Source organism: Stenotrophomonas sp. GQ19, from assembly GCF_059758695.1.
Genome location: NZ_JCAXES010000001.1, coordinates 56692 through 114362, shown reverse-complemented (window position 1 = coordinate 114362; position 57671 = coordinate 56692). Strand labels below are relative to the sequence as shown.

Annotated in this window: 45 protein-coding genes and 2 pseudogenes (2 of these 47 only partly in view); 8 read left to right on the top strand and 39 right to left on the bottom strand. The window is 65.4% G+C overall.

The genetic code is table 11. The features are described 5' to 3' along the window. The 3 genes from AC6CHL_RS00480 to AC6CHL_RS00470 form a co-directional block, all read right to left on the bottom strand. Window positions 1-286 carry the beginning of a nucleotide sugar dehydrogenase gene (locus AC6CHL_RS00480; RefSeq protein ID WP_498292770.1) on the bottom strand. Its footprint begins 881 nt before the window's first position, so 286 of the gene's 1167 nt are visible here — the first part of the coding sequence; its start codon is at window positions 284-286; the stop codon falls past the left edge of the window. A 204-nt stretch (window positions 287-490) separates the two neighbouring features. Then, a complete protein-coding gene (locus AC6CHL_RS00475; protein ID WP_498292768.1) occupies window positions 491-1510 on the bottom strand; it encodes a phosphotransferase enzyme family protein in 1020 nt (339 codons plus the stop codon). A 137-nt stretch (window positions 1511-1647) separates the two neighbouring features. Beyond that, complete coding sequence (locus tag AC6CHL_RS00470; protein ID WP_498292766.1) at window positions 1648-8607, bottom strand: putative Ig domain-containing protein; 6960 nt, start codon at window positions 8605-8607, stop codon at window positions 1648-1650. Between the two features lie 183 nt (window positions 8608-8790). Between AC6CHL_RS00470 and AC6CHL_RS00465 the strand changes: the two genes are divergently transcribed. The 4 genes from AC6CHL_RS00465 to AC6CHL_RS00450 are packed head-to-tail and all read left to right on the top strand — an operon-like array spanning window position 8791 to window position 10950. After that, window positions 8791-9279, top strand: a complete 489-nt coding sequence (locus tag AC6CHL_RS00465; protein ID WP_463600826.1) for a phage tail protein — start codon at window positions 8791-8793, stop codon at window positions 9277-9279. A 13-nt stretch (window positions 9280-9292) separates the two neighbouring features. Next, window positions 9293-9823 (top strand): phage tail protein, encoded by a 531-nt coding sequence (locus AC6CHL_RS00460; protein ID WP_463600825.1) that lies wholly within the window; start codon window positions 9293-9295, stop codon window positions 9821-9823. Window positions 9824-9874: 51 nt separating this feature from the next. After that, window positions 9875-10408: a phage tail protein gene (locus tag AC6CHL_RS00455; protein ID WP_463600824.1), complete on the top strand. Its 534-nt coding sequence runs from the start codon at window positions 9875-9877 to the stop codon at window positions 10406-10408. Then, window positions 10405-10950 carry a GNAT family N-acetyltransferase gene (locus tag AC6CHL_RS00450; protein WP_498292765.1) on the top strand — a complete coding sequence of 182 codons (546 nt, stop codon included), beginning with the start codon at window positions 10405-10407 and terminating at the stop codon, window positions 10948-10950. Before AC6CHL_RS00455 ends, AC6CHL_RS00450 begins: the two co-directional genes overlap by 4 nt. Here the strand turns inward: AC6CHL_RS00450 and AC6CHL_RS00445 are convergent. From AC6CHL_RS00445 to AC6CHL_RS00435, 3 genes and pseudogenes are all read right to left on the bottom strand, one after another. Continuing rightward, window positions 10943-11242 (bottom strand): DUF6916 family protein, encoded by a 300-nt coding sequence (locus AC6CHL_RS00445; protein WP_038688735.1) that lies wholly within the window; start codon window positions 11240-11242, stop codon window positions 10943-10945. The genes AC6CHL_RS00450 and AC6CHL_RS00445 overlap by 8 nt on opposite strands. A 227-nt stretch (window positions 11243-11469) precedes the next feature. Next, window positions 11470-12259, bottom strand: a pseudogene (locus AC6CHL_RS00440) (APH(3') family aminoglycoside O-phosphotransferase). 111 nt (window positions 12260-12370) lie between these two features. Beyond that, window positions 12371-12892 carry a helix-turn-helix transcriptional regulator gene (locus AC6CHL_RS00435; protein ID WP_038688738.1) on the bottom strand — a complete coding sequence of 174 codons (522 nt, stop codon included), beginning with the start codon at window positions 12890-12892 and terminating at the stop codon, window positions 12371-12373. Between the two features lie 551 nt (window positions 12893-13443). Here AC6CHL_RS00435 and AC6CHL_RS00430 point away from each other — a divergent pair. Together AC6CHL_RS00430 and AC6CHL_RS00425 are read left to right on the top strand one after the other, a co-directional pair. Next, window positions 13444-16560, top strand: a complete 3117-nt coding sequence (locus tag AC6CHL_RS00430; RefSeq protein ID WP_498292763.1) for a galactose-binding domain-containing protein — start codon at window positions 13444-13446, stop codon at window positions 16558-16560. Window positions 16561-16592: 32 nt separating this feature from the next. Continuing rightward, window positions 16593-16964, top strand: coding sequence for an Imm1 family immunity protein (locus tag AC6CHL_RS00425; protein WP_483006607.1), 372 nt, complete (start codon window positions 16593-16595; stop codon window positions 16962-16964). Between the two features lie 3 nt (window positions 16965-16967). On the opposite strand, the gene AC6CHL_RS00420 is transcribed toward AC6CHL_RS00425, so the two are convergent. The 10 genes from AC6CHL_RS00420 to AC6CHL_RS00375 all read right to left on the bottom strand — a co-directional run bounded on the left by AC6CHL_RS00420 (window position 16968) and on the right by AC6CHL_RS00375 (window position 28607). Then, complete coding sequence (locus tag AC6CHL_RS00420; protein ID WP_498292761.1) at window positions 16968-17942, bottom strand: ABC transporter substrate-binding protein; 975 nt, start codon at window positions 17940-17942, stop codon at window positions 16968-16970. Between the two features lie 29 nt (window positions 17943-17971). Next, on the bottom strand, window positions 17972-19717 hold the full coding sequence (locus tag AC6CHL_RS00415; protein WP_498292759.1) for an amino acid ABC transporter permease/ATP-binding protein: 1746 nt from the start codon (window positions 19715-19717) through the stop codon (window positions 17972-17974). Further along, a complete protein-coding gene (locus AC6CHL_RS00410) occupies window positions 19714-20259 on the bottom strand; it encodes a GNAT family N-acetyltransferase (RefSeq protein WP_447593236.1) in 546 nt (181 codons plus the stop codon). The genes AC6CHL_RS00415 and AC6CHL_RS00410 overlap by 4 nt, the downstream gene beginning before the upstream one ends. Then, window positions 20256-21467 (bottom strand): M20 aminoacylase family protein, encoded by a 1212-nt coding sequence (locus AC6CHL_RS00405; RefSeq protein ID WP_498292757.1) that lies wholly within the window; start codon window positions 21465-21467, stop codon window positions 20256-20258. The genes AC6CHL_RS00410 and AC6CHL_RS00405 overlap by 4 nt, the downstream gene beginning before the upstream one ends. A 12-nt stretch (window positions 21468-21479) precedes the next feature. Continuing rightward, entirely contained in the window at window positions 21480-22823 is a 1344-nt protein-coding gene (locus tag AC6CHL_RS00400; protein ID WP_463600814.1) for an LLM class flavin-dependent oxidoreductase, read from the bottom strand. A 17-nt stretch (window positions 22824-22840) separates the two neighbouring features. Continuing rightward, window positions 22841-23836 (bottom strand): MsnO8 family LLM class oxidoreductase, encoded by a 996-nt coding sequence (locus tag AC6CHL_RS00395; RefSeq protein ID WP_498292755.1) that lies wholly within the window; start codon window positions 23834-23836, stop codon window positions 22841-22843. Between the two features lie 14 nt (window positions 23837-23850). Then, window positions 23851-24213, bottom strand: coding sequence for a DUF3088 family protein (locus AC6CHL_RS00390; RefSeq protein WP_498292753.1), 363 nt, complete (start codon window positions 24211-24213; stop codon window positions 23851-23853). Between the two features lie 149 nt (window positions 24214-24362). Further along, a complete protein-coding gene (locus AC6CHL_RS00385; RefSeq protein ID WP_498292751.1) occupies window positions 24363-25400 on the bottom strand; it encodes an LLM class flavin-dependent oxidoreductase in 1038 nt (345 codons plus the stop codon). A 10-nt stretch (window positions 25401-25410) separates the two neighbouring features. Next, window positions 25411-25986 (bottom strand): FMN reductase, encoded by a 576-nt coding sequence (msuE, locus tag AC6CHL_RS00380; protein ID WP_498292749.1) that lies wholly within the window; start codon window positions 25984-25986, stop codon window positions 25411-25413. Window positions 25987-26030: 44 nt separating this feature from the next. After that, the gene (locus AC6CHL_RS00375; RefSeq protein ID WP_498293480.1) at window positions 26031-28607 is read right to left on the bottom strand and encodes a TonB-dependent receptor plug domain-containing protein; all 2577 of its coding nucleotides are present in this window, start codon (window positions 28605-28607) and stop codon (window positions 26031-26033) included. A gap of 397 nt (window positions 28608-29004) precedes the next feature. Here AC6CHL_RS00375 and ftrA point away from each other — a divergent pair, with 397 nt between their 5' ends. Continuing rightward, complete coding sequence (ftrA, locus tag AC6CHL_RS00370; RefSeq protein WP_498292747.1) at window positions 29005-30003, top strand: transcriptional regulator FtrA; 999 nt, start codon at window positions 29005-29007, stop codon at window positions 30001-30003. 12 nt (window positions 30004-30015) lie between these two features. On the opposite strand, the gene AC6CHL_RS00365 is transcribed toward ftrA, so the two are convergent. The 6 genes from AC6CHL_RS00365 to AC6CHL_RS00340 form a co-directional block, all read right to left on the bottom strand. Next, the gene (locus AC6CHL_RS00365; RefSeq protein ID WP_498292745.1) at window positions 30016-30531 is read right to left on the bottom strand and encodes a hypothetical protein; all 516 of its coding nucleotides are present in this window, start codon (window positions 30529-30531) and stop codon (window positions 30016-30018) included. Window positions 30532-30669: 138 nt separating this feature from the next. Beyond that, a complete protein-coding gene (locus AC6CHL_RS00360) occupies window positions 30670-31257 on the bottom strand; it encodes a TetR/AcrR family transcriptional regulator (RefSeq protein ID WP_498292743.1) in 588 nt (195 codons plus the stop codon). A gap of 223 nt (window positions 31258-31480) precedes the next feature. Then, window positions 31481-32188, bottom strand: a complete 708-nt coding sequence (locus tag AC6CHL_RS00355; RefSeq protein ID WP_498292741.1) for a hypothetical protein — start codon at window positions 32186-32188, stop codon at window positions 31481-31483. A 119-nt stretch (window positions 32189-32307) separates the two neighbouring features. Next, on the bottom strand, window positions 32308-32946 hold the full coding sequence (locus AC6CHL_RS00350) for a hypothetical protein (RefSeq protein WP_498292739.1): 639 nt from the start codon (window positions 32944-32946) through the stop codon (window positions 32308-32310). 195 nt (window positions 32947-33141) lie between these two features. Then, window positions 33142-33924 carry a 3-hydroxybutyrate dehydrogenase gene (locus tag AC6CHL_RS00345; RefSeq protein ID WP_498292738.1) on the bottom strand — a complete coding sequence of 261 codons (783 nt, stop codon included), beginning with the start codon at window positions 33922-33924 and terminating at the stop codon, window positions 33142-33144. A 190-nt stretch (window positions 33925-34114) separates the two neighbouring features. Continuing rightward, on the bottom strand, window positions 34115-34954 hold the full coding sequence (locus AC6CHL_RS00340; protein WP_498292736.1) for a type 1 glutamine amidotransferase domain-containing protein: 840 nt from the start codon (window positions 34952-34954) through the stop codon (window positions 34115-34117). A gap of 96 nt (window positions 34955-35050) precedes the next feature. Between AC6CHL_RS00340 and AC6CHL_RS00335 the strand changes: the two genes are divergently transcribed. Further along, window positions 35051-35974 (top strand): LysR family transcriptional regulator, encoded by a 924-nt coding sequence (locus AC6CHL_RS00335; RefSeq protein ID WP_498292735.1) that lies wholly within the window; start codon window positions 35051-35053, stop codon window positions 35972-35974. A 910-nt stretch (window positions 35975-36884) separates the two neighbouring features. Here AC6CHL_RS00335 and AC6CHL_RS00330 read toward each other — a convergent pair. The 17 genes and pseudogenes from AC6CHL_RS00330 to AC6CHL_RS00250 form a co-directional block, all read right to left on the bottom strand. After that, window positions 36885-37496: pseudogene (locus AC6CHL_RS00330) on the bottom strand (IS3 family transposase); the annotation flags it as partial. A 313-nt stretch (window positions 37497-37809) separates the two neighbouring features. After that, window positions 37810-39417: a type I restriction-modification system subunit M gene (locus tag AC6CHL_RS00325; protein WP_498292734.1), complete on the bottom strand. Its 1608-nt coding sequence runs from the start codon at window positions 39415-39417 to the stop codon at window positions 37810-37812. Further along, on the bottom strand, window positions 39414-40430 hold the full coding sequence (locus AC6CHL_RS00320) for an AAA family ATPase (protein WP_498292733.1): 1017 nt from the start codon (window positions 40428-40430) through the stop codon (window positions 39414-39416). Before AC6CHL_RS00320 ends, AC6CHL_RS00325 begins: the two co-directional genes overlap by 4 nt. A gap of 119 nt (window positions 40431-40549) precedes the next feature. Next, window positions 40550-41803, bottom strand: a complete 1254-nt coding sequence (locus AC6CHL_RS00315) for a restriction endonuclease subunit S (RefSeq protein ID WP_498292731.1) — start codon at window positions 41801-41803, stop codon at window positions 40550-40552. A 12-nt stretch (window positions 41804-41815) separates the two neighbouring features. Beyond that, window positions 41816-44812, bottom strand: a complete 2997-nt coding sequence (locus AC6CHL_RS00310; protein ID WP_498292729.1) for a type I restriction endonuclease subunit R — start codon at window positions 44810-44812, stop codon at window positions 41816-41818. Window positions 44813-44900: 88 nt separating this feature from the next. Continuing rightward, window positions 44901-45089, bottom strand: coding sequence for a helix-turn-helix domain-containing protein (locus tag AC6CHL_RS00305; protein WP_498292727.1), 189 nt, complete (start codon window positions 45087-45089; stop codon window positions 44901-44903). 92 nt (window positions 45090-45181) lie between these two features. Continuing rightward, complete coding sequence (locus tag AC6CHL_RS00300; protein WP_498292725.1) at window positions 45182-45781, bottom strand: integrase domain-containing protein; 600 nt, start codon at window positions 45779-45781, stop codon at window positions 45182-45184. Window positions 45782-45790: 9 nt separating this feature from the next. After that, window positions 45791-47356, bottom strand: coding sequence for a glutamine-hydrolyzing GMP synthase (guaA, locus tag AC6CHL_RS00295; protein ID WP_448133488.1), 1566 nt, complete (start codon window positions 47354-47356; stop codon window positions 45791-45793). 111 nt (window positions 47357-47467) lie between these two features. Further along, entirely contained in the window at window positions 47468-48925 is a 1458-nt protein-coding gene (guaB, locus tag AC6CHL_RS00290; protein WP_038692289.1) for an IMP dehydrogenase, read from the bottom strand. A 263-nt stretch (window positions 48926-49188) separates the two neighbouring features. Continuing rightward, on the bottom strand, window positions 49189-50073 hold the full coding sequence (gene folD / locus AC6CHL_RS00285) for a bifunctional methylenetetrahydrofolate dehydrogenase/methenyltetrahydrofolate cyclohydrolase FolD (RefSeq protein WP_038688770.1): 885 nt from the start codon (window positions 50071-50073) through the stop codon (window positions 49189-49191). A gap of 69 nt (window positions 50074-50142) precedes the next feature. Next, window positions 50143-51969: a monovalent cation:proton antiporter-2 (CPA2) family protein gene (locus AC6CHL_RS00280; protein WP_038688772.1), complete on the bottom strand. Its 1827-nt coding sequence runs from the start codon at window positions 51967-51969 to the stop codon at window positions 50143-50145. 235 nt (window positions 51970-52204) lie between these two features. Then, window positions 52205-53344, bottom strand: coding sequence for a molybdopterin-synthase adenylyltransferase MoeB (gene moeB, locus AC6CHL_RS00275; RefSeq protein ID WP_498292723.1), 1140 nt, complete (start codon window positions 53342-53344; stop codon window positions 52205-52207). 138 nt (window positions 53345-53482) lie between these two features. Further along, complete coding sequence (der, locus tag AC6CHL_RS00270; RefSeq protein ID WP_498292721.1) at window positions 53483-54874, bottom strand: ribosome biogenesis GTPase Der; 1392 nt, start codon at window positions 54872-54874, stop codon at window positions 53483-53485. Window positions 54875-54886: 12 nt separating this feature from the next. Next, a complete protein-coding gene (gene bamB, locus AC6CHL_RS00265) occupies window positions 54887-56095 on the bottom strand; it encodes an outer membrane protein assembly factor BamB (protein WP_038688778.1) in 1209 nt (402 codons plus the stop codon). Beyond that, entirely contained in the window at window positions 56095-56733 is a 639-nt protein-coding gene (locus AC6CHL_RS00260; RefSeq protein ID WP_038688780.1) for a YfgM family protein, read from the bottom strand. Before AC6CHL_RS00260 ends, bamB begins: the two co-directional genes overlap by 1 nt. Before the next feature lie 58 nt (window positions 56734-56791). Then, on the bottom strand, window positions 56792-57661 hold the full coding sequence (locus AC6CHL_RS00255; protein WP_448133481.1) for a RodZ domain-containing protein: 870 nt from the start codon (window positions 57659-57661) through the stop codon (window positions 56792-56794). Window positions 57662-57667: 6 nt separating this feature from the next. Continuing rightward, on the bottom strand, window positions 57668-57671 hold the end of the coding sequence (locus tag AC6CHL_RS00250; RefSeq protein WP_038688785.1) for a tetratricopeptide repeat protein. It continues 794 nt past the right edge of the window; 4 of the gene's 798 nt are visible here — the last part of the coding sequence; its start codon lies beyond the right edge, outside the window; it ends in the stop codon at window positions 57668-57670.

The following is a 57671-nucleotide window of genomic DNA, read 5'->3' as shown; positions in this document are numbered from 1 at the left end:
AAGTGGTATCGAAGTAATTCGTCTTCGGATCATAATCAGTGGGCGTGGCCACAATCACAAACGTCGCGCCCGAATACGCAAGCTCGGAATCCAACGTAGCCACCAGATTCAGGCGTTTGCCTTGAAGAAACGCTTCGATCTCGCGATCTTCGATGGGCGCGCGCCCCGCATTGATCATTTCAACTCGGGCGCTGTCGATATCCAAAGCAACAACTTCATGGTGTTGCGCCAGCAACACCGCGTTGGACAGGCCAACATATCCAGTGCCGGCCACTGCGATCTTCATTCCAAGGTCCTTCTCAGGCAATTCAACGTACAAGAAGGAATGGTAGCAAATAGTCGAGTTGCGTCGTTTCTGCGCCCGCGCGCACGATCCACTCCATCTCCACGTGCAAACAGCCCGACCCTGTGCCGCCTGCCGGGGCCGGGACGGTGTCCGCCGGTAGAGCCACCCCATGCCGGTCGCACGACAGCCACCCAAGGGGTGCCGCTACCCCGCTTGCCCGGTGGCCGCGATCCAGCTGCGCGCCGCGCTGTCGACCACGTTGCCCGGCGCGAACTGCTCTTCCATGTAGCGCAGGGCCTGGCGACGCTGCGCCGGCGGGCGCGAGGCTGCACCCGGCTCAAGCAGCAGGTCATGGAACTCCTGCACGTCATGCAGGATGCGCCAATGCCGGTAATAGGCCAGGCGCTCGAAGTCGATGCTCACCTCGCCGTAGCCCTCACCGAAGCCCGGCGGATCATCGCGCCCCCAACGCCCGCCCACGCCGGCACCGACAAACATCAGGTCGCGTTCGCGCGGGGCCAGCAGCATGTCGTCCCAGTCGATCAGGCACAGCCCGTGGTCGGCACGCAGCAGCAGGTTGCCGGCGTGCAGGTCGCCGTGGCACAGCACCCGCGCCCATGCCCGGCCCTGCAATCGCTCACGCAGCTGCGTGCAGTGCTGCCAGACCTCGCCAATACGGGGCCGATGCTGCTGCCAGGCGCGCAGGAACTGCGCGGCAAGATCATCACGCACGGGCCAACGCACGTCGGTGCGATGCAGCCACGCACCTACCCGCTCCACCGCGCTGTCGTCATCGAAATGGGGTTGGGCCAGCCCGGCGCGGAGGGCATCCGGCAACGGCGTGTCGTGCACCTGCCGCAGCACTGCGCCCAGCCGCCGCCACTGCGCCTGCGACAGCGCCGACTCGAACCCGGATTGACCCTCGACATAGGCAAACAGCGTCCACTGCAGGCCGTCCAGCCGCAGTGCTAGGGCGCCCTCCAGGGTGGGCTGTGGCGCGGCGATCTCGGCCAGGCCGCGCTGGCTGCGCAGGTACTGCAGCACCTTCCACACCGTGTCATCGACGGCGTAGCGCCGGCATTTCAACCACCAGCGCGCGCCATCGCGTGCGATCACCTGGTAGACGGTGGCGCCCGCATCGGCACCGGTCGGCCGTTGCACCACCACGTTGGCGTGCACACCCCATGCCTGCGACAACGCCAGGCCAATCTGGGACGTGGACAATTCCTGAGGATGCAGCATCAATCCGCCGTGTTGCACGAACACGCCATCACTATGTCAGAAACATACGTGGCGCACAGCGCAACCGATCACGAACCACACCGCTGCGCGCTGCCGTCAGGACGGCAGCGCGCGTTGGGTTACGGCATGAACTTCTTCTCTGCGCCGATCAGGATCGACTGCACGTCGCCCGCCTGGCTGTCGAACAGGAACTGGTACTCGAACCGGAACAACCAGCCGGAGGTGGACTGGAACGGCGCCCCGATGCCGAGCAGCGTGCGGCTGCGCGACTGGTCGCGCAGCGACGCCGAGTAGGCCGGGCCGGACAACAGGTCGCTGTAGCGCAGGGTGGCGGCATTGCTGCCCTGGAAATCACGCTGGAACTCGATGCGTGCGCCAGGCAACCAGGTACCGCTGTCGGTGCGCACCAGGTACTCGCTGCGCAGGCCCAGGTTGCCGGTGCTGGTGCGCAGCTTCTGCTCGTCATAGGTCAGCGTGTCGCCCACCCGGCCCTGCTCGGTGTAGCCGTCCAGCGTGGCGTCGGCCACGTCCAGTCGTGCATACGGCGACAGCAGCAGGGTCTCGCTGCGGTGCTCGTAGCCCAGTGCCAGCGAGGCAAACAGCTGACGTCCATCGCGGCTGCCGTGCACGGTATTGCCATTGCCGGTGACGAAGCGCCGCGCGTCCAGCGACAACCACTGGTACCCCACCAGGCCATCGAGGTAGGTGTTGCGGCTCGGCCGCCAGCTGGCATACGTCGCCACGCTGTAGCTGTCCACGCTGCTGTGGCTGCCCTTGTTGCCGACATCAGAACTGTCGTGGCCGTAACCCACGCCCGCGCCGAGCGCCACGCCGTCACTGATCCGCGTGTCGGCGCCCATGCTCAGGCCGGACGTGGTGAAGTCCACCGAGCTGCGGCCGTTGCGGTTGTTGCCATTGCCGAAGCTGAGCGCGCCGCCGGTCCACACCGCAATGCCACCCGGCAGGCCGCCGGTGCCGCGGGTCGCATCGCCTGCCGTGGCATCGGCAGGATCTGCCGCAGGCTCGATCAGGTTCATGCGCAGGGAATCGGCCAGGCTCTGGTCTACGGCCGAGAGGCTGCCGCGCTGCCCTGCTCGTCCCGACGAAGCCGATGACAGGCTGATGCCGTTGCTGAAGCCGTCGCCGCCGCCACGATGCAGGCTTTCCAGACGACGCTGGAAGTTGTTGATCTGGCCGGTGGCCATGCGCCGGGTGGCGTCGGCCTGCGCGTCCAGGATGCCCATCACTTCGGCGTCCTTGGTCGGGTCGGGACGAGCAGTGATGGTCACCGCCAGCGTGGCCGGTGCGGAGGTCGCATAGGCATTGCTCAGCGTGTACACCAACTGCGCCACGCCGGCATACCCGCCGGCCGCGGCGAACTCCAGCCGGTAGCCAGCGTCGCTTGCCTTCACCGTGGCCGTACCCGCGTTGGCCGGCATCACCGACACCACGGTGGCCGCAGTGAACGGACCGCCGCGCGCGCCTTCGGTGAGCTCCACGCTGATGGTGGTGCCCGCCAGGCCACTGGCCGTGAGCGCAGCGGCGATCGGCTGCGGGTTGACGGTGACCGTCACCTGCGCCGGGGCCGACACGCCGCTGCTGTTGGCCAGCGTGTAGGTGAACCCAACCGTGCCACTGGCCTCCAACGGCGCCGTGTAGCTGATCTGCAGGCCGGCGACGCTGGCACTGCCGGTGGCCGGTGCAGCCGCAATGGCGGCGGTGTCGAACGGGCCGCCGCTGGCGCCGGTGGTGGCATCAAAGGTGACAGTCTGGCCGGCCAGCACCGTCACCGTCTGCGCCGCCGCCACGGCCTGCGCCTGGCTGACGGTCACGGTGATGCTGCGGGTGCCGGCGTAGTTCTGCCCGTCACTTGCGCTGACTACGAAGGTGCTGGTGCCGATGCTGGTGGGCGTACCGCTGAGCACACCGTCGGCTGCCAACGCCAACCCGGCCGGCAGGCTGCCACTGGTCACGCTCCAGGTGTAGCTGCCGTTGCCACGGGTGGCGCTGAACGCATGCCGGTAGGCCTGGCCTACCTGCGGCGCGGCCAGCACGGCCGGGTCGACCACGATCTGTGCCGGATCCACGGTCAACGTGTAGGCCTGGTCCACCGATTGCCCGTTGGCATCGGTGGCGCGCACGGTCAGCGTGCTGCTGCCGGCACTGACCGGCGTACCGGACACCACGCCACTGGCTGCATCCAGCTGTATCCCCGCAGGCAGGCTGCCGCCCTGCAGCGTGTAGGTGTACGGCGCCACCGCACCGCTGGCGGTCAGCGCCTGCGTGTAGGCCACGCCGACCACCGCGTTGGGCAGGCTGCCCGGGGTCACCACCAGGTTGGGCGCGGCCACCTCCAGCGTGTAGTTCTGCATCCGCTGGAACGGTGCGCCGGCACCGGTGGAGGAGTCGGTCACGGTCACTGCAATCGGGAAGTTGCCACTCTGCGTGGCCGTGCCGGACAACACACCGGTGGCTGCATTGAGGCTGATCCCGGCAGGCAACGCACCGGTGGCGGTGTAGGTGTACGGCGCGGTGCCGCCACTGCCGGCGAAGGTGGTCGAATAGGCCACCGCGTAGTCGGCCTGCAGGCTGCCTGCGGCCGGGGTCAGTGCCAGCGTCGGCGCGCCGGTCACAAGCACCAGGCCCTGCTGGTTGGTGACGCCATTGCTGTCGGTGACGCGCACAGTGACGGCGAAGCTGCCGGCATGGGTCGGCGTCCCGCTGAAGGCACCGCCGCCGCTGAACACGATGCCGGCAGGCAGCGCACCGGAGACCAGGGCGAAGCTGTACGGCGCGGTGCCGCCCGTAGCGGAGAGCGTGGTGCTGTACGCGCTCCCCACGGTGGCGGCCGGCACGCTGGTCTGGTCGATGGACGGACCGGCCGAGGTGCTCAGCGTGTAGCTCTGCGCGCCGGTATGCGGCCCTGCCCCACCCGAGCTGTCGGTGGCCAGCACGGTGAAGGTGCTGGTGCCCGACGCGGTCGGCGTCCCGGACAGCACGCCGCCGGTGGTCAGCGACAGACCCGGCGGCAACGCACCGGTGGCCGAGAAGCTGTACGGCGCCACGCCGCCACTCGCACTGAAGGTGGCGCTGTACGCCAGGCCCTGCGCCGGCGATGGCAGCGTTGCCGGGGTCACGACGATGGTGGGCGCAGCAACCTGCAGGGCATACGCCCGTGCGCCGGTCTGGCCGTTGGCATCGGTGGCCGTCACGGTGGTGTTGAACGTGCCACTGGCCGTCGGCGTGCCCGACAGCACGCCAGCGCCGGACAGACTCATGCCGGCCGGCAGTGCGCCAGCACTGACCACGAACGTATACGGAGCGATGCCGCCAGTGGCGGACAAGGCCTGCGAGTACGGAATGGCCACGGTGCCGCCGGGCACCGTCGTCGGCGCAACAGCGATGGTGGGCAACGCGACGACCACGTTGTAGTTCTGACTGATGCTGAAGGGTGCGCCTGCGCCACCGCTGGAATCGGTCGCGGTCACCGTGATCGCAAACGAACCAGGTTGGGTGGGCGTGCCCGACAACGTCCCGGTGGCCGCCGCCAGCGACATCCCGGTGGGCAACGTACCGGCCGTTACGGCATACGTGTAAGGCGCGACGCCACCGCCTGCGCTGAACGCCTGGCTGGAGGCCGCCGCGTAGGTGGCGTTGAGCGTACCGGCCGCCGGCGACAGGGTCAGGGTCGGCGCACCAATGGTGATGGTGTAACTGCGTTGCCCGTTCTGCGCAGCCGCATCGGTCACCTGCACCACGGCGGTGAACGAACCGGCCGTGTTGGGCGTACCGGAAATCACGCCGCCGCTGCTCAGAGTGAGGCCCGCGGGCAGCGCGCCCGACACCAGGGTGAAGGTGTACGGTGCACCCGCGCCCTGGGTTACCGACAAGGCCGCCGTGTACGCCGCGCCGATCGCCCCGTTGGGCAGGGTCGCCGGGTTGAGCACCGGAATGCCGGGCTGCACGGTGCCGTTGTAGGACCGGGTGCCATTGAAGGGGCCGACGCCGGTACTGCTGTCACTGGCCTGCACAGTGAACGCATACGGGCCTGCATTGATCGGCGTGCCGGACAACGTGCCGCCAGTGTTGAGGGTCATGCCGGCGGGCAAGGCACCTCCGACGATGCTGAAGGTGTACGGCGCCGTGCCGCCACTGGCACTCAGCGCCGCGCTGTAGGCTGCGCCCTGGGTGGGATCGGGGAGCGTTGTTGGCGTGAGGTCGATGGTGGGCGCACTGATCGTCATGGTGTAGGCATGCGCGCCCGTCATGCTGCCGGCATCGGTGGCCGTGACGGTCCAGTTGAACGAGCCCCCCGCCGTGGGCGTGCCGCTCAGAACACCCGCGGACGACAGCGTCACACCGGCCGGCAGTGAACCCGCGACGACCGCGAAGGTGTACGGCGCTATGCCGCCGCTGGCGGTCACCGTCTGCGAGTACGCACTGCCTACGCCCCCCACCGGCAGGCTCGCCGGCGCAATGACGATGGCAGGCGGCGCAACGTTGAGCGTGTAATTGGCCGAGACACTGAACGGCGCACCCGTGCCGGTGCTGCTGTCGGCGGCAGTAACAGTCAGCGGGAAACTGCCGGTCTGCACCGGCGTGCCGGACAACGTGCCGGTACTGCTGTTGAAGCTGAGTCCGGAAGGCACTGTGCCACTCAGGGAATACGTGTAGGGCGCATTGCCCCCCAGGGCGGTAAAGCTCTGGCTGTACGCCATTCCGTATGCAGCCAGCAGGGTGCCGCTTGCCGGCGACAGCGCAAGCGTGGGCGCAGCGATGTTGGAGGAGTAGGCACGCTGGCCTGTCTGCAGGTTGGCATCGCGAGCCTGGAAGGTCACGTTGAACGTGCCGGCCGCCGTTGGCGTGCCCGACAGCACCCCGGACGCCGACAGTGACACGCCGGCCGGAAGACTGCCCGCAACGACCTGGAAGGTGTACGGCGCCACGCCACCGCTGGCGGTCAGGGTCTGCGAATACGGCGCGCCCGCAGCACCGAACGGCAGCGTCAGCGGTGCAATGGCGATGGTGGGCGGGGACACCGTAAGGGTGTAGACGCGGCTGAACGTGTATGGCGCCCCGGCACCCGTGGTCGCCTCTGTCACGCTGACCGTGAAGGCAAACGCGCCCGCCTGGGTAGGCGTGCCGGAAAGCACACCCGTGGTGCCACTGAAGGTGAGCCCAGTGGGCAACGCGCCACTCAACGTGTAGGCGTAGGGACTGGTGCCACCGCTGGCACTGAAGCTCTGGCTGTAGGCGGACCCATAAGTACCATTCAGCGCAGCGCCAGACGGTGCAAGCGAAAGCACCGGCGTCGCGATGGTGATCGTGTACGCCCGCCCGCCGATGGACGCACCGGCATCGGCGACCTGGACAGTCACTGGGAACGATCCTACGGCAGTGGGCGTGCCGGAGATCTGCCCAGTGCTGGTATTCAAGGCCAGGCCGCCCGGCAAGGACCCAGCGACAATCGCAAACGTGTACGGCGCCCCTGCTCCGCCCGTGACCGTGAGCGATTGGGCGTAGACGGCCCCGGCGGTGCCAGCGGGCAACGTCGCCGGCCCGATCACCGGGGTGTCCTGCTGCACCGTGCCGCTGTAGGCACGCGCACCGGTGTAGGGGCCGCTGCCGGAACTGCTGTCCGTGGCCGTGACGGTGAACGCGTAGGCCCCGGCGGTGGTGGGCGTGCCGGATAGTACCCCGGTCGGGGAGAGTGTGACGCCAGCCGGCGCTACGCCACTGGTCACCGCATAGCTATACGGCGCAGTACCACCGGCAGCGGTAATGGTCTGACTGTAGGCCGCGTTGCGGGTGAGCGTGGGCAAGGTGGTGGGCGCAATCGAAATTGTCGGTGCGGACACGACCAGCGTGTAGCCGCTCGCCCCCGTGTTGCCGGCAGTGTCGGCGGCGCGCAGGGTGAAGTCGAAGGTACCGCCTGCGGTCGGCGTGCCGCTCAGGGTGCCGTTCGTGGCCAGCGTGAGACCTGCGGGCAGTGCGCCGGTGACCACCGTATAGCTGTAGGGCCCGCCGTTACCGCCGGTGGCGGTCAGCGTGGTGCTGTAGGCAGTGGCCACGCCAGCGTTTGGCAACGTCGTGGGCGCGATGATAATCGGCGGAGCCGTCGAGACCACCATCGTAAAGGCCGTCGCGTCGCGATACGGGCCAGTCCCGGTGCTGCTGTCAAAGGCGCTGATGGAGGAAGCGTAGCTACCCACTGCGGTGGGGGTGCCCGACAGCACGCCGGCTGGACTCAAGACGATGCCCGGCGGCAGGTTGCCGGTGTCCCGGGCGAAGCTGGTGTACGGCGCCGTACCGCCCTGCCCGACCAGTTGATGGCTGTAAGGCACGTTCACAGTCATCGTCGGCGGGGGCAGCAAGGTGATGGTCGGCGTGTCCACCACGAACGTATAGGCCTTGCTGGTGGTCAGGCTGGCGGCATCGGTGACATTCACCGTGACCGAATAGGTGCCGCCGCCACTGGCGGTGCCCGAGAACGTGCCATTGCTGAAGGTGATGCCCGGCGGCAGCGTTGCCGCACCCAGGGTGTAGGTGTAGGGAGCAGTACCGCCGCTGCTGCCCATGAGCAGCGTGTAGCTGCCACCAATGATCGGCTTGGGCGCGCTGGCCGGCGTCACGGTGATGGGGGAGGATGCGGCGCCGATGTTCACGGTGACATTGACGGTTTGGCCGTTGTCATCCTTGAAGGTGAACGTGTCGACCAGCGCGCCACTGCCGTTGTTGGTGTAGGTGACCCGGTTGGTCAGCGAGTTCACGCTCACCTGGCCGTGGGCAGTGGCGTAGTTGTTGGGATTGCCAACCGGACCGCTGCCCCCGATGCCGCCGAAGGAATCGCAGGCGCTTGCATCGATGACGATGGTGCCGCCGGAGACCATGGGCGAGGTGGACGGCACGGTGTTCGCATCGGGCACCGTCATGTCAGGGCAATTGGCAGCCTGCACACCGGCCGACCACAGCAACGCCATCCACAGTGGCGTCAATATAATGACGCGACGCAGTTTGAATGCCGACAGCTGATTCACCACGGCCAGCGCTGCGCGCTGGACCCACGTTCCCTGTGCCATGAGTTTATCCCCTGAAACCAGGGCCGCACTTCCCCACGAAAACGCCCCCCGGCGGGCGTAGTAGGAAACCAGCGGCAGCACTTGTCAAGCACGATGTGTTTGATGAACAGTACAGCCACGCTTGGGGTCAGGAGCGGGAGCTGTAGTCAAGGAAAGGGGATAGCCACCGTGTCGGATGCATTTATGGGGCAGATAATCATCAACTCATTCGGTTTTGCGCGAAAATACACCGCCTTCTGCAACGGAGGCGAGCTGCCGATCGCGCAGAACCAGGCGCTGTTTTCGCTGCTGGGAACCTTCTATGGCGGCAACGGTGTTACCACCTTCAAACTGCCGGACATGCGCGGGCGCGCAGCGGTGGGGCAATCGCAGAATCTGCCGATCGGCAGCGCAGGAGGCACGGAACAGGTCACGCTGCTCTCGACCCAGATTCCGCAGCACACCCACATCGCCATCGCCACCAGCGACGACGGCACGGCCCGTACTCCGGTGAACAACCTTTACGCAAAAGCGGGCCGCAACCTGTACGGACCGTCCAACGCGCAGACGGTGGCACTGCATCCGTCGACACTTTCCAGCAGCGGGCAGACCCTGCCCCACGACAATATGCAGCCCTACAGCGTGCTTAACTTCTGCATTCTGCTGCAGGGCATCTACCCTTCGCGCAACTGATCGGAGATCTGGAATGAGCGAAACATTTATTGGTGAGATCCGGTTGTTGCCTTACAACTTCGCCCCGGCTGGCTGGCTGGACTGCGATGGCGCACTGGTGCCGATCAGCGAATACGACACGCTGTTCACCCTGATCGGCACCACCTACGGCGGTGACGGCGTAAACACCTTCGCATTGCCCAACCTGAGCGGACGCGTTCCGGTCCACCAAGGCACGATGCCTGGCGGCAGCACGCGGGTTCTGGGCCAATTGGGCGGCAGCGACACCGTCACCTTGACCCTGCCGCAACTGCCCGCGCACAGCCATCCCATGCTGGCCACCACTGCAGCGGCCAACTCGCCGAATCCAACGGCGGCCTCCGTGCTGGGCGCGGTCAGTGGCGACACCATGTACACCGCCGACATCACCGGGATTGAAAGCCGATCCCTGGCGGCAAGCATGCTCAGCCCTGCAGGCGGTGCGCAGCCGCATGACAACACCATGCCGAGCCTGACAGTGCGCTACTGCATCAGCATGTACGGCATCTACCCGAGCCAGGGTTGAACACCCGCCCTATCCACCATGGACCACAGCACTGCCACAGGGATTTGACCCATGACTGACCCGTTTCTAGGCGAAATCCAGATGTTCGGCTTCCAGTTCGCGCCCTACCGCTGGGCAATGTGCACCGGACAGATTCTTCCCATCCAGCAGAACACCGCGCTGTTCGCCCTGTTGGGCACGAACTTTGGCGGCGATGGCCGCGCCACGTTCGGCCTGCCCAACCTGCAAGGCAACGCGGCCGCCAGCCAGGGACAGAATGCGGGCGGCGTTCTGCGCACGCTGGGCGAGCCTTTTGGCACTGCCCAGGTGACGCTGTTGCCCACGGAAATGCCACCGCACACTCACGCCATGAACGTGTACGCGCAACGCGATCCAGCCAAGCTGCACGGCACACCCGCGCAGGGCGATGCAGTGACCATTCCAACCACCACCTCGCCCTTTGCCGACACCACGCCGTCCAATGCCAGTTTTGCACCGACCATGGTGGTGCCCACTGGCGGCAGCCAACCGCATGAAAACCGGCAGCCCTACCTGACGGTGAACTTCTGTATTGCGTTGAGCGGCGTGTTCCCGCAACGCCCTTGAACCACGCACTGCCCGGGTTTCCCCTGTCGCCGCCACCGGTCGTGGCGGCGACCTCCCCGTTGCATGCCTGTGGGGTAACCCTGCGTTGCGCCGAAGCAGCTGATCTGACCTTCCTGCGCGCGCTTTATCATCAATCACGCCACGCCGAACTGGCTGCAGTGCCGTGGCCACCGCCGTCCCGGCAGGCCTTCCTTGACAGCCAGTTCGAACTGCAGCACCGCCACTATGTGAGTCACTACCGGCAGCCCGAATTCCTGATCGTGACCCGCAACGATGCCGCGCTGGGGCGCCTGTACCTACATACCGAAAATGATGCGCTGTGCATCGTGGATATCCTGCTGCTGGACACCGTGCGTGGCCAGGGAGTGGGAACCGCCCTGCTCGGCCACGTGCAGCAACTGGCGCACCTGCGTGGCTGCCACCGCGTCCAGCTCAGCGTGCTGCGAGACAACACCGCCGCGCAGCGCCTGTATCACCGTCTGGGATTCATCCAGAGCAGTGCGGATGACAGCCGCATCGGCATGTGCCTGCCCCTCAGTTGAACAGTGCCTGGTAAATGAACCCGGTACGATCGCGCGCGATCGGCACCAGGAAGATGCCGAACTCACCCAGCGCTTCATGCTGCATCGGGTAGGTCTTCTGCGGGAACACGATCGCCGCTTCGTGGCGGAACAGCAGCGAGAACGGTGCGCGTACCTGCCCCGGCAGTGACTCACCCGGCTGCAACGGGCGCGCCTCGACCAGCACGAATGCGGTGTTTCCCACATCGCCCAGGGCAACCTCGAACGTCTGGTTCACCAGTCCCGCAAAATTGTCCAGGGCAAAAAACTGCATGCGCTTCCCATCCTTGCAACGCCGGGGTCAGGGAGCGAGTCTTGCACAAAGCCGTCGCGGGCGGAACTCCATGCGCGCGTAGCGGGGCACACGTCTGCAACCGCCGCGCCCGGCGTCAATGGACAGTGCTTCAGCACCCCACGGCGGGGCCAGCGCACGCGGCGATTGAACGTGTGCCCGTCAAGTTGACAGGCAAGGCAGTGGACGATGCGTCACGTGGTGCGCCCTTAGAAGAACTCGTCCAGCAGGCAATAAAACGCCAACGCCGCAGGATCGGGCACGGTGCCGTAGCGCGCAAAGAACGGCGCCACCCACTGCTCGCCGAGGTTGCTGGCAATGCTGCGCGCAGCAAGCGCGAGGTCCTGGTGGCGATCGGCCACGCCCAACCGTCCGCAGTCGATGAACCCGGTGAAGCAGCCCTGTGCCGCCATCAGGTTGGGCAGGCACGCGTCGCCGTGGGTCACGACCAGGTCCGCCTGCGCCGGCACGCTCGCCAGCAGCGCCGCGAAGACCCCGCGCGCGCGTCATCGAAATCGTCGGCATCCACGGCGCCGGCGTCCATGCGTGCCCGTGCCGCCGCCAGGCGATGCGGCAGCCGGTGGTCAAACGGGCAGGTGTCGATCGGCAGCCTGTGCAGCACCTGCAGCGCATCGGCCACCAGATGCACGACCTGCAGCGGGGCGAGGTCCGGCGACGATGCCAGGTCACGGCCGGGCACCGCGCGCATCAGCAACCAGCGCCCACTGGCATCGTCGTGCGTATCCAGCACCTGCGCCGCCTCCACGCCCTGCCCCTGCAACCACCGCAGGCGCGCCACTTCATCCAGCAGTTCACCGAACGGATCCTCGGCCGGCTCGCGCTTGAGGAACACATCCGGGCCGTCGCCGCCGTACACCCGGAACACATCCGCGCGTGAGGCGCCGATCGCCTGGGCCTCGATGCGGCCGCCGGCCAGGCGCTGGCGCCACACGTGGGGAAGAAGCGGGGTGGTAGGGCAACTCCCGGGGGGTGTTGAATTCGACATGCTTTTATCGTGCGGCCGGCCGCATCAAATGCAAGGCGGCGAACCAGGCGTGGAGATCGAGACAATGATGCCAGCCATGGGCGATCCCCCGGGCGGGGCGCCCCTCAACGGAGGTGCGCAACACGCCTGGATGTCGGAGAGGGAAGACGGCAGATCTCCTTGGTCAGGTTGACCTGCAATGCCGTCATCGCCACCTCGAGGAGGTTGCCTTCCAGCACATAGCCACCCCGCCCCTGCAACCAAACCAGCACATCGGCAAGGTGCCAGATCGAGGTGCTGCCAGCGTGCACAGGCAGTGGAAAGCTGTCGGCGTGTGCAAGCATCAACTTGCGCATGTTCTGACGGCTCATACCGACAATGTCCGCGACGTCGGTCAAACCCACCAGATCAGGAGAAACTTCGATCAGGCGAGCGCTGGGAACGGCACTCCGAACGTCGTCCAGCGCGCTGTGTACGGCTGCATCGGCACTGTCAGCCTCACGAACGAACGCCAGCGCGAGCCGCCCTGGCAGGCCAACGCCCACCAGCGCATCATCGCAGCCAGCTTCCGCGAGCCGTTCAACCAGGGCATCAGGATCCTGATCGGTCTCGGACAGGTGGTACTTCAGGGTAAAAGTAAATTCCATGCCGCTACTCCTCGGCGGTGCGTGATGCAGCAAGCACAGTGCAGCCATCCACCATGCGCTGCAGCGCGCGTGCGTGATTGCCAGGGTTCTTCGGGGTGCTCCAGACACTTGTAATGCAGAACTCACCACAGCGGCAATCTCTGTCCTTATACGGACAGTAAAGTCGTCCCCAAGCATGACTGCCACCCGGAACAACCCGCCAACCACGCGCTTCGGCATACCGGAGGGCCACCTCAACCTCCTTCTTCGGGTGAGCCGGTCGGCCCATCACCGATATCCAGCTTGCAGCGCCGAGTACAGGTTGTCAAATGACAACCATAACGGCGCACGTAATCGTGTCATCTCCAGCTCCTTTTCATCGACGGATTCTCGTGTGTTCCCATCGTGGGCAGCGGACGTGCTCACGCACCACCACCGGCACCCGATTCTGTGAACCCAACGCAGTCCGGACCATCGAACCGTGATATTGCGACGCGTCATGTAAACGGTTACATCCCCTGCTAGCGTGTGCCCTGCCCCGCCGTTGGGGCCAGAGGATCGGGAGCGCGTCAATGCGGCTGCATGTTCAACGTTGGACTGTTGGGCCCACGCCCCGCCACCTGGCACGTGCCCTGCTCTTCCCCGCACTGGCGCTGGCCGCCACAGGCCTGGCGCAGAACCTGCCGCCCCGCACCCAATGGCAAGCCAGCAGCTCCTCGCAGCAGGTGCCCGCGATGGCGGTCAGTCACCTGATCGATGGCGACCCGAAGACCGTCACCGGCGGCGCCTTCAGCCCGGGCCACTGGTTCCAGGTGGATCTCGGCGCACCCGCCCAGTTGGGCGGCGCGCGGATCACCTGGGATGTCTCCAACCCGGAGGGCTACAGCCTGCAGACGTCGGTGGACGGCACGCACTGGCAGCCCGCCTACACCATGCGGAATTCGCTGGGCGGGATCGAAACCCTGTTCTTCGCCCCGCGCCAGGCCCGCTACCTGCGCCTGGCCAGCCCGGACAAGACCTCCGACTGGGGCGTGTCGATCTTCGAGCTTGAGCCGCTGGATACCACGGCAGCCGCACGCGTGGCCGGCCTGGATCCGGCCCAGGCGGCGGCGTTGTGGCAGGGCGACGCCAGCGTCCCGATGCCCGCACACGCCGGCGGCGAATCGCAGCTGGAAATCACCCTGCCGCGCGCGCAGTCCACCACCGGGCTGGCCGTCGACTGGGCCGGCGGTCACGGTGCCGCCCGCCTGCAGGCGCAGGACGCCAATGGCCGCTGGGTCGACCTCGCCCGCGACCCGCAGGCCGGCAGCCGCACCCAGAGCTGGTTGGCCGGCACCGCCGCTGTGACCGCTACGACGCTGCGCCTGCGCGTGGCCGGCACTGCCCCGCGGATCGCGCGGTTGCGTTTGCTGGGGCCGGCCGCGGTGATGACCCCGATGAAGCGTTATCAAGTGGCCGCCAGCGGCGCGCAGCGCGCCCTGTTCCCGGCCTCACTGCACCTGCAGCAGACCTACTGGACAGCGGTGGGCGTGCACGCCGGCCGGCAGAAATCGATCTTCGACGAGTATGGCAACCTCGAAGCGTTCAAGGGCGCACCGCTGGTGCAACCGATCTGGCGCAACGCCGATGGCACCACGGCCGGTGCCGCTGCAGCGCCGGTAGCGCACGCCCTGCGCGATGGCTGGAAACCGATGCCGTCGGCCACCTGGTCGCCGCAACCCGGGCTGGAACTGCAGAGCGAAACCTTCGCCATCGAGCGCGGCGGCCAACCGGTCACGTTCGTGCGCCACCGGCTGCGCAATACCGGCACCACGCCGGTGGCGGGCACACTGACGCTGGCAGTACGCCCGATGCAGATGAATCCGCCGTGGCAGAACGGCGGCCTGTCGCCCATCCGCGAGGTGGCCATCGAGGATGGGGCGGTGCGCATCAACGGGCGACCGCTGCTGCAGTCGCTGACGCCGGTGGATGCCGCCGGTGCGGCACCGTTCGGCAACGAAGGCAGCAGCGAGATCACCACGGCCATCGCCAGCGGCACGCTGCCCGCCGCCCAACACGCCGAAGACCCTGACGGCCTTGCGGCCGCCGCGCTGGCCTACCGCGTGCAGCTTGCGCCCGGCGCGAGCCGCTCGGTGGTGCTGGCCTTCCCGCTGGGCACCGCGCCCACCGCCGCCAACGGCAGCCTGCCCGATGCACCGACGCTGGACCTGGCCAACCTGCCGGCCGACCCCGACGCCGCCTACGACGCACTGGCCACCGAGGTGTCGGCCGACTGGCAGGCGCGGCTGGGCCAGGTCGGGCTGCGCCTGCCCGACCCGTCGCTGGTGGACATGCTGCGCGCGCAGGCCGCGTACATGCTGATCAACCAGACCGGCCCGGCCATGCAACCGGGACCGCGCAACTACAACCGCTCCTTCATCCGCGACGGCATGGCCACCTCGGCGGTGCTGCTGCGCATGGGCGAGGCCAAGGTCGCACGCGATTACCTGGCTTGGTACAGCGCACACGGCGTGCACGCCAACGGCCTGGTCTCGCCGATCCTCAACGACGACGGCAGCGTCAACACCGGCTTCGGCTCGGACATCGAATATGACAGCCAGGGCCAGTACGTTTCGCTGGTCGCCGATGTGGCGCGGCTGGACGGCGGTCCCGAATCGGTGCGCGCGTACCTGCCCAAGGTGAAGGCGGCGCTGCGCTTTCTGCAGGCGCTGCGCGAACGCACACTGGTGCCGGGCTACATGGCCAGCCAACCGTCACCGGAACGTTTCGCCGGCATCCTGGCCCCGTCGATCAGCCACGAAGGCTACCCCTCGCCCACGCACAGCTACTGGGATGATTATTGGGGCCTGAAGGGCTGGCACGACGGCGCCTGGCTGGCCGAATCGCTGGGCGATCATGACACCGCCCGCTGGGCGCGCGAACAATACACCGCACTGCACGATGCGCTGGCCGCCTCGATCCGCGCGACCATGGCGTGGAAGGGCATCGACTTCATTCCCTCCTCGGCCGACCTGGGCGACGGCGATCCGACCGGCGTGTCGATCGCACTGGACCCCACCGGTGCGCAGGACGTGTTGCCGGCGGAGGCGCTGCGCACCACGTTCGCGCGTTACCTGGCGGACGTGCGCAAGCGCAATGAGCCGGGGGCGTTGTATGCCTACACGCCGTATGAGATCCGCAACGTGCTGAGCTATGTGCATCTCAACCAGCCCGACGCCGCCGACGAGCTGCTGCAGGGCCTGCTGCACGACCGCCGCCCGCTGGAATGGCAGGTACTCGCCGAAGTGGTGCATTCGCGGCTGCGCTTCCCGCGCTACCTGGGCGACATGCCGCACACGTGGATCGGCGCGGAGTACGGGCGCACGCTGTTCGGCATGCTGATGCGCGAGGACGACGATGCGCTGTCGCTGTTGCCGGGCGCCCCACCGTCGTGGGTGGCCGGGGAAGGATTGGCGGTTGATCGCCTGCCCACCGCCTATGGCACCCTGCAGATGGAAGCGCGGCAGCAAGACGGCACGTTGCGGGTCACCCTTGGTCCGGGCCTGCGCAAGCAGAGTGCCGTGCGCGTGTGGTGGCCGGCACGCACGCGCCCGGCCAGCGTGCGCGTGGATGGGCGCGCGGTACGCGATTACGATGCCGACGGGGTGCGGCTGGCGCAGCCGTTCCGCACGCTTGAAGCGCGCTGGTGAACGCAACAGACGAACAAAGGAACGCGAGCGCGATGGAGTTGGACCTCAACGGCCAGAGCGTGGCCGCTACAACGCCAGCACAGGTGGACGCAGCCCTCGCACGGGCGAACACCCTGCCGGCCTTCGAGCTATGGGCGACTGCGCCGACCGGTGCCACCCTGTGCATGTTGCGCAACGGTGTCCATGCCTGGCTGATGTACATCCCGGTTGAAGGCGATGCCGGGGTGCGTTCCTGCGGTGATGCCACGCGCATCGGATCGGCCGACTACGTGCTCGGCAACGGGCAGGTGGACACCTACCCGCTTTCCTGGTGCGTGGCGGTCGAGCAGTGTTTCAGTGCCGTGGCCACCTTTCTCCACAGTGGTGGCGACAGGCCCGAGGGCATCGTCTGGCTGGCGTCCTGACGCTTACAGGTTCGGCAGCCCCGGCGGATTGGTCTGCGACTGCGCCACCGCTTCTTCGCTCACATTCCAGCGCTTGAGCGCCTGGGCATAGGTGCCCGAGGCAATCTGCGTGTTCAAGGCCTGGGTGATGGGTTCGGCCAACCCGCTGCCCTTGCGCGTGGTCACCGAAATCGCCGCCGCATCGGGCCAGCCGCCCGGGAACAGCCCCACCCGCCGCACCTTGCCGTCGCGCGCCGAATACGCCCCGGTGGCGTTGGGCTCGAAGGACACATCCGCGCGCCCGGTGATCACCGCCAGGCGGCCCACCACCGCGTCGTCGAAGTACTGGTACTCGACCGGTTTCAGGCCGGCGGCGATGTTCTGCTGGTCCCAGGCACGCAGGATCTGGTCCTGGTTGGTACTGGCCCCCACCACCACTTTCAGCCCGGCAACATCGGCGGGCGTGGTGATCTTCTGGATCGGGCCATCGGTGCGGGTGTAGATGCCCAGCAGGTCGTAGCGGTAGCTGGAGAAGTCGAACTTCTGCTTGCGCGCTTCGGTCACGGTGATATTGGAAATCACCGCGTCGTACTTGCCCGACTGCAGCCCCAGCGGCCAGTCGGGCCACGCCACCGGGACCAGCACCAGCTTCAGGCCCAGGCCGTCGGCGATCAGCCGGGCGATGTCCGGTTCGACGCCCACGATCTGCTTGTTGTCGGCGCCGTAATCGGCCAGCGGCAGCTGCGCCGGATGCGTGGCCACGGTCAACGTGCCTGGCGTGACGAAGGTGAAGCCCGCCGGGATCAGGGCCGCCGCCTTCGGATCCCGCGTGCCGTTCAACGCCGGCGCGGCATCACCGGCCAGGGTGGCGCGCGCAGCCGGTGCCGCGTCGCTGCCCTGCTCGACGCGCGAGTAGACGATGCCGGCAACACCGATCACCAGCACCGCGGCGACCAGTGCACTGCCGGTGGAGACGCGTCGTTTGTGGGGGGCGTTCATGCGGTTTCCCTGCTGAAAGTGAAAGGGGGTTACAGCGTCTTGGCAAGGAACTCGGCGGTGCGCGGCTGGCGCGGCCGGTCGAACACCACTTCGGGCGGGCCCTGCTCTACTACCCGGCCCTGGTCCATCATCACCACGTGGTCGGCCACGCGGCGGGCAAAGCCGAGCTCGTGGGTGACGATCACCAGGGTGGTGCCCGAGCGCGCCAGCTCTTCGATCACGCTCAGCACCTCGGCCACCAGCTCCGGATCCAGTGCCGAGGTCGGCTCATCGAACAGCAGCACCTTGGGCTGCAGCGCCAACGCGCGGGCAATGGCGATGCGCTGCTGCTGGCCGCCGGAGAGCTCGCGCGGATAGGCGTGCGCCTTGTCGGCCAGGCCGATCCGCTCCAGCAGGTCGTACGCCTGCTGCTCGGCGTGCGCGCGGGCGAGGCCGCGCACCGCGATCGGTGCCTCGACGATGTTCTCCAGCGCGGTCAGGTGCGGGAACAGATTGAAGCCCTGGAACACCATGCCCACGTCGGCGCGCCGACGGCGGATCTCGCCTTCCGGCAACTCATACAGCGTGTCGCCCTCGCGGCGGTAGCCCACCAGCTGCCCGTCCACGGTCACAAACCCTTGGTCGGCACGTTCCAGGTGGTTGATCAGGCGCAGCAGGGTGGATTTGCCGGCGCCGGACGGGCCGATCAGCACGGTGACGCTGCCGGCGCTCACCTCCAGGTGCACGTCCTCAAGCACGGTCTGGTCGCCGAACACCTTGCCCACGCCCTGCAGCGATACCGTGGCGCCGTTGCCCTGCAGCACCGGGGCGATCGACGGGCGCGAACCGGCACGGGCAGCGCTGCCGGCTGCAGGCGCACGCGGTGGCAGCTTGGACACCGTGCGTTCGCGCTGCAGCTGGCCGCGTGCGAAACGTCGCTCGATGCGATGCTGGGCCAGCGACAGCACGGTGAGGATGACCAGGTACCAGACCGTGGCCACCATCAGCAGCGGCACCACTTCCAGGTTGCGCCGGTAGATCACCTGCACCGTGTAGAAGAGCTCCGGCAACGCCAGCACGTAGACCACCGAGGTGCTCTTGGCCAGCCCGATCACGTCGTTGAACGCGGCCGGCAGGATCGAACGCATGGCCTGCGGCAGGATGATGCGGCGGATCTGCCGGCCACGCGGCAACCCGAGCGCCGCCGACGCTTCGTATTGGCCGTGGTCCACCGAGAGAATGCCGCCGCGGATCACCTCGGCCGAGAACGCGGCCTGGTTGAGGGTAAGCCCCAGCACCGCCGCGGTGAACACGCCGATCAGCTGCGTGGTCGGGTACGAGAACAGCGTGATGCTGGTGAACGGCACGCCCAGCGCGATGGTGCTGTACAGATAGCCCAGGTTGTTGAGCAGCAGCAACAGCACCAGCAGCGGGATCGAGCGGAACAGCCACACGTAGCCCCACGACACCGCCGCCAGCAGCGGCGAGCCGGACACCCGCGCCAGTGCCAGCACGGTGCCCAGACCGAAGCCCAGCGCCGTGCCCAGGGCGGTCAGCCACAGCGTGCGGGCCAACCCTTCCAGCACCGGGCGGGCGAAGAACCATTCGGCAAACGTGCCCCAGCCCCAGCGCGGGTTGCCCAGCACCGATTGCAGGCCGAACAGGATCAGGGCCAGCGCCACCACGGTACCGGCCAGCTGCAGCGGATGCCGCGCCGGCACGATGCGCAGCGCAGGCGATGGCGATGGCGTGGCGGGTGCGACGATACCCGGCAGCGTGCTGGATGGGGTGCTCATGCGTGGACTCCCTGCCGCTGCGGCGGCGCGGCGTTGGCAGCCGGGTGCGGTAGCGGCAGGTGCTTTTCAAACGGCAGGTGGGCCACGGTTTCCGGGTCGGCCTGCAGGTCAAACAACGCGCGGTAGCCATGACCCAGGTACAGGCCCACCGCTTCGGGCTGGCGGAACCCGGTGGTCAGGTAGACGCGCCGGTAGCCCTGCCGCGCGGCCTGGTCTTCCAGCTCCTGCAGCACGCGTCGCGCGATGCCCTGGCGGCGCAGACCCGGCAACGTCCAGATCCGCTTGAACTCGGCGGTGTCGGCATCGCGGTGCGGCATGAAGGCGCCGCCGGAGATGGCCGCGCCGTCGCGCAGCAGCAGCACGAACGCCCCTACGGGTGCGGCAAAGGCATCGGGCGGGTAACGCTGCAGTTCTTCGCGGGCGCTGCCACCGATGCGCCCGCGCACATCCGCGTAGCGGCTGTCGTACTCCTGCTCCAGCCCATCGAACAGCGGCTTGGCCAGCGGGTCGTGCACCGAGGTGTACAGGAACAGGTCGCTCATGCCGCATCCTCCACCAGGTAGCGCTCGGCCAGCCGCGCCCACAGGCTGGCGGCCGGCGCGATGGCTGCATCGTTGAACACGTAGCGCGGGCTGTGCAGCGGCGCACTGTCGCCGTTACCCACGAAAACGAAACTGCCCGGACGGGCCTGCAGCAGGAAGGCAAAATCCTCGCTGGCCGTGCGCGGCGCGAACCCGTCCACCAGTTGCTGCGCACCGAAGCCGTCCAACGCCACCTGGCGCACGAACGCGGTCTGCTCGGGATGGTTGATCACGCTGGGAAAACCACGCGGGAACTCGACCTCGGCACGCGCACCGAAGGCGGCGGCGGTGTGTTCGGCAATCTCGGTGACGCGGCGGCGCAGGGTGTCGCGCACCTCGGGAAGATAGGCACGCACGGTGAGGGTCAGCTCGACCGCATCGGGAATCACGTTGGCGGCCTTGCCGCCATGGATGGAGCCCACCGTGACCACGCCCATCTGGCGCGGATCGACATTGCGCGACACCACGCTCTGCAGCGCAGTCACGATATGCGCGGCGGCCAGGATCGGGTCGACACTGCCCTGCGGTTCGGCACCGTGGCCGCCCTTGCCCACCACCCGAACTTTCGCCCAGTCCACCGACGCCATCGCCGGGCCGTCGACGAACCCGAAATGGCCCACCGGCACGCCGGGCCAGTTGTGCAACCCGTAGATCGCGTCCACCGGGAAGCGCTCGAACAGGCCGTCGGCAATCATCTTCGTTGCGCCCGAGCCGGTTTCCTCGGCCGGCTGGAACACCAGCTGCAGGGTGCCGTCGAAGCGCCCGTGGTGGGCCAGGTAGTGCGCGGCCGCGAGCAGGATGGCGGTGTGGCCATCGTGCCCGCAGGCATGCATCAATCCCTCGCGCTGGCTGGCGTAGCCCAGCCCGGATTCCTCATGGATCGGCAGTGCGTCGACGTCGGCACGCAGGCCCAGGCGACGGCTGCCCTGCCCGCGCTGCAGCGTGCCCACCACGCCGGTACCGCCAACGCCGGTGGTCACCACATAGCCCCACTGCTGCAGCAGCTCGGCCACGCGGGCGCTGGTGCGGTGCTCTTCGAAGGCCAGCTCGGGGTGCTGGTGCAGGTCGTGGCGGATCGCGATGGCGTCGGCGTTGCGTGCTGCAATAGCGGGCAGCACGCCGCCGTGCAGGGGAACGATATCAACCGGGGGCCGGTGCAGGATGTTCATCGTGATGCTCCTTCAGCCCGCCTTGCGCACGGGTGCGGTGTCGCCGGCATGGCGGCTGGCCTTGCGCGGCAGCCCCAGGTGGTCACGCAAGGTGCCACCCTCCAACGTGCCGCGGTGGTAACCACGTGCCTGCAGGATCGGCAGTACCTGGCTGACGAAGTCGTCCAGGCCCTCGCGCTGCACCGAGAAGCCGAGGATGAAGCCATCGCTGGCACCGGCCTCGAACCAGCGGATCAGCTCGTCAGCCACGTGCTCGGCGGTGCCGATGAAGTTCGGGCGCGGGCTGACCGCCTGCAACGCCACCTGGCGCAGGGTCAGGCCATGCGCGCGGGCGTCCTGCTTGATCTTGTCGGTGGTTGAACGGAAGGAGTTGGCGCCGATGTCGCCCAGCTCCGGGAACGGGCCGTCCGGGTCGTACTGGGTGAAATCGTGGTGGTCGAAGAAGCGCCCCAGGTAGGCCAGTGCATCGTCCAGCCCGGCCAGCGCGGCAATGGCCTGGTACTTGGCTTCGGCGTCTTCCGCGGTGGCGCCGACGATCGGTCCGATGCCCGGAAAGATCTTCACGTCGGCAGCGCTGCGACCGTGTGCGATCGCCGCGTTCTTCACCTTCTGGGTGAACGCGCGGGTTTCTTCCAGCGACGGCGCGTGGGTGAACACCGCATCGGCGTACTTGCCGGCCAGCGCGATGCCATCGTCAGACGCGCCGGCCTGGAAGATCACCGGTTGCCCCTGCGGCGAGCGCTGGATGTTGAGCGGACCTTCCACTTGGAAGAACCGGCCCTTGTGGTCCAGCCGGCGGAATTTCCCGGGCGCGAAGAAGGTGCCGCTGTCGCGATCGCGCACGAAGGCATCGTCGTCCCAGGAATCCCACAGGCCCTGCACCACCTCCAGGTATTCGTCGGCGATCTGGTAGCGCAGCGCATGCTCGGGATGCGGGCGGCCGTAGTTGCGCCCGGAGCCCTCCAGCGGCGAGGTCACCACGTTCCAGCCCGCGCGCCCGCCGCTGATCAGGTCCAGCGAGGCGAACTGCCGCGCCACCGTATAGGGGTCGCTGTAGGAGGTGGACAAGGTGCCAGCCAGGCCGATCTTCGTGGTGGCCGTGGCCAGCGCCGACAGCAGCGTGATCGGCTCGAAGCGGTTGAGGAAATGCGGGATCGATTTCTCGTTGATGTACAGGCCGTCGGCAACGAAGCCGAACGCGATGCCGTGGTCTTCGGCGGTGCGGGCCACGTCGATGTAGTACTGCAGGTTGACGCTGGCATCGGCCACGTTGGAGGGATGCTTCCAGGCATGCATGTGGCTGCCGGGGCCCTGCAGCATGATGCCGAACGGAATGGGACGCGGGGTCTTGCTCATGGCGTTCTCCTGGGGGATCAGGCCACCGCCGCGCGGGGCGCGGGCGACAGCAGTTCGAGTGAGGTGAGGCGTGCGTCGAGATCGGCCACCGGCGCATCCAGGATGAATTCGCCCACACCGAAGCGCTGGTGCAGGTCGTCCAGCGCGCGGCGCACATGCTGTGCATCGCCCGACAGCACGCTGGGATGGGTCTCTTCAATGCGGTAGTCGGCCACGCCCACCTGCCGCGCGTACTCGGCCGCGGCTTCCGGATTGGGCAGGTTGACGGTCTGCCCCGGCCCCAGGTGCAGCTTGTAGATGCGCAACGCACCCAGATGGCGTGCGGCCGCCTCGGCAGTGGGCGCAGCGAAGGCCACCGTGGCCAGCAACGGCGCGTGCGAGGACACCGCGCGGTAGGCGTTGAACGCCGCTTCGATGCTGCGCGGGTCGCCATCGAAATGCGCCGCATAGACGAAGCGCCAGCCGAGCTCGGCCGCCAGGCGCGCGCTCTGCGGGCTTGCCCCAAGCAGGAAGCGCTCCGGCGGCGTCCGCGGCAGCGGCCGCGCCTGTGCGGCGGCATGCGGGTGGTCGGCGGACAGGCTGCTGGACAGGAAGCCTTCCAGATCGTGCAGCTGCTGCTCGAACGCGCCGGCCGGCGTACGCCCGGCCGCCAGCGCCGCGGTGGAGGCCGGCAGTCCGCCGGGCGCCTTGCCGATGCCCAGGTCCACCCGGCCCGGGGCCAGGCTGGCCAGCAGGTTGAAGGTTTCGGCCACCTTGTACGGCGCGTAGTGGCGCAGCATCACCCCGCCCGTGCCGACGCGGATGCGCGCGGTCTGTGCCAGCACCCAGGCCGCCAGCACTTCCGGCGCGGGGCTGGCCAGCTGCGGGGTGGCGTGGTGTTCGGCGAACCAGTACCGGTGGTAGCCCAGGTGCTCGGCATGCTGGGCCAGGCGCAGGCTGTCGCGCAGCGCCTGCTCGGGCGTGCCGCCGTCGCGGATCGGGCTTTTGTCCAGCACGCTGGTCAGGTAGCTCATCGTGTACTCCTTGCTCAGGGATGGGCCACGGGAATGCCCAGCAACCCGTTCAGTGCGGCCAGGATCGGTTCGGCACCGGAGATGTACTGGCGGTCGTCGTGCGCGCCACTGGCATGCGCCGACTGCACGCCCTGGGGCAGCACCAGCTTGGGCAGCGACTGGTCCTGTTCGCCGATCTCGGCGGTCACTTCGCGGCGCGGCCGGGCAAATCCGATCCGGCGCACGTCCAGCTGCGCGTCCAGGCCATCGATGCTGGACAGCGCGCCTTCCAACAACAGGCTGTGCCGGCAGAAGAAGCGCTGGCCCGGCAGCTGGCCGTCTTCGAATTCGCGGTCGAGCAGGAACAGGATGGGTTTGTTGGGGGGATAAGCAGACACGGATACGTTCCTCGTCGTGGCCGGCAACAGCGCGCCGTTGGAACCTTGATGCTAGAGACGTGGCCGCGCGGGCCTGCGTCGTAACTCGACAATCAGCGGTCGGATCCGGCCACGCAAATGCGCGTTGGCCATATGCAAAACGCCTGGGGTTATGGGGCCGCTCGCAACCGCGGTGCAGCGGCAGCGCCCGCCCACCCCAGCGCCGGCGCGATCTGTTCGGCCACGATCTGCAGAATCCGCCGGTAGTCGCTGGCGGACAGTTCATAGGGCAGTTCCACGCGCAACTCGTCCACCTGCTGCACCACCGGGTCGGCCTGCAGCAGGTCCACGATCTGCGCCGCGCTGCCCACCATGTCTGCGGCAAACAACGTGCGCCGCGGTCCTTGCGGCTCCAGCGTGCGCGCATGGCGCTGCGCGGCAAACGCGAGCAGCCGCTGGCGGGTGGCAGCGTCTGCGCCGTCCAGCGGCACCAGCACGCGCCCGGCGGCAACGCGTGAGGTCGCGCCATCAGCCAGGCCGCTGCGATACACCACCAAATGCTCGCGTTGGGTGTTCACGAAATCCGCATGGGTTTCAGCGCGCGCCACGTTGCCCAGCAGCAGGTGCAGCCCCTGCCCGGCCGCCCAGCGCGCCGAAGGCAGCGATCCGGCGCCATACCAGAGCCGGCGAGCGAGCCCGGGCGCATGCGGCTGCAGGCAGGGGCGGTACTGTGAGACCGCGTTGCCTACCTGCGTATCAGTGTCGCCCAATGGATGTCCGTGCAGCGCCTCGATCAAGCGCCCCACCCGCGCATGCGAAAAGTCGATCCGCGCCGGATCGCCATCGAACAGCAGGTGGCCGACCAGGTCCGCAAACGGCGGCGGTCCGGCGCTCACGCCCACCTGCAGGCGGCCACCGGACAGTACGTCCAGCAGTGACAGATCCTCGGCCAAGCGGAACGGCGTTTCGTAGCCCAGCTGAATCACCGCGGTGCCCAGTTCGATACGCCGGGTGTGCTGGCTGGCCGCCGCCAGGAACACCGCCGCCGAGCTGATGCCCGGCTCCAGGTGCCGGTGCCGGACCCACGCGCCGTCGTAGCCGAGCGCTTCGGCAAAGGCGATCAGCGCCAACGCATCGTCCAGCCCGCTGCGCGGATCGTCGGGCCGGAAGCTGCCCGGGGTGAGAAAGGCCAGATGCCGCAGCTGCATGCGCCGATACCTAGGCGATGCGGCGCAACGGCAGCGGCACGTCTGTCGGTGACAGGTGGGCCGCGGCACGTTCGGCGGCCAGCACGATCCGCGCCTGCAACGCGGCACTGCTGACCTGGTCGCCGCTGAAATCGGCCGGCGTGGCGTACACGCCGATCGGCAGCGTATGCGCCTGCAGGAAACTGAACAACGGGCGCAGCTGGTGGTCGATCACCAGGGCATGGCGCTCGCTGCCGCCGGTGGCGGCCAGCAGCACCGGCACATCCACCAGCGCCTCCAGCCCGATGAAGTCGACCAGGTGCTTGAACAGGCCGGGATACGAGCCGCGGTACACCGGCGCCGCGGCGATCAGCAGGTCGGCCGCTTCAATCCGCTGCAGCGCCTGTTCGATGCGCGGTTCCACCTCCTCGCGGGTAAGCGCCTGCCCCAACGAGCGCGCGATCGGCGCCAGTTCCACCCACTGCACATCGATGTGCAGCCGGTGCCGCAGCTGGTCCAGCACCTGCCGTACCAGCAACAGCGTGCGTGAGTTGGCCGAGCTGTTCGGCGAGCCGATCAGCGCAACCACGTTCAATGCAGATGACATCGCAATGCTCCCTGTAGAGCCGACCGTTGGTCGGCTGCGTTTGCTCAGAACCGGTAGTTGATGCGCCCATACCAGAACGCGCCGATGGTGCTCAGCACATCGCCGGTGTCCCAGGTGGTTTCGATGCTGGCCAAGTCGGTGGCGCTGCGGGCGTACTCGGGCACCTTGCGGGTGCGCTTGTCGAACACGTTGTTGATGCCCAGCGCCGCGCTCCAGCCACCGCCCAGCTCCGCGCTGCCGGACAGGTTGGTCACCAGCACCGGCGGCTGCTTGTACTCCACCCCGTTGTTGAGGCGCTTGATCGGCCCGTAATAGGTGAAATCCACATTCGAGCGCCAGCGCCCGTGTTGCCAGCCCAGCCCGGCCACCTGCGTGTAGGACGGCGTGCGGAAACGCAGCGCGTACTCGCTCGATTTGGTCAGCAGGTTGATGTTGGGCAGCCCCTGCAGCACCGCGGGGATGTCGCGCACCTTCTGGATGGTGGTGCGGCCCACGTTGGCGGCGTAGCTCCAGCGCAGCTTGCCCCAAGCGGTTTCCTGGTTGGCTTCCACGGTCAGCTCCAGGCCCCGCGTGCGGGTATCGCCTACGTTGGTGAAGTAGCTGGCGTAGAACGCATCGCCGGGCAGGATGCTGATACCCGCCGTGCCCAGCAGCGCGTCGATCGTGTTCTTCTGCGCGACGCTCAGCACCGTGCCGCTGTTGTCGGTGACGCGCGCCGGGTCCTGCGCGTTGTAACCGATCTGGCTGGACTGACCGAGCTGGCCGCGGATGTCGATCTGGTAGGCATCCAGGGCCAGGTGGAACGCCGCGCTCGGGTCCCAGGTCACGCCCAAGCTGTAGTTGTCGGCCTTCTCCGGCTGCAGCGGCGTGGCACCCAGTGCCAGCGCCGCCGGCGAGGACACCTGCGCCACCAGCGTGGTGCCGCACGGGCAGCTGCCGGTGGCCTGGTAATACTGCGCGCCCAGGCTCGGGGCGTGGAAGCCGTTGCTCACCGTCGCGCGTACGCCGAACGCATCGGTCACATCAAAGCGCGTGGTCAGCCGCCCGGTCGATACGCTGCCAAAATCAGAGTGATCTTCCCAGCGTGCCGCGGCATCCAGGTACCAGCGCGAGGTCACGTTGGTCGCCGCCCCCACGTACACCGCCTTGCTGTTGCGCGTGGCCTCCACCGCATCGGCGGTGGAATAGCCCACGAAGGCGGCCGCACCGAAGCCGGTATACGACTCCCACTGCCCGGCCCCGCGCTCGTAGCGCTCGTGCTGGTACTCGGCACCCGCGCTCACCTCCAACGGCGAGGCGAAGGCGCCCACGTCGAAGCCACGGCGCAGATCCAGGTTGGCGATGCCCTGCTGGTAGTCCAGCTTGCCGTCATAGAAATCGGTGGGCGCACCGGGATAGGCCAGCGAGAAATTGGCCGAGTGGCGGGTATAGGTGCGCACCGTGTTGCGGTTGCCGGTGAGGCTGCCGTCGATGTCCCAGCCACCCCAGTGACCCTTGACCCCGGCAGTGCCGGTGTACTGCTTTTCCTTGGTTTCCAGTACCGGCAGGAAGCCATCGGGCCACACGTTCAGCACGCTCGGCGCCTTGTAGGTGCCGAAGATTGTCGCCGGCAGGCGGAAGTTCTGGATGGCCTGTGCGGTGCGGTCGCTGGCCGTCGCCGTGGCGTAGAACTGCGCGTTCTCGCCCAGGCCATGACCAGCATTCACCGCCAGCGCGGTGAGCGCATAGGACGGCGAACTGAGGATCGTGTTGGCTTCCGGATCGCGCGATGCCTCGGCCGGGTTCGGCGTGGTGCCGGCAGGCAGGCGGTTGTTCGGGCGCAGCGCCACCGGGTTGCCGCTGGCGTCCACCGCCGGGTAGCTCAGGTAGGCATCGATGTAGCGCCGTGTGCGGATCGCATGGTGCTGGCGGGTGTTCTCGCCGGACAGGCTGACAAACCCGTCCTGCCCCCACGGCAGCCCGATGTTGGCGCGCACGCTGGTGCGGGTGCCATCGCCATCGATGCTCTGCCCGCTCTCCACCGACACATCGCCGCCGTGCGCGTTCGACTTCAGGATCACGTTGATCACCCCGGTGATCGCGTCGGAGCCATACAGCGCGGACGCACCATCGCGCAGCACTTCGATATGGTCGATGGCCGATACCGGGATCAACGCGAGGTCGGTCCAGGCATGGCCCGGGTAACCGCCCCCGTTGGCGCCACTGACATAGGCGCTGGCGTTGCGGCGTTTGCCGTTGACCAGCACCAGCGTGTACCCCGGCGACAGGTTGCGCAGCTGGTAGCCACGGATCAGGCTCTCCTGGTCGCTCTGGTAGCCACCGATCTGGCTCAGCGACGGCAGGCTGCGCTGCAGCGCCTCCAGCAGGTTGGCCTGCCCGGTAGACGCCAGGTCCTCGGCGGAAATCACATCGATGGGCGTGGAGCTGTTCTTGACCGTGCGGTTGCTGGTGCGCGAGCCGGTGACCACCACCGCATCCAGCGTGGACGCGGCGGGGGTACCGGACGCCACCACCGTCTCGGGCGGTGCCTCCGGTCCGGCGGCGTGGGCAGCGCCTGCACCCAGTGCAAGCGCGATCAGAACAGACAGGGAGGTCAGCGTCGGCACGCGTGCCGCAGGCAGGGAGCGGAAGGCAGGAGGCATGGGGACTCTTGAAGGAAGGAGGACGGTCAGGTCCGCGACGGTGCGTCGCAGGGCATCAACTCGCGTTGGACGCAGCGCACCGGCAACATCGCGACAGAGAGGGCAAGGACATCTCAGGGCCTGATCGGAAACAGGCCTCCATTCAAGGGCCTGCACGCAGCGCGCAACAGCCGTTCACGCGCCACCCACCCGCAACATCGCGCCACGCACATGCCCGTTCGGCATGACCTTAGACGCCGACCCCGCGCACACGCCCTGCGTGGATGAGTCCATCGCCGGGCGTCGATGCGCGACATCGGCAGCCATATATCCCGATGTCATGACGTCATTAGCGCCCCGCCCTGCGTGGCAGCGCCCACCCCGCTAGCATCAAACGATGCCCTCCCCTCATGACCCGCACACACCGCCCACCGTCGCCATTGCGGCCTGCCACGGCCAGGGCCTGTTCGAATTCGGCTGTGCCGTCGGCCTGTTCGCCCCCATCCGCCCCGAGCTGGACGTGGCCTGGTACACCACCCAGGTGTGCGCCGCCGAACCGGGACCGCTGCGTATGCTCGGCGGCACCCAGGTGCAGCTGCCTTACGGACTGGAGGCGCTGGAGCACGCCGACACCATCGTGGTGCCCGGCTGGCGTGATCCTGCCGAGCGGCCGCCGCAGGTATTGCTGGATGCGCTCATCCGCGCCCACCAGCGCGGCGCGCGCATCACCTCGATCTGTTCGGGCGCCTTCGTGTTGGCGTGGGCCGGCCTGCTCGACGGCCGCAGCGCCACCACCCACTGGCGGCTCACCGACACCCTCGCCCGCGAATTTCCCAACGTGCGCGTGCGCGAGAACGCGCTGTACGTCGACGAGGGCAGCATCATCACCTCGGCCGGTTCGGCCACCGGCATGGACATGATGCTGCACCTGGTGCGCAAGGATTACGGCGCGCGCGTGGCCAACCTGGTGGCCGAGCGGCTGGTGCTGGCACCGTGGCGCGACGCCGAGCGCAGCCAGCGCGTGGTGCGCTCAATACCGGTGGGTGAACCCACCCGGCTTGCCCGGCTGATGGAATGGCTGCGCCGCAACCTGCGCGAGGAACACTCGCTCAAGAGCCTGTCCGAACAGGCCGCCCTCAGCCAACGCACGCTGCAGCGCCAGTTCCTCGACGCGACCGGGTTGTCACCGATCGACTGGCTGATCCGCGAGCGCGTGGCCTACGCGCGCGAGCTGCTGGAAACCACCGACCGCCCGCTGCATTGGGTGGCCGAGCAGGCCGGGTTTGGTTCGCAGGAATCGTTCCGGCGTCATTTCCGCGGGCAGACCGCGCTCAGCCCGGCGACCTATCGCGACCGGCACCGGGAAGCGACCACGGCGCGCGGGCCTGGCTGCTGACCGGCGACTGCCTCATCCGGCGCGCTGCAACTGGCGTGCGCCGTGCGACTGCGCACGGATATGCCAGCACTGCAGCGCGAAGCCGATCACGAACAGCACCAGCCACACCAGCAACGTGCCCTGCACCACTGGCGCCAACGGTGCCTGCGCCAGTGGGTGTGCGGGAGGCAGGCGGGTCAGGGTTTCATTGGTGCCCGGCACCAGCGACAGCAGGAACGTGAAGGACAGCGCTAAGGTGGCCAGGTAGGGCCTGAGCCGGCCCAGGAAGCCCAGCCGAGGCACCAGCACGCCACCGAAGGCGATCAGCAGGATGACGACGCCGAAGGCGTGCCCGGGATTGAGGCCGCCCGTGCTGGAGACGGTGAACGAGGTGACCACCGACAGTACCAGTCCCAGCAGATACAGCTTGCCGGAGCGCGTGGCCGGGTCGATGGCCCGATGCCGGATGAAGCCGTAGATGCCGGCCACCAGGGGAACCAGGCTGAGCGCCGTATGGAGGGCGCCGAGGAGCGAAAGCGGATGACTCATGGAAAGCCTCAGGAGCTAGGTGGCGATGGTTGCTGCCGGGTGATCGGGAACATCGGAGGAAACACGGACCTACTAGTAGGTAGGCAAATGAAGCAAATAAAAGGAAACGACACGAAATGGGTCGTTCCCCGCTAAAAATCAGGCCGTCTTGACCAGCCGGGCTATCGAAAGCTGGCCCAGGGTATGGAAGGTATGCGGATCGCCAAAGCCACGCGCGGCCAGCATCGCCCCATGCACCGAGGCCATGAAGGCCCGCGCCTCGTCGGCGGCCGGTCCCTGCAGGCAAAGCTGCCCAGTGGCGGCCCCCTTCTGCAGCACGGCGGTCAGCCAGGAGGTGAGGTCATCGAAGTGCCCCCGCACCTCCTCCACGATCTGCGCCGGCAGCAGCGGCAGCTCGGCGGCAAGCATGGCGCAGATGCAGAACGACGAGGTTCCGCCGCGGATGCAGGTGGACCAATAGTCCACATACGCGTTGAGCTCCTTCAGCGGGTCGTCCAACTGGCGGTCCAGCACGGCCAGCCCCTCACGCGCCTCGGCGCGATACAGCGCCACCACCACCTGCACCAGCTCGGCCTTGCTGGGAAAATGGTGGTGGATGCTGGCCTTGCTGATGTTCACCCGCACGGCGATGTCGGCGTAGCTGAAACCGTTGTAGCCGCCCGCCTCCAGCAGGGTGCGGGCGTGGCTGACGATTTCGGCGGCTTTGGGGGAGAGTCCGTCTTTCATGAACTCACCCTACTAGTAGGTAGACTAACAGTCAAGTGGTGCCCCGGACATGCATCGAGGCGTCCGCTGACCACAGGGTGCCGCGCTGCGCGGGAGGTGCCCCATTGGCATGGCCGCCCACGCGGCAACGCGGTCGCATACGACAAGGGCGCCTCTCGACGCCCTTGTGCCTTCAACGCATTACCCTCGCTCGCCCGCCGACATCGAGAAGAAGCGTCTGCCGCTAACGACGCCGCTCATACTCGCGCTCGGGCATCGGCGTGACGATAAAGGAGCGCATCACGCTTGCGGCCAGTTCACGCAGCTGCGCATCTGCCACGCGATCCGAGCTGACCCAACGCATGCCGATGTATCCGTCGGCGCGCTGTTCCCCTCTCGGGTACGGATCGCCCCAGATGCAACTCTCGAAGCGATCGTCGTTGAACTCAAACTGCCTGCAGCCGATCAATACCGAATCACGGCTCTTTTCGGGGCCGCTCTGCAGCATCCGATCCATCCCCATGCGGGTTTCAGGGGCGGAGAGCTTTTGTGGCCAGCCAAGTTGGCCGGCACTTTCTTCCTGCATCTTCCTGGGCTGGAACGAATCGATGTTGCCATCGGTGCAACCCACCCACCCTTCGTAGCTGGATGCCTGCGGAGCCACCATCCGCCATTGGTTGGGACCGGTAGGCTCGAGTGTCCATCCCTTCGGGATGTCCAACTGCAGGTTGGAACACACCACACGCCCCTCGGGTACCAGCCGGGTAGCTGTCGCCGGTACGTCCATCTCGGCAGCACAGCCCACCGACGCCATTCCCAGCACGGCAACCAAGAGTGTGCGCAGGAACTTCGCGATCGAAAACCGGCGGCCATAGTGAGTGCCTGCGCCCTCCGCACGGGAATGTCCGACACCATGGGTGGCCTTGGGGTGCTGCCGTACAACGATACTCATGTCCGCCTCCGTGCATATCGATGCGGCCGTTTGATACAGCCCATCCTCGAGCTCAGTTTACGTGTAGGTCGCGCGCATGCCGACGAAGCGGGATTGTGCGGGTCGCACTCCCGCGCTCCCTAGGTCATTGCACCCTTTGTGGGGTGGAGGCCATCGCTATGGAGCTCCCCCAGCCGGAACAGGTCGCCCGAATCGAAGCCCACGACCACGCCCACCGGCTCCACCGCACCCAGCAACTGATGAATACGTCCATCCAGCGAAGCCCGGAGCAGCAACGTTGCGAACGCCAACGCAAACACTATGTGGCCGGGCGTACCCAGTCCGGCGACCTCGTCCGCGTTGCAGATCACGCCGGCCGCTTTCAAGGTCGCCGAGCCGAGGTACGCCTTGTCGGGATAGTGGCTGGGGTTGCGCCACAACCACTCGCAGGCCTTGTCCTCCGGTTCGTAGTGACTCAACAGACCGAAATACAGGTCCGCGAATTCCACGCGGTCGCGGGTGGCACGTTCGCCAAGCCCGAAGTAGATCGCGCGCACCGGGAAGGGGCACGGTGCCCGCCGCAGCACACGGGTGAGCCACTTGTCCATGCCGGCACTGTCTACCGAACAATCAAGTTCCTTCAGCGCCGCCCAGGACGGGTGCGGGATGCGCTGGTCGCCCCAGGCCAACACCGTCTGCATGGACTGATTGACGTCCGTTGAGGCGCGCACCTCAGCAGCCAACAGGCGGTAGAAGGCGCCGTAATCCAGCTCTGACATCGTGCTTCCTTGCAGGTACGGTTGGAACCGCGAACTGTAGCGCCTGACGGCGGAATTCGATAAGGCAGCATCGTCACCTCGGCAGGTTCTGCCACCGGCATGGGCAGAATGCTGCGCATGGTGCATGGATCACGGCACGCGGGTAGCAAGCCTGGCGGCGCTGCCGATGCTGCAGCGGCGGGCACAGCCGGCCAGTCAGCGGGCTGTCCAGCCACCATCCATCGGAAGTGCCGTGCCGGTAATCTGAGCAGCGGCGTCCGAGGCCAGGAAGACCACCATTTCCCCGAGCTGCTCGGGCGTCACAAACTGCAGCGAGGGCTGTTTTTCGGCCAGCAGTGCGCGCGCGGCGGACTCCTTATCCGTTCCCTCCCGTTCCGCCAACGCGGTGATCTGCTGCTCGACCAGCGGCGTTCGCACCCAACCGGGGCAGATGGCATTGGCCGTGATGCCCGTGCCCGCGTTCTCCAGTGCCGTCACTTTGGTGAATCCCACCACGCCATGCTTCGCCGCCACATAGGCAGACTTGTTCACCGACGCAACCAGTCCATGCACCGACGCGATGTTGATCACGCGGCCGGATCCCTGCTGCTTCATGTAGGGCAAGGCGGCCGCCGTTGCATGGAACACCGCCGATAGATTCAGCGCGAGGATTGCATCCCACTTTTCCACGGGAAACTCCTCGATCGAAGCGGTGTGCTGGATGCCCGCATTGTTCACCAGGATGTCGATGCACCCCATCTTCTCAACGGCTTGGGCAATCATTTCCCGCACCGCCTCACCACGGGAAAGGTCGGCGCCATCATGCGCCACCCTTACGCCAAACTCGGTCTCCAGGCGGGAACGGATTCTCTCGATCTCCACCGCATCGCCAAATCCATTCAGCACGATATTGGCGCCTTTCCGCGCGAGCGCAGTGGCAATGCCAAGACCGATACCGCTGGTGGAGCCAGTAACCACCGCGACTTTTCCAGTGAACATGGGCGAGATTCCATCGGGCGTGGGCGGTCAGTGTAGCCGCCGGGATGCCCATCAGCGCAGGCCGCCACCGTGACCTCTTGCCGCCGACGGCCATGAAGGCGTCCGGGATAACGCGCCTCACCAACTGGCGGAGATCCCGCACAGTTCGCGAGGAATTCTCCGCAAGCACACGCGCTCAGAACGAACCGGCTTACTTCAACCGCTCAACCAGCCGCTGCCCCACCTCCAACGCCGAAGCCGGGTTCTGCCCGGTAATCAGCTCGCGGTCTGCCACCACGTGGGCGGTCCACGGCGTGGAATTGCTGCTGAACCTCGCACCCGCCCGCTGCAGCGCGGTCTGCGGGTAGAACTTCATATCACCGCCGCCCAGCAGTGGCTTGGCCTGCTCTTCTTCCTGGTTGCTGATCACGGTCATCTGGTAGCCACTGTAGATCCATTTCGGCGTGCTCGGCATGGCAGCGGCTTCCAGCGCCGCCACAAAACCCTGGGCATCGGGCAGCGTGGACAGCAGCGCGATCGGCCCGTGGCAGACCAGCGCGGTGGTCTTGTTGCGCAGATGGAAATCGGCCAGCAACCGGCCCAGCGCCGGGCTCTTCAGCAGGTCCTGCATCGGCGCGTGTCCACCGGGAATGTAGACCGCATCGAACTGCGCGTAACCCTGCTGCTCGACGCGCGCCAGGCTCAGCACAGGTGACGCCGTCGGCGAGGTCAAGGCCAGTTTTTCCAGCAGATCCTTATGCGCCTTCAACTGCGCGGCATCGTCGCCGAAGTAGGCCGGCGTCACCGATGACGCATCCACCGTAGGCGCCCGCCCCTGCGGCGTGGCGAAGGTCACTTCGTGGCCCGCATCCAACAGCAGCTTGACCGGCTGCATCAGTTCGTTGAGATAGAAGCCGGTGGTCAGCACCTTGCCGTCCTTCAGGTCCAGGTGGTTCTCGTCGGACAACACCACCAGCACGTTGGCGGCATGGGCGCCGGTAGCGGCCAGGGTCAGGGCCAGTGCTGCGGCCAGCCGGGTCATCAGGTTCATGGGGAGCTCGTTTCGGGGAATGGCCGCCACTTTATTCATCGCCCCAGCGGCGATAAATTGGCCTTCCCGCAAAACATCTGTTCCCCGGAGCGCCAAATGAGCCGCAAGTTCGACTACCTGGGCGATGTGGAGGTGTTCCTGGCGGTGGTAGAGCACGGCTCTTTCACCGCCGCTGCGGTGGCCCTGTCCACCACGCCCTCGGTGCTGAGCCGGGCGGTCACCCGCCTGGAAGCGCGGCTGGGCCGGCAGCTGCTGCAGCGGACCACCCGCCGCGTGGGCCTGACCGGCGCCGGGCGGCTCTATCTGGAACAGGTGCGCACCGCCTTCGGCCTGCTGGACGATGCCGAACGCGACGTGCAGGGCCAGGACGGCGCGCTGGCCGGCCGCGTGCGCCTGAGCGTGCCGACCACCTATGGCCATTACCGCCTGCCGCCCGTGCTGGCGCGCTTTGCGCAGCAGTACCCACAGGTGCAGGTGGAACTGAACATCACCAACCGCAACGTGGACCTGGTGGCTGAAGGCTTCGACCTGGCCATCCGCCTGGGCCAGCTGCCGGACAGCGGGCTGGTGGCGCGCAAGCTGGAAGACGCCCCGCTGCTGCTGGTGGCCGCGCCGGACTACCTGCAGCGCCGCGGTACGCCGCAAACGCTGGAGGACCTGCAGGAGCACCTGTGCCTGCCCTTCGTGATGCCGCGTACCGGGCGGTTGGCGCCGTGGGTGTTCCGCGACGGCGGGCGCGACGTGGACTGGCTGCCGCGTTCGTCCATCGAGACCTCCGACGATGTGCTGGGCGTGGTGTCGCTGGCCGAACAGGGCATCGGCATCTGCCAGACCTATGAGTTCATCGTGCGTGAGCGGATGCTGCGCGGGCAGCTGGTGGAAGTGCTGCCGCAGCTGCGTGGGCGCTCAAGGCCGTTCTCGGTGATCTATGCGCCGCATCGGCGGCAGTCGGCGGCGGCGCGAGCGATGGTTGACTTGCTGGTGGAAAATGCAGAAGTGGTTGAGGACGGCGTCGGCTAACGATGCGATGCCTTCCCCGCGTGAGTTCATCGCCCTTTCGCACACAAGATAGATAGGAAGTCTACGATTGTGACCTATCGTTGATGCATCTATATGTACGCACTTTCCAGCTGCGTGTGGCTCGATATGCAGGGGAATGTTTGGAACTAGCCGCCCATCTTGAGCCACATCACGATGGTTGAATGTTAGAAGGACATCGTAACGCTTTAATGAATCGCGCTTTACCTTTCCGTAGCGGAAGTGGTAACCCTTTCCATCGTGGCTCTCAATTTCTATGCCCGTTCCGGCGCTAGGAATGCCTATGAATGCCAGTACATGCGGGATTTCAGACGGAGATGCGATAAGCTGCCGAGAGACAACTGCCAAAGCTTCATTGTAGATGGGAATTACCTCTTGCTCTTCTTCGTCAAAGAGCCAGTCGATTGAACCTTCTTTCTCGCTAACCGCGCTAAACGGTTCACCTTCAAGCAGCGCCAATCTGCTATTAATAAAACTCAGCCTCTGCCGCACAGCATCAATGCTAGGCGCCTCCGAATCGCGCCAATAGTGGTAGTGATGCCAATCTGGCCAATCGCGGTGGCGACTCAACGAAAACCAGATATCGTCAATCGCGTCTAAAGTACTTTTGAGAACTATAGGTCGAGACATATTATTTTCTTATGCGATCCGACTACCTAGTAGGCGACCCATTGGGTACCGTTATACGATTTCCACAGTGCACTGAAAAGCGCCTTGCGCCCTTGGCACGGCATGATCTTAGGGCCGATGGTTCCGGCTAACAAGCTGACGTAAAACCAAACCCAGAGGCGGGCTGAAGATCGCACCCAGCTCTAACCGATTGGCGGACGGATGTCCGCTTTGGGTCGAAACGGCGACGGCGACGCCCCCCCATCCTGAGTAGTGGACGGGTTTAGAGTCCGGTGCTGATGTTATCCCTCTTGCCAGGCAACCGCGCGGCGTACTGGGCAGGCGTCAGCCCGCCAAGTGCTCGTTTAGGCCTTTCTTCGTTGTAGTCACGCCACCAGCTTTCGATGCCGGTTCTGGCATGGAGCAATGTCGGGAACCAATGCTCGTTCAGACATTCATCGCGTAGCCGCCCGTTGAAGGACTCAACGTAATCGTTTTGGTTCGGCTTGACCGGCTCGATCAGGCGCAGAGCAATTCCTTTCTCGTTAGCCCACGCCACCATCGCTTTGCCGCAAAACTCCTTGCCGTTGTCCGTCCTGATCACTTGCGGCAAACCGCGCTGAACGGCCAATCTGTCCAGCACCCTGGCAACGCCCTGCCCGGAAATGGCTCGTTCGACCTCGATGGCCACGGCCTCGTGGGTGGCGTCGTCAACGATAGTCAGGCACTTGATTACTCGACCTTCTGCGGTGCGGTCGAACACGAGATCCATCGACCACACCTGATTGGCGGCGGACGGGCGCAGCAAGGGCTGACGCTCACCGACAGGCACCTTCTTGCGCTTCCTGCGACGCACCTGCAGGCCCGCTTCCTGATACAGGCGCTCCACGCGCTTGCCCACGTGGAAAGCAACAAGGTGCGGGCGGCATGCAACAAGGCGTTGCTGCTGGATCAGAGAAGGACGCTGTTGCAGGACTGGGCGGACTATCTGAGTGAGGCGGAGGGCAGCGCCACGGCATCGGGAAGATTTGGGCGGGTGTCGCGGAATTAATGGACAGGGGTGGCCCTTTCCTTTTCTGGGTAGGGCCTTTATCCCTTGGATACCGTTCGCCTGCAGTTTTCTTTTGTCGAGAGGCTGATGCGGGAAATAGGGTGGTGAAGTAAAAAATAGGGTAATTTGTATTGGATTACCCCATTTGGGGGATCGCCTAGGGCAATAAAGGCAATCCCAGTTCAGCCAGATACTGATTGTGTCGCTTCTTGGCTTCGATAATCTTCTGTTCGGCGGCGAGCAGGTTGGCATGCACCACCGCCAAGTCGATCTCTTCCTCGGCCTCAGCCGTGCTCACGTAGCGCGAGATGTTCAGGTTGAAATCGTTCTTCTCGATTTCTTCCATGCTCACGCGGCGCGAATAGCGCTGCTCTTCCTTGCGGTACTGGTAGGTGTCGATGATTTTGTTGATGTGCTCGGACTGGAGCACGTTCTGCCGCTTGGCCTTGTCGTACTCCCCTGCAGCATTGATGAACAGCACGTCGTCCGGCTTCTTGCACTTCTTCAGCACAAGGATGCACACCGGGATGCCGGTGGAGAAGAACAGGTTGGCGGGCAGGCCAATCACCGTGTCGATGTGCCCATCCTTGAGCAGCTTGGTGCGGATGCGGGCCTCGGCGCCGCCACGGAACAACACCCCGTGCGGCAGGATGATGGCCATCACGCCGTCCTGCTTCAGGAAGTGGAAGCCATGCAGCAGGAACGCGAAGTCCGCCGCCGACTTGGGCGCCAGGCCATAGTTCTTGAAGCGCATGTCCTCGCTGAGCGATTCCGAGGGCTCCCAGCGATAGCTGAATGGCGGGTTGGCCACCACTGCATCGAACTTTGGCATCTTGGCCGGGTTGGTCTCCCGCAGGGCATCCCACTCGTTGAGCAGGGTGTCGCCGTGGAAGATATCGAACTCTGAATCCTTCACCCCGTGCAGCAGCATGTTCATGCGCGCCAAGTTGTAGGTGGTGATGTTTTTCTCTTGCCCATAGATCTTGCCGATGCCGTGCGGCCCCATCCGGTGACGCACATTCAGCAGCAGCGAGCCAGACCCACAGGCAAAGTCCAGCACGCTGTCCAAGTGCGAGCGTTGGCCCGTGGCGGGCTCCTGCCCGTCCAGCGTGACGATGGCTGACAGGATGCTGGAAATGGGCTGCGGGGTGTAGAACTCGCCCGCCTTTTTGCCCGAGCCTGCTGCGAACTGGCTGATCAGATACTCATAGGCATCGCCCAGCGTGTCGCTGTCGGTCGAGAACTGGCTCAGCCCGTTCGCGATCTCCTTGATGATCTTACACAGCTGAGCATTGCGCTCGGCGTAGGTCTTGCCAAGCTTGTCCGAGGCGAGGTTGATCTCGGAGAACAAACCCCGAAAGGTGCTGGCGAATGATTCCGTCTCGATGTAGCCCAGGCCCCTCTGCAGCGTCTTAAGCAGCTCACCATCCTGGGTGCGCGCCATCTCGGCGATGTTGCCCCACAGGTACTGCGGCTCGATCACGTAGTGCACCTTGCGGCGCATCTGCTTTTCGAATTCTTTGACATCGCCTTCGTTGGCCTGGTACCAAAGCTGCAGCGGCGTAGTGGCTGAACCGTCGATCTGCTTCGGGTAGTCCTGGCCCAGCTCTTTTTTGGCAGCGGCCTCGTAGTTGTCCGAGAGGTAGCGCAGGAACAGGAAGGCGAGCATGTAGTCGCGAAAGTCATCCGCGTTCATGGCGCCACGCAGCTGGTCTGCAATCGCCCAAAGGGTCTTGCCCAGTTTTTGCTTTTCGAAATCGGTCATGGTGTACCTGCTAGCCCAGCAGCCGGTGCAAGCTGGGGGAATAAATCGGGGTTGAACGGGTAGCGATTCAGGAAGCCATCAAGAATCGTCTTGAAGTGCTCCTTGTTCTCTTCTCCCATCGGCACAGGTTCGAACAAGGAATAGTCGCCGTGACTCAGGATGTTGATGAGCCGGGCATGCAACACACCTTCCGGGTCGTCCGCATCGTCGGTCGGGATGCAGGCCGAGAACTTCGAGAAGCCATGGAAACTCGCTGATTTCTCCAGCACCGAGCGCAGCATGTTGAAGTGGTAGGTGTACAGCTCGCCCGAATGAGCAGCCTGGTACAGGTCCGTCAGTACCGCCACATGGTGGAAGAACGGAGTCGCCCCGGTGTAGGCCAGGTTGTATGAGCCGTCCGTTTTGGATCGAGACAAGAAGTGCGCCGAGACTTTCTTCGACTTGCGCGCATCCAGTTCGTTGTGCATCACGTTGAAGAACAGCGGATGGTGCGACGAGATGACGACCTTCAGCGGGTTGTCTGCCTTGTTCAATAGCTGCGCCAAGTGGTTGCCCACGGAGACGGCGTTGTGCTCATCGAGCGACGAAATCGGATCGTCGATGTAGACGTACTTCACCCAGCGGTAGGCCTCGATCTCCGGGTCCATCGCCAGCCGCATGACGGCGAGGAAGAAGCACCAGACGAAGAGGTTCTCTTCGCCGCGCGACACCTTGATGTTGTCGATGACCTCCCCGTTCACCGTGCGCGAGAACCGCACCGCCCATTCCTGGGCGTCGATGCGGAAGTCAAAGTCCGCGTAACGCTGCAGCAGCGGCCGGATGCGGTTGTCCATCTCCAATTCGGCCAAGCCGGAGAAGAAGCGCGAGTCGGCGTTCAGCGTCAACTTGCGGTCGCTGTCCCCCTCCAGGTCGTTGTCCCAGTGAAAGAGATCTTCGGTGAAGGCATTGAAGTAGAGGGTGTCACGTACATCATCGTCAGCGCCACCCTGTTTGCCGATATCCTTAAACGCCATGGACAGGCGTGTTTTTCCCGTACCGTTGTAGGCATATAAAATAATTACGTTCTTGTTTTCTAGTTCTTTTCGGAGGTGGGCGGAAACTTCGATTATTCCCGCAAAAGATTTAGAATTTCTCATTCTGAAGCCCGAGTTCCTACAAAGAATAGACTCTGCAGTAAAGACTTTTTGTGAGTTCTCAATGCCTTCACTTTCTTGCTTTGCACGTTGAGGACCTCATCAAGAGACATTAACGAATCCGCAATCTTATTCTGCTCTTCGATGGGTGGACAGTGCAATTGTATCTTGGAAAAGTCATCAAAATACAATCGGAGCCTGTCCTCCGTTAGTCCTCGAGAATGTGCCGTCAAGACTTGCATTGTCTCTGGCAGTTTCAAGAGGTAATAAAAGAAATTTGGATTTATGTCTCGAGGGACAAGGACTACATAGGCAGGGCTGACCATACAATCCTCCGGCGCAACACCGAGAGCACCTTGCCACATGCGCATCATGTTATAGACAATATCGCCCTTTTTTACAGCTTTGTTCCCGCTGGAATCGGCGAGGTCATCAATTTTTCGGTCTAGCGATGATCGAGGAACCATGCCTTCAGTCATTGTGACGGAATAAATCGGGAGATTTGAATTTCCTCGGTCAACCCGATTGCTAAAAATCTCCGCTGCCGGTCGCTTAGCCCACGGGGCAGTCTCGCGGAACTCCGGAAACCTCAAGCTTGGGGTCGCTAACCCCTTGCTAGGGAATAGGCTCTGCAGGAGAGCTCTCTTGAATTCCTTAAGGGATTCAAGTCTTTCGCTCTCCAGGCTGATCAACTCTTCGGCTGAAGATATGAATGCAGCCAGGCAATCTTGTTTTTCAGCCGCTTTTGGGAAAGGTATTCTTCCAGAAAGAAACGTGCTGTTTGAAATTTGAATTGTGTTTTTTGCGCCCTTCTTGGCCAGCGGTTCAAGAAACTTTATTGATCGGGATGGGGATTCAAAAAAGCTTTCAACAATTAAGCCAATGCTTGCGCTCTGTGGGCGAAAAACTCCGTACAGTGGCGACAGGATTACATCTTTTTTTGTTTTGTTTTGCTTGACTATGCCGAATGGAAAGCTTCCGGTGGGGCTTTTTGTGTAAACTACATCATGATCGTGCGCTAAATTATATTTTCCGGTATCCGAGGTGGCGTAACTCCGGCCGAGGTGCTCCCTTTGATTTATTATCCCCTTCTGCACTGAAACAGAGTGGACTTCGCAATTTCCGTCGTCTTTCTCGCCGTGCTCTAGCAAAACCTCGTGCAGAGGCCTTACGGCCCATTCGCTGGGAAACGAAAAAAGTGAGTGAATATGAGCGGTTGTCAATCGCATGGGTTTTTGATCGCTATTTTTCATTGTTGAATTCCTCTACTGCTCATATGCGCTGAGTCCGGAAATCTCTTGCCCTTGCGCCAGTCTGTGCAGCAGCGGCGTCAGTTCTTCCATCAACGCCAATTCCTTCTGCGTGCGTGCTTTCCAACCCAGGTCCAGCGGCGCCATCAGTTCACTCAGCGCGTCGCCATCAAAGATGCGGCGACGCAGCACGCCATCGACAAAGCCTTGAAGAGCATCGGTTGCCAGGCCATGGCGCTTTGCGATGTCGGCGATCACACGTTGCTTCTTCGCGACCTTGAAGCGGTCAAAGCCATTGCGAATGGCATCCTCGTCCAAGGCTTGGCCCACGGGCAGCCCGCGGATGTACTCGGCGATGTCGTCTCGATCGTCGATGAACTTGGCATCGGCCTGGATCAGGCCGATGAGCTGCTCGCGGTTCAAGGTCAGCTTGCCGGGCTTCTGCTGCGTCATGCGGGCAATCAGGCCCATGATGTAGTCGTAGTCGATCACCGCCGAGGCGAAGAGCACGAACTCGAAATCGAGCTGCTGCACTTCGGGAGGGGTGTGGTCGCGATCTTGCTGGGCCTTCAGGCGCTTGGCCGTCTCCAGGTACACGCCCTTGAAGCCCAGCATCTGGTCGGGCGGGGCGATCTGGTTGATCTGCGCCTTCTGCTCTTCCGACAGGTCGGTGTATTGATCCAGCTGCGTTTTGAGGCGCTGCACTTCTTTGAAGAGGTTGACGAACTGGCTGCGCGCAGCGTCACCCTTCAGGTTGGCGACTTCTTCCGGGGCGTTCGTCAGGCCTTGTGACCGCATGAAGTCCGCCAGCTTTTGCGTTGCGGCTTGCAAGGTGTCGATGACCTTGGGCGCCGAGTCCACCAGCCAGATTTCGCGCGGGTTGCCGGTCTTCTCGCCCGAGAACAGCGCGATGGCCTCTTCCACAGGCTTTTGCTGCTGGCGGAAGTCGAGCACATTGCCGTAGGGTTTGCTGTCGTTCAAGACGCGGTTGGTGCGCGAGAACGCTTGGATCAGGCCGTGGTACTTGAGGTTCTTGTCCACGTACAGCGTGTTGAGGTACTTGGAGTCGAAGCCGGTGAGCAGCATGTCCACCACGATGGTGATGTCGATCTTCTGGCTGTGCCGCAGGTCGGCATTCGGGTATTGCTGGTCCTTAATGCGCTTCTGCACGTCCTGGTAGTACAGGTCGAACTCGGCAATGCGGTGGTTCGTGCCGAAGCGCGCGTTGTAGTCGGCCATGATGCGCGTGAGCGCGGCTTTCTTGCCTTCGGGGTCCTGCTGGTTGTCGGCCTTCTCCTGCGGCAGGTCTTCTTGAATCTGCTGAACGTCCTTGTTGCCTTCGGCAGGGGGAGAGAACACGCAGGCCACGTTCAGCGGAAGGAAGCTGTCATCCTCTGACCGCTTTTTGCCCTGCAGTTCCTTGAAGGCCTCGAAATACTCGATGGCGTCATTGATGCTGGCGGTGGCCAGTACGGCATTGAACTTGCGTCCGTTGGTGGCGGCATCGTGCTTGGCCAGGATGGTCTCGATGACCTTGGCCTTCGGCAGCCCCTCACCCGGCTTGGGCGGCTTCTTGCCCTCGGGCTTGAAGAAGTCGATGTGGAACTTCAGGACATTCTGGTCTTCGATGGCGTGCGTGATCGTGTATTCGTGCAGGCAACGCTGGAACAGGTCATCTGTGGTGCGATAGCTGGCCTGCTGGCCTTCGATCTGTACGGCCGTGGCGTTGTCCTTGAAGATCGGAGTGCCGGTGAAGCCGAACAACTGGGCCTTCGGGAAGAACTCCTTGATGGCCTTGTGGTTGTCCCCGAACTGCGAGCGGTGGCACTCGTCGAAGATGAACACCACGCGCTGCTCGCGTAGGGGCTCCAGACGCTGCTTGTAGGTCTCCTGGCCCTGCTTTTCTTTCTGCTTGTTGCGCTTGCTGTTCTCGTCCAGCGCCAAGCCTAGCTTCTGGATGGTGGTGACGATCACTTTGTCGGCGTAGTCGTCGGACAGCAGGCGGCGCACCAGTGCTTCGGTGTTGGTGTTCTCTTCGACGCAGCCTTCCTGGAAGCGGTTGAATTCTTCGCGTGTCTGGCGATCCAGGTCTTTGCGGTCCACCACGAACAGGCACTTGTCGATGTCCGGGTTGTCTTTGAGCAGGGTGGATGCCTTGAACGAAGTCAGCGTCTTGCCCGAGCCGGTGGTGTGCCAGATGTAGCCGTTGCCGCAGTTCTGGTGGATGCACTCCACGATGGCTTTGACTGCATAGATTTGGTACGGCCGCATCATCAGCAGCTTCTGCTCGCTGGCAACCAGCACCATGTAGCGGCTGATCATCTGGCCCAAAGTGCACTTGGCCAAGAACTTGTCGGCGAAGCTGTCGAGCTGGGTGACCTTCTTGTTGTCTTCGCTGGCGAACTGGTAGACCGGCAAGAAGCGCTCATCGGCATTGAAGCTGAAGTGCCGGGCGTTGTTGTTCGCGAAGTACCAGGTGTCGGTGCGGTTGCTGACGATGAAGAGCTGCAAGAAGCACAGCAGGGTTTTTCCATAGCCGTTGCCGGGGTCGCCCTTGTAATCGACGATCTGCTGCATCGCGCGGCGCGGGCTGACCGCCAGCGTCTTCAGTTCGATCTGCACCACCGGCACGCCGTTGATAAGCAGCATCACGTCGTAGCGGTGATGGCTGTTGCCGGTGTTCATGCGCAGCTGGTTGACGACCTCGAAGTCGTTCTTGCACCAGTCCCGAATGTTCACCAAGGTGTAGTTCAGCGGTGTGCCGTCGTCGCGATCGAAGGCATTGATGTTGCGCAGCGTTTGGGCGGCGTTGTAGGCATCGGGCGTGATAATGCTGTCCAGCAAGCGTTGGAACTCGCTGTCGGTCAGACGCACCCGGTTGAGTGCCTCAAATTTGGCGCGAAAGTTGGCCTCTAGCGCAGCACGGTCCCGGATATCTTGGCGATAGGTGTACTTGAGGTCACCAAGCTTGGCGATCAGATCGAGTTCGATTTGTTGTTCTGAGGTCGTCATGACTCTTTTCTCAAGGACCCAAATGGTTTACTAGCGCCATTGCATGGGCGGGTAAAAGCCGTAGTGCTCATGTGTGTTGACTCCCTGACTAAGTGGCACCTTCGTCGGCTCCGCCTGCGCGCACCCACTCGTCCACTTCGGACAACTGAAACTTCCACAGCCGCCCTACGCGGTGCGCTGGTAGGCCCTTCCGCTCTCTCCAGCGATAAACAGTGTCTTTGGCGACACCGAGATGCTGGGCCACGTGTTCTGCAGTCACCCATGGTTCAGTGCTCATGTCGATGGCGCTCTGGAATTATGTTTTAAAGTCGTCTTAAATCGCCCAAAGTCTATCATTGGAATAATGTTTGAGCACCAGCCTAGCCAACCTCAAGCTCCCAGATAGATCGACGTCACAGTCAACCGCTCATGCCCGAGTTCACGGCTGATTTGCTGGCGGGCGTGGCGGTCCACCAAGCGCTGCGACAGACCGAATTGAGCCTTGCCAGGTCCGCCTGCTGCTGGTGACTTCCACCCCGTCAATATTTCATATCGCATCTGTGCATACTGATGCCGCAGCCCATGCATATTGCTAAGCCCCGCAGCCCTGCACTGCCCATCGTAGACGTGCCGCTGCTGGATGTAGGTCTTGTTTGCCGGGATTAGTGATCCTGTGCCCGCCAGGTGGTGTGCTGCCTGGAGCGTATCGCGTTGCGCTGTCGTGGTGATGGGCACAGTTCGCTCCCGACCTCCCTTGGTACACGATCCCTTGAGGGCGATGCGGTCACCTTGATCCGCGTAACTGGGCTGGAACTTGATGACCTCCTCCCGACGCAATCCGAAGGCAGCCTGCAGTTGAAGGCTCATGCGTACGAGGTGGCCGGCAGATTCTGACCTTGCTACAAATCCAGCGCGACGTGCCAAAAGTTTCGAAAAGAGAACACGAGGGCACACACCGCATACAACAAGGGCGCCTCTCGGCGCCCTCATTCTTTCAACTCATTCCCACTCAATAGTAGCCGGCGGCTTCCCCGAGATGTCATAAACCACCCGCGACACCCCCCGCAACTCATTGATGATCCGGTTACTCACCGTACCCAGGAACTCATACGGCAGGTGCGCCCAATGCGCCGTCATGAAGTCGATCGTCTCCACCGCACGCAGCGCAATCACCCACTCATACGCGCGCGCATCACCCACCACGCCCACCGACTTCACCGGCAGGAACACCGCGAACGCCTGGCTGGTCTTGTCGTACAGATCGGCCTTGCGCAGTTCGTCGATGAAGATCGCATCGGCCTTGGCCAGCAGCTCGGCGTATTCGCGCTTCACTTCGCCCAGGATACGCACGCCCAGGCCCGGGCCTGGGAACGGGTGGCGGTAGACCATGCTGCGCGGCAGGCCGAGTTCGACGCCGAGGCGACGCACTTCATCCTTGAACAGCTCGCGCAGCGGCTCCACCAGGCCCAGCTTCATGTGCTCCGGCAGGCCGCCCACGTTGTGGTGGCTCTTGATCACATGCGCCTTGCCGGTCTTGCTGCCGGCCGACTCGATCACATCCGGGTAGATGGTGCCCTGCGCCAACCACTTGGCGTTCTTCAGCTTGGTGGACTCTTCATCGAAGATGTCCACGAACAGGTTGCCGATGATCTTGCGCTTGGCTTCCGGGTCGCTCACGCCTTCGAGCTTGCTGAAATAGCGGTCCGCGGCATTCACGCGGATCACCTTGACGCCCATGTGCTCGGCGAACATCGCCATCACCTGGTCGCCCTCCTGCCAGCGCAGCAGGCCGGTATCGACGAACACGCAGGTCAGCTTGTCGCCGATCGCCTTGTGCAGCAGCGCGGCCACGACCGACGAGTCGACGCCGCCGGACAGGCCCAGGATGACTTCGTCATCGCCCACCAGTTCGCGCACGCGGGCGATCTGGTCGTCGATGATGTTGGCTGCGGTCCACAGGGTTTCGCAGCCGCACACGTCCACCACGAAGCGGCGCAGCAGCGCCTGGCCCTGCAGGGTGTGGGTCACTTCCGGGTGGAACTGCACGCCGTACCAGCGCTTCTCTTCGTTGGCCATCGCGGCCACCGGGATGCGATCGGTCACGGCCGTCACGGTGAAGCCCGGCGGGGCGACGGAGACGTGGTCACCGTGGCTCATCCACACGTTCAACTTCGGCTCGCCGCCGTGGTCGCTCAGGCCCTTGAACAGCGCATCGGGGTGCACGACGTTGACTTCGGCATGGCCGAACTCACGCTGGTCGGCCGCTTCGGTGGCGCCACCGAGCTGGGCGGCCAGGGTCTGCATGCCGTAGCAGATGCCGAAGATCGGCAGCCCGCTGTCGAACACTTCCTGCGGCGCGGCGGGCGCGCCCGGCAGCGTGGTCGATTCCGGGCCACCGGACAGGATGATGCCCTTGGCGCCGAACGCGGCAATCTCAGCCGGGTTGTGGTCCCATGCCCAGATTTCGCAGTACACGCCGAGCTCGCGGATGCGGCGCGCGATCAGCTGGGTGTACTGAGCACCGAAATCGAGGATGAGGATCTTGTCGTTATGGATGTTGGTCATGGCGCCCTGGGCAATGCAGGAAAGAAAACAGGAAACGAATACGAAAACCGGCGGCCGATAGAGAAAGAGGAACGGGAATCAGCTTCCTCGTTCCTCTTTGCTCATGCCGCATCAGGCGCGGTAGTTCGGCGGCTCTTTGGTGATCTGCACGTCGTGGACGTGGCTCTCACGCTGGCCGGCGCCGCTGATCTTGACGAACTTCGGCTTGCTGCGCATGTCTTCGACGGTGCCGCAGCCCACGTAGCCCATGGTGGCGCGCAGGCCGCCCATCAGCTGGTGGATGATGCCGCCGACCGGGCCGCGATACGGCACGCGGCCTTCGATGCCTTCGGGCACCAGCTTGTCGGCGCTGGAGGCGTCCTGGAAGTAGCGGTCCTTGGACCCCTTCTCCATCGCGGCCAGGGAGCCCATGCCACGGTAGCTCTTGTAGGAACGGCCCTGGAACAGCTCGGTTTCGCCGGGCGATTCTTCGGTACCGGCCAGCAGGCCACCGATCATGATGGTCGACGCACCGGCGGCCAGCGCCTTGCCGATGTCACCGGAGTAGCGGATGCCACCGTCGGCAATCAGCGGGATGCGGTCCTGCAGCGCTTCGGCCACCAGGTCGATCGCAGTGATCTGCGGCACGCCGACACCGGCGACCACGCGCGTGGTGCAGATCGAGCCCGGGCCGATGCCGACCTTGACCGCGTCCGCGCCACAGTCCAGCAGCGCCAGCGCGGCTTCGCCGGTGCAGATGTTGCCACCCACGACCTGCACGTTCGGGAAGTTCTTCTTGACCCAGCGCACGCGGTCCAGCACGCCCTGCGAATGGCCGTGCGCGGTGTCCACCACCAGCACGTCCACGCCGGCGGCGACCAGCGCTTCAACGCGGCGATCGGTGTCGCCACCCACGCCCACGGCAGCACCCACCAGCAAACGCGTGGCGGTGTCCTTGGCGGCGTTGGGGTAGTCGGTGTTCTTCTGGATGTCCTTGACGGTGATCAGGCCACGCAGGGCGAAATCATCGTTGACCACCAGGATCTTTTCGATGCGGTTGCGGTGCAGCAGCTGCAGCACTTCTTCCGACGCGGCGCCTTCCTTGACCGTGATCAGGCGATCCTTCTTGGTCATGATGTGGCGGACCGGATCGTCCAGCTCCGTCTCGAAGCGCATGTCACGGTGGGTGACGATGCCGACCAGCTGGCCGCCGCCGTCCACCACCGGCACGCCGGAGATGTTGCGCGCCTGGGTCAGGGCCAGCACGTCGCGGATGGTGGTTTCCGGGCCGACCGTGATCGGGTCGCGGATGACGCCGGCCTCGAACTTCTTGACCTGGGCCACTTCGGCGGCCTGCTGCTCCACGGTCAGGTTCTTGTGGATGATGCCCATGCCACCGAGCTGGGCCATGGCGATGGCCAGGCGTGCTTCGGTGACCGTATCCATGGCCGCGGAGAGGATCGGAAGCTTCAGCCGCAGGTCGCGGGTCAGCCGGGTTTCCAGGCTGACATCCTTGGGCAGGATCGTGGAGTGTGCGGGGACGAGCGAGACGTCGTCGTAGGTGAGAGCTTCAGCCTGGATGCGCAGCATCGGCATACCCGAGATGTGGGGAAGCGCGACATTTTACCCTGATTCGGCCCGCTTGGGCAGGGGGCCGGTGCGACGCTGTGTCGCGCCGGCGAACGGTAGAGCCGACCGTTGGTCGGCTGCCCCCCGGGCGATGCGCCACCGCGCCAACGGCAGCCGACCAACGGTCGGCTCTACCGGGATGGCCGCCGCGGACCGTTGGTCGGCACGGGACCCAGGCCGCATGGGCATCCGGGCGATGCGCCGACCCGGGTCGGCACGGGCGGTCAGACGGCCGCTTCAGCCGCTTCCAGCGTGTTCTGCATCAACGTGGCCACGGTCATCGGCCCTACCCCGCCCGGCACCGGGGTGATCCAGCTGGCCCGCTGAGCCGCGGCCTCGAAGCCGACGTCGCCGACCAGGCGGCCGTCATCCAGGCGGTTGATGCCCACGTCGATCACCACCGCGCCCGGCTTTACCCATTCACCCGGCACGATGCCCGGGCGGCCCACCGCCACCACGAGGATGTCGGCGTCGCGCACGCTGCGCTCCAGCACGTCGCGCGGGGTGAACTTGTGGCAGCTGGTCACGGTGCAGCCGGCAATCAGCAGCTCCAGGCCCATCGGGCGGCCGACATGGTTGCTGACCCCCACGATGGTGGCGTTGCGGCCACGCACCGGCTGGTCGGTATGGCCCAGCAGGGTGACGATGCCGCGCGGGGTGCACGGGCGCAGGCCGAACTCGCGCAGGGCCAGATGGCCCACGTTCTCGGGGTGGAAGCCGTCCACGTCCTTGCGCGGGTCGATGCGGTGGATCAGCCGGCTGGCGTCGGGAATGCCCGGCAGCGGCAGCTGCACCAGGATGCCGTGGATCTTGGGGTCGTTGTTGAGCTGGTCGATGAGCTCAAGCAGCTGGGCCTCGTTGGTGCCGGCCGGCAGGTCGTAATCGAAGGCCTCGATGCCCACCTTCTCGGCGGCACGGCGCTTGTTGCGCACGTACACGGTCGAGGCCGGATCGCCTCCCACCAGCACCACGGCCAAGCCCGGGCGGCTGCCACCGGCGGCCAGGCGGGCATCGACCCGGACCTTCAGGCTGTCCAGCAGGTCTTCGGCGATGCGGCGCCCATCCAGAATACGGGCGGGAACGGCAGGTGCGGGGGTCGGTGAGCTCATCGAGGGCGGCAGGCGGGGGTGGCGGGGACGCCATTGTCCCCGATTAGGCCCGCCCCGCCCACCGGCGCGTCATTCCTCTTCCGGTACTTCGTCGGCGTTGAGCGTGCGTGCCTTGCGCTTGGGCGCGGTGAACGGCGTGGGCGTGGGCACGCCCGGCAGCGCCGTGCCGAACACCATGTGCGCCCCGGCGCGCATGCTGCCGCCGGCCATTTCCAGCTCGAAACGCTCGGCGTCGCGCTCGCGGATCTGCTCGGCGATCTCGCGCGCATCGTCCTGGTCGGCGCCCAGTTCCATCAGGGCGACCTGACCGAACTGCAACGCCGATTCGAAGGTCTCGCGGATCTGGTAGTCCACACCGGCATGGATCAGCCGCAGCGAATGCTCGCGGTCGAACGAACGCACCAGCAGCTTGGCCTGGGGGAACTGATGGGTGACCAGTTCCACGATGCGGTCGGCGTCCTGAGCGTTGTTGACGCACACCGCGATGGCGCGCGCAGAGCCCGCACCGGAGGCGTGCAGCACGTCCAGGCGGGTGCCGTCGCCGTAGTAGATCTTGAAGCCGAAGCGCTCGGCGTTGTGGATCATGTCCACGTCGTTGTCGATGATGGTCACGTCCACATCGCGCGCCAGCAGCGACTGGCTGGCCACCTGACCGAAGCGACCGAAGCCGATCATCAACACGCTGCCGGACAGGCCGTCGGCTTCTTCAACGCCATCCAGCGACACTTCGCGGTCGGGCATCAGCTTGTCGTGCAGCAGCACGAACAGCGGCGTGAGCGCCATCGACAGCACCACGATCGCGGTCAGATTGGCGTTGACCTCCACCCCGATCACGCCGGCCGCTGCGGCCGCGGAAAACAGCACGAACGCGAACTCGCCGCCCTGCGCCATCACCACGCCGCGGTCGAGCGCCTGGCGGTGGTCGCTGCCCATGATGCGCGCCACGATGTAGATGCACACGCCCTTGGCCAGCATCAGCGCGAACACGCCCGACACAATCAGCGGCCAGTTGTTGGCCACCACGGTGAGGTCCAGCGCCATGCCCACGCTGAGGAAGAACAGCCCCAGCAGGATGCCGCGGAACGGCTCGATATCCGCTTCGATCTGGTGGCGGAACGTGGATTCGCTGAGCAGTACGCCGGCCAGGAACGCGCCCATCGCCATCGACAGCCCGCCCAGCTGCATCAGCAGCGCCGCCCCCAGCACCACCAGCAGCGCGGCGGCGGTCATCACTTCGCGCGCCTTGGCCGCGGCCAGGATGCGGAACAGCGGATTGAGCAGGAACCGGCCCACCAGCACCAGGCCGACGATGGCACCGGCACCGATGCCCACGCTGACCCAGCGCGAACTGTCGCCGGCGTCGGCCTGCACGGGGGCCATGAAGGCCACCACGGCCAGCAGCGGCACGATCAGCAGATCTTCGAACAGCAGGATCGAGACGATCTTCTGCCCGGACGGCAAGGCAATGTCGCCGCGCTCGGCCAGCAGCTGCATCACCACCGCGGTGGAGGTCAGCACGAAGCCGAAGGCGCCGATGAAGGCCACGTTGACCGGGAACCCGAACAGCATGCACACGCCCGTCAGCACCGCGCCGCAGACCACGATCTGCAGCGTGCCGAGCCCGAAGATTTCGTTGCGCAGGCCCCACAGGTGCGAGGGCCGCATTTCCAGCCCGATCACGAACAGGAACATCACCACGCCGAGTTCGGCGGTGTGCAGGATCGCCTGCGGGTCGGAGAACCAGCCGAAGCCGAACGGGCCGATGGCCAGGCCGGCGGCGAAATAGCCCAGCACCGAGCCCAGCCCCAGCCGTCGGAACAGCGGCACCATCACCACCGCCGCGCCCAGCAGCGCCACGACTTTCACCAGCTCACTGGCACCTGCTTCGACCGCCATGCGGTTGTTTCCCCGGACTACTTTAGATGGCTCAACGATAGGGCAAAGCGCCGGGCGGCAATAGCATCCATGTTGCGCATGATCGTGCCGAAAACAGAACGATGGGCCGGGTGGCGGCGAGGATCGTCCTGAAATCACGTAGAGCCGGGCTCTGCCCGGCTGGCAGGCAACGTGCGAAATGCAGCCGGGCAGAGCCCGGCGTTACGCGGTCGCCGAAATCAGGCAGCGCCCGGCGTTACGGTCCGCTGCAGAACGCGGCGTAATCGATGTACCCGGGAAACGCTTTCCCCGGCGCGCACAGCGGACAGGCCGGATCGGGGCGCAGCCGGGTCTCACGAAAACGCATGCCCAGTGCATCGAAACTCAGCAGCCGCCCAACCAGCGGCTCGCCCATGCCGAGCAGCAGCTTGAGCACTTCGGTGGCCTGGAGCAACCCGACCATTCCCGGCAACACGCCCAGCACGCCGGCTTCAGAACAGTTGGGCGCGAACTCCGGCGGCGGTGGCTCCGGGAACAGACAGCGGTAGCACGGGGCCTGGCCACGCTGGCGGCCGGCGTCGAACACGCTGACCTGGCCGGTGAAACGCTCGACCGCGCCATACACCAGGGGAATGCGGTGCTGGAGGCAGGCATCGTTGAGCAGGTAGCGCAGCGGGAAGTTGTCCGAGCCGTCCAGCACCACGTCCACCCCGTCCAGCAGTGCATCGACGTTGTCGGCACTGACGCGCACCTGCACGGCGTCCACATCCAGGTGCGGGTTGAGCGCCAACAGGCGTTCGCGCGCCGACAGCACCTTGGGCATGCCGACGCTGGCGTCGGTGTGCAGGATCTGGCGATGCAGGTTGCTGCGCTCGACCACATCGTCATCGGCGATGCGCAGGTGCCCTACCCCGGCCGCTGCCAGATAGAAGGCGGCCGGCGCACCCAGCCCACCGGCACCGAGCACCAGCACACGCGAGGTCAGCAGTGTCTGCTGGCCTGCCACGCCCACCTGGGGCAGCAGCAGGTGGCGCGCGTAGCGCTCGTTGAAGTCGCGCTCGTCGTCGGTCTGCAGCGGCTGCACCACGGGCAGGCCGGCGGCCCGCCAGGCGTTGGTGCCGCCGTCCACGGACGCCAACTGCGTATAGCCCAGGTCGGCCAGGGCGACTGCGGCATCCAGCGAACGCCTGCCGCTCTGGCAGATCAACACCACCTCGCGATCGGTGGCGGGCAGATGCGTAGGCGGCGATGCCAGTAGCTCGCCCTTGGCGATGCCGAGCGCGCCCTCGGCCATGCCGGCGGCACGTTCGTGCGCTTCGCGCACGTCAATGAGCAACGCGCCACGGGCGACGCGTTCGCGTGCCTGGGCGGGGGTGAGTTCGGGGATGGTGCGCATGGCCGGGATTATCGCGTACCGGGGCGCGCGCGGCGGGTTTGTCGCGGTTGCCGGCCAGCGGCCTACTACCGTCGCGTGTGCCCAGCAGCCGGCAGCGCCGCAATGAAAAGAGCCGGCTTTCGCCGGCTCTTCGTTGGGTCACTTGCCCTTGACGTGCTTGATCAGGCGCCGTTTGCGCTTGACCTGACGTTCGGTGAGCACGTTCTTCTTGCCTTCATAGGGGTTCACACCCTCACGGAAGATGAACTGCACCGGGGTACCGACCAGTTTGAAACGCCTCCGGAAGAAGTTCTCCAGGTAGCGCTTGTACGACTCCGGCAGGTCCTTCAGGCGCGTGCCGTGCACGATGAAGGTCGGCGGGTTGGAGCCGCCCGGATGCACGTAACGCAGCTTGGACACGTGACCACGGATCGCCGGCGGCGGGTTGGTCTCGTAGGCCACTTCCAGCGCCTTGTTGACTTCGCTGGTACTGAACTCATGCGTCGCCGAGGCATGCGCGGCGTGGATGCAGCGGAACAGCTCGCGCAGGCCCGAGCCATGCTTGGCCGAGATGCGCACCACTTCGGCCCACGGCACGAAGCCGAGCTTGCGCGACACCAGGGCTTCGGCCTGCTCGCGCTGGTAGTCGGTGAGGCCATCCCACTTGTTGATCGCCACGACCAACGCACGGCCGGCATCGAGCACCGCACCCAGCACGCTGGCGTCCTGGTCGGTCACGCCTTCGGACGCGTCCAGCATCAGCACGGCCACCTGGCACTGCTCGATCGCCTGCAGCGTCTTGATCACGCTGAACTTCTCGACCACCTCCTCCACGCGCGCCTTGCGACGCAGGCCTGCGGTGTCGATCAGGCGGTACTCGCGACCGTCGCGCTCCATGTCCACCGCGATCGAGTCGCGGGTGGTACCGGGCACTTCGGAGGCGATCATGCGCTCTTCGCCCAGCAGGCGATTGACCAGCGTCGACTTGCCCACGTTGGGGCGGCCAACGAAGGCAATGCGGATGCGGTTCGGATCGGTGTCGAGGGTCTCGGTGGTGCCCTCTTCAGGCAGCCGCTCCACGACTTCGTCCAGCAGATCGTCCAGACCCTGGCGGTGCGCGGCCGACACGGTCAGCATTTCGCCGAAGCCGTAACGGGCGAACTCCGAACGCACCGTGTCTTCGTTCATGCCGTCGATCTTGTTGATCAACAGCAACGTCGGACGCGCCAGCTTGCGCAGCCAGGACAGGATCTCGTCGTCCATCGGGCCCTCACGGGCATCGACCACGAACAGGATCAGATCCGCCTCGGCGGCGGCAGCGCGGGCCTGGCGGGCAGTAGCGCCGGCCAAACCTTCTTCTTCACCGGCGATACCGCCGGTATCGACCACCAGGAACGGGTGGTCTTCGTTAAGACGACAAACACCGTAATTACGGTCCCGGGTCACGCCGGGCTGGTCATGGACCAGCGCGTCGCGCGTACGGGTAAACGCATTGAACAGCGTGGACTTGCCGACATTCGGCCGTCCAACCAGGGCGACCAAGGGCAGCATCGCGGTAACTCCTTATTGTGCCAACCGGAATGCGGTCAGCTTTCCATCAACGTTCTGCACCAGCAGAATCCCATCAGCGGTTACCGGCTGCGCCAGGAGCGCGTCACCGCCACTCTTGGCGCGAGCGGCAAGCTCGCCATTATCTGTCCGCAACCAGTGCAGGTAGCCCTTGTAGTCGCCTACAACGACGTAGTCGCCCTGCACCGCCGGCCCGGTCAGCGAGCGGCGCGCCAAGGCGGTCTGCGACCACATCGCGCTGCCACTGCTCTTGTCCAGGCCGAACACGCCACCCTTGTTGTCGGTGACAAACACATTGCCCGAGGTCAGGGCCACGCCACCGGCGCCGCCATGATCACGCGACCACAGCGGACGGCCCGTCGGGCCTTCGATCGCCATGGTCTGGTTCTTGAAGCTGCCCACGAACAGCGTATTGCCTTCCAGCACCGGGGCGCCGTCCACGTCGGACATACGCTCCAGTTCGGTACGGCCTTCGCCGTTGGCGACCATCTGGTCCCACACGGTGCGGCCGTCGGTCATCGCCAGGGCCGACACGCTGCCATCATCGTTGCCGACGAACAGCACGCCCGGGCCAGCCACCACGGCGGCATTGCCGCGCACGGTCAGCGCCGGCAGCTCACGCGGGTTGAACCAGCGCTGGGTGCCGTTCTCGGCATCCAGGGCGGTCACGCGACCGTCGTTGCTGCGCACGAACACCATGCCCTGGGCGATTGCCGGGGCGGCGATCACTTCGCCGGGCACCTTGGCGCGCCACTTCTCGGCGCCGTCTTCGGCACCCAGAGCGATCACCTGGCCGTCCAGCGTCCCGATCACCACCAGGCCGCCACCCACGCCGGGGCCACCGGAGAGGCGCAGCTTGGGCTTCTTCTTTTCCTTGGCCGGCTCCCAGGTCCAGACCTTCTTGCCGGTCTGCAGATCGATGGCATGCACGCCGCCGTAAATGGCGGCCGCATACACGCGGCCGTCGGCCACGGTCGGGCCCTGGCGGACGCCGATGCGCTTCTCGCCCTTGCCGACGTTCACGCTCCAGAGCCGGTCGACCTTGGCGGTCGGCTCGAACTTCACCAGTTCAGCCGGCTCCAATGCCTTCTTGGCCGCTGCATCCTTGCCGGCGAACCACCCCTTGACGGTGGTGCAACCGGACAACGCCACGCCCAGCAGAACCAGGGTGGCAACGCGCTTGATCATGACCATATGCTTCATTACACCGACTCCGCAGCATCGGTGACGGTGCCACCGGCATCCATCACTTTGGTTTCAAGCAGGCGCCGCTGCGGCGCTGCCACGTCCAGCGTCTTGAGCGCCTTCTCATACTGTTGCCGGGCGGCATCACGCTTGCCCTGCGCCATCAGTGCATCGCCATGGATTTCCAGGCTGGCACTGTCGCTGGCGGTGCCAAGCGCCTTGATCGCATCGTCGGTCTTGCCGGTGGCCAGCAACAGGCGCGCGATGCGCTGCTCGATGACCGGCTGGAATTCCGGGTCGGCCTTGATCGCGCGCAGCGTTGCCAGCGCGTCTTCGTTCTTGCCTGCCTCGACCTGGGCCTTGGCCAGCTGCAGCGCCGCCAGGTCCGAGTAAATGTTGGCCTTGCCGTCGTCGAGCGCCTTCACGCCCTTGGCCGCCTGGGCCAGATCCTTGTCCTGCAGGTGCTTGAGCACTGCCTGGTACTGGACGTTGGCGCCGGCCAGCTGGTTGCTGTGGTCCTTCTGCCACCATTGCCAACCGGCGATGCCGCCGATTGCGATCGCCACGCCGGCGAGGATGCTGACACCATTCTTCCGCAGCCAGCCGCGGACGCGTTCACTTTGTTCGTGCTCGTCGAGCAGGTCGTCGATCGCCATGCGTACTCTCGCCCCGCCCGTAAGGAGGAGCTGTTTGAATTGGATTGGGAAACGCGACTCAGTGCGGAACTGGGGCCACGGAGCCGTCAGAGGATACCGTAAAGCGTGCCACGTTGGCTCGCTGGTACGGCGAAAGATCGACGATAGTGCCGGCCTGCTGAACCTCGACCGCCGACGCATTGCCCAGCACCATGCGGCCTACCTGGCCCGGCGTGAAGCTGCGCGCTTCGCCGGATTTGATCAGCGCCTTTTCCACGGTACTGCCGTCGGGGGCGGCGATATCGACCCAGCTGTCGCCTTTGAACTGCAGGTTGAGCGCGCCGGTCGGCACCGCTGCGGTGGCCGCCGGGCGCGGCACCGGGGTCAGCGACGCCAGGTAAGGCGCCGAAGGGGTGCCGGTGGTGGCACTGGTGGGTGCCGGCGCCGCCGGGGTCGCCTCGGCCGGAACGGCACCGCCGCCCACCGGAACGGCCGCCGGGATCACATCCAGCGACGCGGTATTGGGCGTGTTGGCGCTGCCGTCGAAGTGGCCCCGGGTGGCAAACCAGACCGGAACGGCCAGCACGGCCGTGATGCCCACATAGAGCACACGGCGGCCGAGGCTCTCGGCAATGCGCCTGGCCCGCGGGGTATGGGTGTGGCTGACCAGCTGCGGCGGCACCACCGGCCCGATCCGGGCCTGTTCCAGCACGTCGCCCAGATCGATCTTCAGCAGGCGCGCATAGCTGCGCAACTGGCCGCGCACGAACACCGGGGCGCCCAGGCGGTCCCACTGCTCGGCTTCCAGCGACTTCACCACCTGCACCGGCATGTGCAACTGCTGCCCTACCGCTTCAAGCGTCAGCCCTGCCGCTTCGCGCGCCTGGCGGAGACGGACCCCACAGCCGGCAGCGGCATCAAAAGCGTTCACAGTCTGGTCATCAATCACAATGCTTCAA

What these genes read in the sequence shown, in the direction of transcription:
- AC6CHL_RS00350 (WP_498292739.1), bottom strand. Translation starts at nt 32,946, where the DNA reads ATGTCAGAGCTGGATTACGGCGCCTTCTACCGCCTGTTGGCTGCTGAG.
- folD (WP_038688770.1), bottom strand. Translation starts at nt 50,073, where the DNA reads ATGAGCTCACCGACCCCCGCACCTGCCGTTCCCGCCCGTATTCTGGAT.
- AC6CHL_RS00360 (WP_498292743.1), bottom strand. Translation starts at nt 31,257, where the DNA reads ATGAAAGACGGACTCTCCCCCAAAGCCGCCGAAATCGTCAGCCACGCC.
- ftrA (WP_498292747.1), top strand. Translation starts at nt 29,005, where the DNA reads ATGCCCTCCCCTCATGACCCGCACACACCGCCCACCGTCGCCATTGCG.
- AC6CHL_RS00320 (WP_498292733.1), bottom strand. Translation starts at nt 40,430, where the DNA reads ATGGCGTTTAAGGATATCGGCAAACAGGGTGGCGCTGACGATGATGTA.
- AC6CHL_RS00310 (WP_498292729.1), bottom strand. Translation starts at nt 44,812, where the DNA reads ATGACGACCTCAGAACAACAAATCGAACTCGATCTGATCGCCAAGCTT.
- AC6CHL_RS00305 (WP_498292727.1), bottom strand. Translation starts at nt 45,089, where the DNA reads ATGAGCACTGAACCATGGGTGACTGCAGAACACGTGGCCCAGCATCTC.
- AC6CHL_RS00425 (WP_483006607.1), top strand. Translation starts at nt 16,593, where the DNA reads ATGGAGTTGGACCTCAACGGCCAGAGCGTGGCCGCTACAACGCCAGCA.
- AC6CHL_RS00455 (WP_463600824.1), top strand. Translation starts at nt 9,875, where the DNA reads ATGACTGACCCGTTTCTAGGCGAAATCCAGATGTTCGGCTTCCAGTTC.
- AC6CHL_RS00345 (WP_498292738.1), bottom strand. Translation starts at nt 33,924, where the DNA reads ATGTTCACTGGAAAAGTCGCGGTGGTTACTGGCTCCACCAGCGGTATC.
- AC6CHL_RS00420 (WP_498292761.1), bottom strand. Translation starts at nt 17,942, where the DNA reads ATGAACGCCCCCCACAAACGACGCGTCTCCACCGGCAGTGCACTGGTC.
- AC6CHL_RS00385 (WP_498292751.1), bottom strand. Translation starts at nt 25,400, where the DNA reads ATGCAGCTGCGGCATCTGGCCTTTCTCACCCCGGGCAGCTTCCGGCCC.
- AC6CHL_RS00335 (WP_498292735.1), top strand. Translation starts at nt 35,051, where the DNA reads ATGAGCCGCAAGTTCGACTACCTGGGCGATGTGGAGGTGTTCCTGGCG.
- AC6CHL_RS00465 (WP_463600826.1), top strand. Translation starts at nt 8,791, where the DNA reads ATGGGGCAGATAATCATCAACTCATTCGGTTTTGCGCGAAAATACACC.
- bamB (WP_038688778.1), bottom strand. Translation starts at nt 56,095, where the DNA reads ATGAAGCATATGGTCATGATCAAGCGCGTTGCCACCCTGGTTCTGCTG.
- AC6CHL_RS00300 (WP_498292725.1), bottom strand. Translation starts at nt 45,781, where the DNA reads ATGAGGGCGCCGAGAGGCGCCCTTGTTGTATGCGGTGTGTGCCCTCGT.
- AC6CHL_RS00260 (WP_038688780.1), bottom strand. Translation starts at nt 56,733, where the DNA reads ATGGCGATCGACGACCTGCTCGACGAGCACGAACAAAGTGAACGCGTC.
- AC6CHL_RS00355 (WP_498292741.1), bottom strand. Translation starts at nt 32,188, where the DNA reads ATGAGTATCGTTGTACGGCAGCACCCCAAGGCCACCCATGGTGTCGGA.
- AC6CHL_RS00410 (WP_447593236.1), bottom strand. Translation starts at nt 20,259, where the DNA reads ATGAGCGACCTGTTCCTGTACACCTCGGTGCACGACCCGCTGGCCAAG.
- AC6CHL_RS00280 (WP_038688772.1), bottom strand. Translation starts at nt 51,969, where the DNA reads ATGGCGGTCGAAGCAGGTGCCAGTGAGCTGGTGAAAGTCGTGGCGCTG.
- AC6CHL_RS00325 (WP_498292734.1), bottom strand. Translation starts at nt 39,417, where the DNA reads ATGACCGATTTCGAAAAGCAAAAACTGGGCAAGACCCTTTGGGCGATT.
- guaB (WP_038692289.1), bottom strand. Translation starts at nt 48,925, where the DNA reads ATGCTGCGCATCCAGGCTGAAGCTCTCACCTACGACGACGTCTCGCTC.
- guaA (WP_448133488.1), bottom strand. Translation starts at nt 47,356, where the DNA reads ATGACCAACATCCATAACGACAAGATCCTCATCCTCGATTTCGGTGCT.
- der (WP_498292721.1), bottom strand. Translation starts at nt 54,874, where the DNA reads ATGCTGCCCTTGGTCGCCCTGGTTGGACGGCCGAATGTCGGCAAGTCC.
- AC6CHL_RS00435 (WP_038688738.1), bottom strand. Translation starts at nt 12,892, where the DNA reads ATGGAATTTACTTTTACCCTGAAGTACCACCTGTCCGAGACCGATCAG.
- msuE (WP_498292749.1), bottom strand. Translation starts at nt 25,986, where the DNA reads ATGTCATCTGCATTGAACGTGGTTGCGCTGATCGGCTCGCCGAACAGC.
- AC6CHL_RS00460 (WP_463600825.1), top strand. Translation starts at nt 9,293, where the DNA reads ATGAGCGAAACATTTATTGGTGAGATCCGGTTGTTGCCTTACAACTTC.
- AC6CHL_RS00315 (WP_498292731.1), bottom strand. Translation starts at nt 41,803, where the DNA reads ATGAAAAATAGCGATCAAAAACCCATGCGATTGACAACCGCTCATATT.
- AC6CHL_RS00445 (WP_038688735.1), bottom strand. Translation starts at nt 11,242, where the DNA reads ATGCAGTTTTTTGCCCTGGACAATTTTGCGGGACTGGTGAACCAGACG.
- AC6CHL_RS00400 (WP_463600814.1), bottom strand. Translation starts at nt 22,823, where the DNA reads ATGAGCAAGACCCCGCGTCCCATTCCGTTCGGCATCATGCTGCAGGGC.
- AC6CHL_RS00415 (WP_498292759.1), bottom strand. Translation starts at nt 19,717, where the DNA reads ATGAGCACCCCATCCAGCACGCTGCCGGGTATCGTCGCACCCGCCACG.
- AC6CHL_RS00470 (WP_498292766.1), bottom strand. Translation starts at nt 8,607, where the DNA reads ATGGCACAGGGAACGTGGGTCCAGCGCGCAGCGCTGGCCGTGGTGAAT.
- moeB (WP_498292723.1), bottom strand. Translation starts at nt 53,344, where the DNA reads ATGCGCACCATCCCCGAACTCACCCCCGCCCAGGCACGCGAACGCGTC.
- AC6CHL_RS00405 (WP_498292757.1), bottom strand. Translation starts at nt 21,467, where the DNA reads ATGAACATCCTGCACCGGCCCCCGGTTGATATCGTTCCCCTGCACGGC.
- AC6CHL_RS00395 (WP_498292755.1), bottom strand. Translation starts at nt 23,836, where the DNA reads ATGAGCTACCTGACCAGCGTGCTGGACAAAAGCCCGATCCGCGACGGC.
- AC6CHL_RS00340 (WP_498292736.1), bottom strand. Translation starts at nt 34,954, where the DNA reads ATGAACCTGATGACCCGGCTGGCCGCAGCACTGGCCCTGACCCTGGCC.
- AC6CHL_RS00430 (WP_498292763.1), top strand. Translation starts at nt 13,444, where the DNA reads ATGCGGCTGCATGTTCAACGTTGGACTGTTGGGCCCACGCCCCGCCAC.
- AC6CHL_RS00365 (WP_498292745.1), bottom strand. Translation starts at nt 30,531, where the DNA reads ATGAGTCATCCGCTTTCGCTCCTCGGCGCCCTCCATACGGCGCTCAGC.